The 56,093-nt window shown below is 57.9% G+C and carries 58 protein-coding genes (1 of these 58 running past the window's edge); 38 read left to right on the top strand and 20 right to left on the bottom strand.

The genetic code is table 11. From position 1 onward, the window contains the following. Positions 1-1,156, bottom strand: the 5' portion of a protein-coding gene (locus tag RTP97_RS03440) for a PLP-dependent aminotransferase family protein (protein ID WP_312410932.1). The gene continues 320 nt to the left of window position 1, outside the view; only the first 1,156 of its 1,476 coding nucleotides appear in the window; its start codon is at positions 1,154-1,156; its stop codon lies beyond the left edge, outside the window. 225 nt (positions 1,157-1,381) lie between these two features. Here RTP97_RS03440 and RTP97_RS03435 point away from each other — a divergent pair, with 225 nt between their 5' ends. From RTP97_RS03435 to RTP97_RS03420, 4 genes are read left to right on the top strand one after another with little or no spacing between them, the layout of a single operon-like run. Then, positions 1,382-2,233 (top strand): transporter substrate-binding domain-containing protein, encoded by an 852-nt coding sequence (locus tag RTP97_RS03435; RefSeq protein WP_312410930.1) that lies wholly within the window; start codon positions 1,382-1,384, stop codon positions 2,231-2,233. Between the two features lie 27 nt (positions 2,234-2,260). Next, entirely contained in the window at positions 2,261-2,902 is a 642-nt protein-coding gene (locus tag RTP97_RS03430) for an amino acid ABC transporter permease (RefSeq protein WP_312211367.1), read from the top strand. Positions 2,903-2,916: 14 nt separating this feature from the next. Next, positions 2,917-3,582 (top strand): ABC transporter permease subunit, encoded by a 666-nt coding sequence (locus RTP97_RS03425; protein ID WP_312410928.1) that lies wholly within the window; start codon positions 2,917-2,919, stop codon positions 3,580-3,582. Further along, entirely contained in the window at positions 3,575-4,336 is a 762-nt protein-coding gene (locus RTP97_RS03420) for an amino acid ABC transporter ATP-binding protein (protein ID WP_312410926.1), read from the top strand. Before RTP97_RS03425 ends, RTP97_RS03420 begins: the two co-directional genes overlap by 8 nt. 41 nt (positions 4,337-4,377) lie before the next feature. On the opposite strand, the gene RTP97_RS03415 is transcribed toward RTP97_RS03420, so the two are convergent. Continuing rightward, on the bottom strand, positions 4,378-4,662 hold the full coding sequence (locus RTP97_RS03415) for a hypothetical protein (RefSeq protein ID WP_312410924.1): 285 nt from the start codon (positions 4,660-4,662) through the stop codon (positions 4,378-4,380). 237 nt (positions 4,663-4,899) lie between these two features. Further along, a complete protein-coding gene (locus tag RTP97_RS03410; RefSeq protein WP_312410923.1) occupies positions 4,900-5,667 on the bottom strand; it encodes an SDR family NAD(P)-dependent oxidoreductase in 768 nt (255 codons plus the stop codon). 181 nt (positions 5,668-5,848) lie between these two features. On the opposite strand from RTP97_RS03410, the gene RTP97_RS03405 reads away from it, so the two are divergent. The 11 genes from RTP97_RS03405 (at position 5,849) to RTP97_RS03355 (ending at position 15,257) form a co-directional block, all read left to right on the top strand. Continuing rightward, entirely contained in the window at positions 5,849-7,186 is a 1,338-nt protein-coding gene (locus RTP97_RS03405; protein WP_312410920.1) for an aspartate aminotransferase family protein, read from the top strand. 140 nt (positions 7,187-7,326) lie between these two features. After that, a complete protein-coding gene (locus tag RTP97_RS03400; RefSeq protein WP_312410918.1) occupies positions 7,327-8,238 on the top strand; it encodes a flagellin in 912 nt (303 codons plus the stop codon). Positions 8,239-8,430: 192 nt separating this feature from the next. Continuing rightward, on the top strand, positions 8,431-9,747 hold the full coding sequence (fliD, locus tag RTP97_RS03395) for a flagellar filament capping protein FliD (RefSeq protein ID WP_312410916.1): 1,317 nt from the start codon (positions 8,431-8,433) through the stop codon (positions 9,745-9,747). Positions 9,748-9,775: 28 nt separating this feature from the next. After that, complete coding sequence (gene fliS, locus RTP97_RS03390; protein WP_312211378.1) at positions 9,776-10,168, top strand: flagellar export chaperone FliS; 393 nt, start codon at positions 9,776-9,778, stop codon at positions 10,166-10,168. 3 nt (positions 10,169-10,171) lie between these two features. Further along, positions 10,172-10,489 (top strand): flagellar protein FliT, encoded by a 318-nt coding sequence (locus RTP97_RS03385; protein WP_312410913.1) that lies wholly within the window; start codon positions 10,172-10,174, stop codon positions 10,487-10,489. Then, positions 10,486-11,511, top strand: coding sequence for a flagellar hook-length control protein FliK (locus RTP97_RS03380; protein ID WP_312410911.1), 1,026 nt, complete (start codon positions 10,486-10,488; stop codon positions 11,509-11,511). The genes RTP97_RS03385 and RTP97_RS03380 overlap by 4 nt, the downstream gene beginning before the upstream one ends. Before the next feature lie 7 nt (positions 11,512-11,518). Further along, positions 11,519-11,992, top strand: coding sequence for a flagellar basal body-associated FliL family protein (fliL, locus tag RTP97_RS03375; RefSeq protein ID WP_312410910.1), 474 nt, complete (start codon positions 11,519-11,521; stop codon positions 11,990-11,992). A 27-nt stretch (positions 11,993-12,019) separates the two neighbouring features. Next, complete coding sequence (locus tag RTP97_RS03370) at positions 12,020-12,733, top strand: FliA/WhiG family RNA polymerase sigma factor (RefSeq protein ID WP_312410908.1); 714 nt, start codon at positions 12,020-12,022, stop codon at positions 12,731-12,733. Between the two features lie 16 nt (positions 12,734-12,749). Further along, a complete protein-coding gene (motA, locus tag RTP97_RS03365) occupies positions 12,750-13,613 on the top strand; it encodes a flagellar motor stator protein MotA (RefSeq protein WP_312410907.1) in 864 nt (287 codons plus the stop codon). Next, positions 13,613-14,584: a putative lateral flagellar export/assembly protein LafU gene (gene lafU, locus RTP97_RS03360; protein WP_312410905.1), complete on the top strand. Its 972-nt coding sequence runs from the start codon at positions 13,613-13,615 to the stop codon at positions 14,582-14,584. Before motA ends, lafU begins: the two co-directional genes overlap by 1 nt. Next, positions 14,571-15,257, top strand: coding sequence for a C40 family peptidase (locus RTP97_RS03355; protein ID WP_312410904.1), 687 nt, complete (start codon positions 14,571-14,573; stop codon positions 15,255-15,257). The genes lafU and RTP97_RS03355 overlap by 14 nt, the downstream gene beginning before the upstream one ends. Here the strand turns inward: RTP97_RS03355 and flhA are convergent. The 7 genes from flhA to RTP97_RS03320 are packed head-to-tail and all read right to left on the bottom strand — an operon-like array spanning position 15,254 to position 21,494. Further along, positions 15,254-17,347, bottom strand: coding sequence for a flagellar biosynthesis protein FlhA (flhA, locus tag RTP97_RS03350; RefSeq protein WP_312410902.1), 2,094 nt, complete (start codon positions 17,345-17,347; stop codon positions 15,254-15,256). The two genes, RTP97_RS03355 and flhA, sit on opposite strands and share 4 nt — an antisense overlap. Then, positions 17,331-18,470 (bottom strand): flagellar biosynthesis protein FlhB, encoded by a 1,140-nt coding sequence (gene flhB, locus RTP97_RS03345; RefSeq protein WP_312410900.1) that lies wholly within the window; start codon positions 18,468-18,470, stop codon positions 17,331-17,333. The genes flhA and flhB overlap by 17 nt, the downstream gene beginning before the upstream one ends. Next, positions 18,463-19,242, bottom strand: a complete 780-nt coding sequence (fliR, locus tag RTP97_RS03340) for a flagellar biosynthetic protein FliR (protein WP_312410897.1) — start codon at positions 19,240-19,242, stop codon at positions 18,463-18,465. Before fliR ends, flhB begins: the two co-directional genes overlap by 8 nt. Position 19,243: 1 nt before the next feature. Beyond that, positions 19,244-19,516: a flagellar biosynthetic protein FliQ gene (locus RTP97_RS03335; RefSeq protein WP_312410894.1), complete on the bottom strand. Its 273-nt coding sequence runs from the start codon at positions 19,514-19,516 to the stop codon at positions 19,244-19,246. 16 nt (positions 19,517-19,532) lie between these two features. Further along, on the bottom strand, positions 19,533-20,288 hold the full coding sequence (fliP, locus tag RTP97_RS03330; RefSeq protein WP_312410891.1) for a flagellar type III secretion system pore protein FliP: 756 nt from the start codon (positions 20,286-20,288) through the stop codon (positions 19,533-19,535). Continuing rightward, a complete protein-coding gene (locus RTP97_RS03325; RefSeq protein WP_312410888.1) occupies positions 20,285-20,641 on the bottom strand; it encodes a FliM/FliN family flagellar motor switch protein in 357 nt (118 codons plus the stop codon). Before RTP97_RS03325 ends, fliP begins: the two co-directional genes overlap by 4 nt. After that, entirely contained in the window at positions 20,634-21,494 is an 861-nt protein-coding gene (locus RTP97_RS03320; protein WP_312410886.1) for a FliM/FliN family flagellar motor switch protein, read from the bottom strand. The genes RTP97_RS03325 and RTP97_RS03320 overlap by 8 nt, the downstream gene beginning before the upstream one ends. Positions 21,495-21,888: 394 nt before the next feature. On the opposite strand from RTP97_RS03320, the gene RTP97_RS03315 reads away from it, so the two are divergent. Genes RTP97_RS03315 through RTP97_RS03285 form a run of 7 tightly spaced genes read left to right on the top strand, consistent with a single transcriptional unit; the run spans position 21,889 to position 28,382 of the window. Beyond that, on the top strand, positions 21,889-22,857 hold the full coding sequence (locus RTP97_RS03315; RefSeq protein WP_312410885.1) for a sigma-54 dependent transcriptional regulator: 969 nt from the start codon (positions 21,889-21,891) through the stop codon (positions 22,855-22,857). A 36-nt stretch (positions 22,858-22,893) separates the two neighbouring features. Next, positions 22,894-23,247: a flagellar hook-basal body complex protein FliE gene (locus tag RTP97_RS03310; RefSeq protein ID WP_312410883.1), complete on the top strand. Its 354-nt coding sequence runs from the start codon at positions 22,894-22,896 to the stop codon at positions 23,245-23,247. 3 nt (positions 23,248-23,250) lie between these two features. Next, positions 23,251-24,903 carry a flagellar basal-body MS-ring/collar protein FliF gene (gene fliF / locus RTP97_RS03305; RefSeq protein WP_312410881.1) on the top strand — a complete coding sequence of 551 codons (1,653 nt, stop codon included), beginning with the start codon at positions 23,251-23,253 and terminating at the stop codon, positions 24,901-24,903. Continuing rightward, positions 24,881-25,900, top strand: a complete 1,020-nt coding sequence (locus tag RTP97_RS03300; protein ID WP_312410879.1) for a flagellar motor switch protein FliG — start codon at positions 24,881-24,883, stop codon at positions 25,898-25,900. Before fliF ends, RTP97_RS03300 begins: the two co-directional genes overlap by 23 nt. A gap of 13 nt (positions 25,901-25,913) precedes the next feature. Next, positions 25,914-26,621, top strand: coding sequence for a flagellar assembly protein FliH (fliH, locus tag RTP97_RS03295; protein WP_312410877.1), 708 nt, complete (start codon positions 25,914-25,916; stop codon positions 26,619-26,621). Beyond that, complete coding sequence (gene fliI, locus RTP97_RS03290) at positions 26,599-27,942, top strand: flagellar protein export ATPase FliI (protein ID WP_312410874.1); 1,344 nt, start codon at positions 26,599-26,601, stop codon at positions 27,940-27,942. The genes fliH and fliI overlap by 23 nt, the downstream gene beginning before the upstream one ends. Further along, entirely contained in the window at positions 27,939-28,382 is a 444-nt protein-coding gene (locus tag RTP97_RS03285) for a flagellar FliJ family protein (protein WP_312410872.1), read from the top strand. The genes fliI and RTP97_RS03285 overlap by 4 nt, the downstream gene beginning before the upstream one ends. A gap of 129 nt (positions 28,383-28,511) precedes the next feature. On the opposite strand, the gene RTP97_RS03280 is transcribed toward RTP97_RS03285, so the two are convergent. From RTP97_RS03280 to flgA, 4 genes are all read right to left on the bottom strand, one after another. Then, the gene (locus tag RTP97_RS03280; protein ID WP_312410869.1) at positions 28,512-31,022 is read right to left on the bottom strand and encodes a glycosyltransferase; all 2,511 of its coding nucleotides are present in this window, start codon (positions 31,020-31,022) and stop codon (positions 28,512-28,514) included. Between the two features lie 75 nt (positions 31,023-31,097). Beyond that, a complete protein-coding gene (locus RTP97_RS03275; protein ID WP_312410865.1) occupies positions 31,098-31,526 on the bottom strand; it encodes a flagellar protein FlgN in 429 nt (142 codons plus the stop codon). Beyond that, positions 31,526-31,831 carry a flagellar biosynthesis anti-sigma factor FlgM gene (locus RTP97_RS03270; RefSeq protein ID WP_312410862.1) on the bottom strand — a complete coding sequence of 102 codons (306 nt, stop codon included), beginning with the start codon at positions 31,829-31,831 and terminating at the stop codon, positions 31,526-31,528. The genes RTP97_RS03275 and RTP97_RS03270 overlap by 1 nt, the downstream gene beginning before the upstream one ends. A gap of 82 nt (positions 31,832-31,913) precedes the next feature. After that, complete coding sequence (flgA, locus tag RTP97_RS03265) at positions 31,914-32,666, bottom strand: flagellar basal body P-ring formation chaperone FlgA (protein WP_312410859.1); 753 nt, start codon at positions 32,664-32,666, stop codon at positions 31,914-31,916. Positions 32,667-32,755: 89 nt separating this feature from the next. Here flgA and RTP97_RS03260 point away from each other — a divergent pair, with 89 nt between their 5' ends. From RTP97_RS03260 to RTP97_RS03205, 12 genes are all read left to right on the top strand, one after another. After that, positions 32,756-33,103 (top strand): flagellar basal body protein, encoded by a 348-nt coding sequence (locus RTP97_RS03260; protein WP_312410857.1) that lies wholly within the window; start codon positions 32,756-32,758, stop codon positions 33,101-33,103. Positions 33,104-33,105: 2 nt separating this feature from the next. Next, positions 33,106-33,537, top strand: coding sequence for a flagellar basal body rod protein FlgC (gene flgC / locus RTP97_RS03255; RefSeq protein ID WP_312410855.1), 432 nt, complete (start codon positions 33,106-33,108; stop codon positions 33,535-33,537). Continuing rightward, on the top strand, positions 33,534-34,229 hold the full coding sequence (locus tag RTP97_RS03250; protein ID WP_312410853.1) for a flagellar hook capping FlgD N-terminal domain-containing protein: 696 nt from the start codon (positions 33,534-33,536) through the stop codon (positions 34,227-34,229). Before flgC ends, RTP97_RS03250 begins: the two co-directional genes overlap by 4 nt. 23 nt (positions 34,230-34,252) lie before the next feature. Further along, the gene (flgE, locus tag RTP97_RS03245) at positions 34,253-35,446 is read left to right on the top strand and encodes a flagellar hook protein FlgE (protein WP_312410849.1); all 1,194 of its coding nucleotides are present in this window, start codon (positions 34,253-34,255) and stop codon (positions 35,444-35,446) included. Between the two features lie 17 nt (positions 35,447-35,463). Continuing rightward, on the top strand, positions 35,464-36,201 hold the full coding sequence (locus RTP97_RS03240; protein WP_312410846.1) for a flagellar basal body rod protein FlgF: 738 nt from the start codon (positions 35,464-35,466) through the stop codon (positions 36,199-36,201). A gap of 25 nt (positions 36,202-36,226) precedes the next feature. Further along, positions 36,227-37,012 carry a flagellar basal-body rod protein FlgG gene (gene flgG / locus RTP97_RS03235; RefSeq protein WP_312410843.1) on the top strand — a complete coding sequence of 262 codons (786 nt, stop codon included), beginning with the start codon at positions 36,227-36,229 and terminating at the stop codon, positions 37,010-37,012. Between the two features lie 11 nt (positions 37,013-37,023). Beyond that, positions 37,024-37,689: a flagellar basal body L-ring protein FlgH gene (gene flgH, locus RTP97_RS03230; RefSeq protein WP_312410840.1), complete on the top strand. Its 666-nt coding sequence runs from the start codon at positions 37,024-37,026 to the stop codon at positions 37,687-37,689. 13 nt (positions 37,690-37,702) lie between these two features. Next, positions 37,703-38,812, top strand: a complete 1,110-nt coding sequence (locus RTP97_RS03225) for a flagellar basal body P-ring protein FlgI (protein ID WP_312410837.1) — start codon at positions 37,703-37,705, stop codon at positions 38,810-38,812. Beyond that, positions 38,812-39,120, top strand: coding sequence for a rod-binding protein (locus RTP97_RS03220; protein WP_312410834.1), 309 nt, complete (start codon positions 38,812-38,814; stop codon positions 39,118-39,120). Before RTP97_RS03225 ends, RTP97_RS03220 begins: the two co-directional genes overlap by 1 nt. 73 nt (positions 39,121-39,193) lie before the next feature. Further along, entirely contained in the window at positions 39,194-40,567 is a 1,374-nt protein-coding gene (gene flgK, locus RTP97_RS03215; protein WP_312410832.1) for a flagellar hook-associated protein FlgK, read from the top strand. A gap of 21 nt (positions 40,568-40,588) precedes the next feature. Beyond that, a complete protein-coding gene (flgL, locus tag RTP97_RS03210; RefSeq protein ID WP_312410830.1) occupies positions 40,589-41,518 on the top strand; it encodes a flagellar hook-associated protein FlgL in 930 nt (309 codons plus the stop codon). A gap of 20 nt (positions 41,519-41,538) precedes the next feature. Continuing rightward, positions 41,539-42,528, top strand: coding sequence for a flagellar hook-associated protein (locus RTP97_RS03205; RefSeq protein WP_312410828.1), 990 nt, complete (start codon positions 41,539-41,541; stop codon positions 42,526-42,528). Here the strand turns inward: RTP97_RS03205 and RTP97_RS03200 are convergent. The 3 genes from RTP97_RS03200 to RTP97_RS03190 form a co-directional block, all read right to left on the bottom strand. Beyond that, positions 42,525-42,845, bottom strand: a complete 321-nt coding sequence (locus tag RTP97_RS03200) for a hypothetical protein (protein ID WP_312410826.1) — start codon at positions 42,843-42,845, stop codon at positions 42,525-42,527. The genes RTP97_RS03205 and RTP97_RS03200 overlap by 4 nt on opposite strands. Positions 42,846-42,975: 130 nt before the next feature. After that, positions 42,976-43,860 carry a transcriptional regulator gene (locus RTP97_RS03195; RefSeq protein ID WP_312410824.1) on the bottom strand — a complete coding sequence of 295 codons (885 nt, stop codon included), beginning with the start codon at positions 43,858-43,860 and terminating at the stop codon, positions 42,976-42,978. Between the two features lie 349 nt (positions 43,861-44,209). Further along, complete coding sequence (locus RTP97_RS03190) at positions 44,210-46,432, bottom strand: TonB-dependent siderophore receptor (RefSeq protein ID WP_312410822.1); 2,223 nt, start codon at positions 46,430-46,432, stop codon at positions 44,210-44,212. Positions 46,433-46,633: 201 nt separating this feature from the next. Here RTP97_RS03190 and fes point away from each other — a divergent pair, with 201 nt between their 5' ends. From fes to wzz(fepE), 4 genes are all read left to right on the top strand, one after another. Further along, on the top strand, positions 46,634-47,854 hold the full coding sequence (gene fes, locus RTP97_RS03185; RefSeq protein ID WP_312410819.1) for an enterochelin esterase: 1,221 nt from the start codon (positions 46,634-46,636) through the stop codon (positions 47,852-47,854). A 27-nt stretch (positions 47,855-47,881) separates the two neighbouring features. After that, on the top strand, positions 47,882-48,085 hold the full coding sequence (locus RTP97_RS03180) for an MbtH family NRPS accessory protein (RefSeq protein WP_312410816.1): 204 nt from the start codon (positions 47,882-47,884) through the stop codon (positions 48,083-48,085). A 10-nt stretch (positions 48,086-48,095) separates the two neighbouring features. After that, positions 48,096-51,983: an enterobactin non-ribosomal peptide synthetase EntF gene (entF, locus tag RTP97_RS03175; RefSeq protein ID WP_312410813.1), complete on the top strand. Its 3,888-nt coding sequence runs from the start codon at positions 48,096-48,098 to the stop codon at positions 51,981-51,983. Between the two features lie 136 nt (positions 51,984-52,119). After that, positions 52,120-53,259 (top strand): LPS O-antigen length regulator Wzz(fepE), encoded by a 1,140-nt coding sequence (wzz(fepE), locus tag RTP97_RS03170; protein ID WP_312410810.1) that lies wholly within the window; start codon positions 52,120-52,122, stop codon positions 53,257-53,259. Positions 53,260-53,345: 86 nt separating this feature from the next. Here wzz(fepE) and fepC read toward each other — a convergent pair whose 3' ends face one another. From fepC to fepD, 3 genes are all read right to left on the bottom strand, one after another. Then, a complete protein-coding gene (fepC, locus tag RTP97_RS03165) occupies positions 53,346-54,140 on the bottom strand; it encodes an iron-enterobactin ABC transporter ATP-binding protein (RefSeq protein ID WP_312410804.1) in 795 nt (264 codons plus the stop codon). Beyond that, positions 54,137-55,129 carry an iron-enterobactin ABC transporter permease gene (fepG, locus tag RTP97_RS03160; protein ID WP_312410801.1) on the bottom strand — a complete coding sequence of 331 codons (993 nt, stop codon included), beginning with the start codon at positions 55,127-55,129 and terminating at the stop codon, positions 54,137-54,139. Before fepG ends, fepC begins: the two co-directional genes overlap by 4 nt. Beyond that, positions 55,126-56,093: Fe(3+)-siderophore ABC transporter permease (gene fepD / locus RTP97_RS03155; protein ID WP_312410798.1), on the bottom strand; the 968-nt coding region annotated here is incomplete at its 5' end. The genes fepG and fepD, both read right to left, overlap by 4 nt.

Below are 56,093 nucleotides of genomic sequence, written 5' to 3'. Positions count from 1 at the left end.
GGGTTTCGTAGTAGCCCTGAGCGAGAAAGTGCGCCATCTGATACTGGATGTTAGCCGGGGGATGGCGGTATATCAGACGCCTGAGAGCACGGGCCTCGTCAATGAGATCCGGATCGGCCACCATAAACCCCAACCGCAGGCCAGGGGAGAGCGCCTTCGACAGGCTGCTAACGTAGATCACCCGTCCGCTGCGATCGCTGGCCTTCAGCGCCGGCAGCGGGTTCTGCATAAAGTTACTCTCCGAGTCGTAGTCGTCCTCAATAATCACCGCATCGTGGCGGGCAGCGTGCGCCAGCAGCTGCGTGCGGCGCGCTCTGCTCATCGTCACCCCTGTAGGCACCTGATGGCCTGGCGTCACGTAGTAGTAGTCACAGGGCGCATCGCCGAGCACCAGCCCCTCTTCATCCACCGCGTGCGGCACAATCCTGGTGTCGCTGAGTAAAAAAGTATTGATCGCTTCGCGAAAGCCGGGGTTTTCTACCGCCACCTGCGTCTGCCGGGACATCAGCAGGCGGGTCAGCAGATAGAGAGCATTTTGCGAACCAAGGGTAATCAGGATCTCATCCGGGGCGGCAACGATGCCGCGTTTAGGCAGCACGCGGGTACGGATCTGCTCAATCAGCATCGGCACATCCTGATCGATATGATCGACCACCCAGGCCGGATCGCGTACGCCGCCGTGCAGCCAGTTCGCCGCCGCGCGCCATGTGGTAAGCGGAAAGCGGTGGGTATCCGGCTGGCCGTAGATAAAGGGGTAGCGATAGTGCATCCAGCCAGCGGGTTTGAGGATCGACTCCTGTTGGCTGGGCTGTATCTTTAATCTTTCGCCCCAGCGTGGTGCGTTTTTAACATATTCCGGTGCAGGCGGCTCCAGCGCCCGTGCCGCCGTGCCAGGCTGCGGGGCATGGTAGTCCGGATGCAGGTAGTAGCCGCTGCGTGGACGGCTGATCAGGTAGCCTTCGTTGACTAATCCCTCGAAAACCAGCGCCGTGGTATTGCGGGAGACGTTGAGCTGCGCAGCCAGCGCCCGGCAGGAGGGCAGCGGCGCATCGCCAGGAAAAATGCCACTCAGAATAGCGTCGATCAGCGACTCACGTACCTGTTCCTGCAAACCGCGCTGGCCGTCGAAATGAATATGCAGTAAGTGACGAATCATAGTGCGCTCCTTCAGCCTCTTTAACACCATGCAGCAAGTTTTGTACCAGCTTATTCGGCGCTGACACGGACGCACGCCGGAACTGGCTCTATTCAGAATGCGCAAAGCCTCCCTATTGTAAAAACGCACTCCAAACATTCGGGCGTCACGTTAATTCGGCACGCTTATTGCAGCGGTATGAGCATCGCGGCAGCAGCGGCCTGGCATATTATTTAAGGTGGAACGATGAAAAAAGTTATCGGCAAATATTGTGTGGCAGCGCTTCTGGTAATGGCATTTTCTCACCATGCGGTAGCCAGAGACTTACCTGAAATTGAGAAATCCGGAACGTTTAAAGTCGCTACCGAGGATGACTACGCGCCGTTTAACTTTATGACTGACGGCAAGAGCGACGGTTTTAACAAAGACATGCTCGACGAGCTGAAAAAATATGCCAAATTCAATATCGACCAAAGTATTTTGCCGTGGACTGGCCTGCTGGCCGCCGTCTCTACCGGGCAATATGATATGGCTCTGACCGGGGCGGTAATTACCGATGAGCGCCTTAACGTATTTAATTTCACGCCGCCGTGGGCTTCTGCCCAGCACTATTTTGTTAAGCGTGCGGGCGACGACACTCTTAATTCCATTAAAGATCTCAGCGGCAAAAAAGTGGGCGTGCAGGCCGGAAGCGCGCTGCTTGCCCGCCTGCCTGAGCTGAAGACGATGCTGGAGAAAGAGGGCGGCAAGCTCGGCCCGGTAGTGGAGTACCCCTCCTATCCGGAAGCCTACGCCGATCTGGCAAACAAGCGCCTTGACTACGTGATTAACGTGGTGATCTCGGTTAACGACCTGGTGAAGGCCAGGCCAAAGGTCTTCGCCAAGGGGCTGGCGGTGTCTGGTCCGGGTTATATGGCTTGGCCGATCCCGAAAAACTCGCCGGAGCTTTTGGCCTATATGACCAAATTTATCAACCACCTACGGGAAACCGGCAGGCTGAAAGAGTTGCAGATGAAGTGGTTTGGCGAAACCTATGACGATCTGCCTAACGAGCCGATCACCAGCGCTGAGCAGTTCCATAAGCTAGCCGGATTATAAGCGCGTAACTTAATCGAGGAGGGCAACATGGATTCAATGGCATGGCAGTTACTGATTGAAGGCGCATGGACGACCCTCTGGATCTCAGGCCTGGCGATCGTCTTTGGCGTGGTGACAGGTCTGGTTATCGCCTTTATCAGAATGATGAAGATCCCTATCGTCGATCAGATTCTGGTGACCTACATCAGCCTGGCCCGCGCCACGCCGCTGGTGACGCTGGTGCTGTTTCTGTTTCTGTCGCTGCCGACGCTCGGCATCAACATGGATAAAACCCTGGCGGCGATTGTCGCCCTGACCCTTAATACCTCGGCGTTCAACGCCGAAATCTGGCGCAACGCCTTTCGTAACTTCCCCCGCGCCCAGCGTGAAGCCGCGGAGTCGGTGGGGATGCGGCGCTGGACCTACTTTCGCTACATCATGCTGCCGCAGATGTGGATTGAGAGCCTGCCCGCGCTGGTTAACGAGATGTCCTTTTTGATCAAAGGCAGTCCGGCGATTGCGGTCATCGGCGTGGTCGATCTGACCCGCGTCACCAACCGTATCTCATCGGTCACCTACGAGCCGCTGTCGCCGATCCTCGCCGCCGGTCTGCTCTACGTGGTGATTATCGGCCTGCTGCTGAAGTTGCAGAGCATGGCGGAACGCAAAGCTAAGCGCCTGGCGCGTTGACTGCAGGAGGATCTATGGATCAGTGGAGTATCGTATGGTCGGCGCGGGAGAGTTTTTTTAACGGCCTGCTGGCGACGCTGGAGCTATTTATTATCGCCGCCGTGGTTGGCCTGGCGATAGGTATTGCGCTCTGCTACGTCATGGAGCATCAAAATCGCGTTGTCGATCGACTTATTATCGGCTTCGTCAGCCTGATGCGCGCCATCCCTTTTTTAATCCTCGCCTATCTGCTCTATTATGGCCTGCCGGAGCTGGGCATCAGCATGGAGGCATGGAGTGCGGGTCTGCTGGCACTGATTATTTATCACGGGGCCTACTTCTTTGAAATATTGCGCAGTCAGCGGCGCATATTCTCTGCCGGTTATATTGAGGCGGCGATCTCTCAGGGCTTTTCCCGCTATAAAATATTCCGCTGCATTATTCTGCCCAATATATTTTCATCGTCGCTGCCGCTGATGGGCAATCAGCTCATTATCTGCCTGAAAGATACGGCGTTCCTGAGCATTATTACCGTGCAGGAAATTACCGCTGCGGCTAACGGCGTGCAATCTACCTATTTTATTCCGTTTAATGCGTTTATCGTCGCGATTGGCCTCTACTGGGCCATCAGCATTTTGCTGGAGCTGCTGATTAAGCGACTGAGCGTTTACGGTGTCAGAAGAGGAATGACCCATGCATGAGACAACGGCGGTAAGCGTAAAGAATCTCTCCAAGCAGTTTGATAACGTAGAGGTGCTGCGGGATATCAACCTGACGGTGGAGAAGGGCACGGTGGTGAGTATTCTCGGCTCCTCCGGCTCCGGCAAATCGACCCTGCTGCGCTGCATGAACTGGCTGGAGCAGCCGGATCGGGGCGAGGTGCGCATCAGCGGCCAGCGCATCGGCGTAGACGAGCAGAGCGGCAAAGCGATGTCGCACCGGGCGCTGTCGCGCATTCGCGAGCGCGTGGGCATGGTCTTCCAGAGCTTTAACCTCTGGCCGCACCTAACCGTGCAGCAGAATGTCACCGAGGCGCTGCTGCATGTGAAGGGGATGAAACGCGACGAGGCCAACGAGATTGCCCGTCAGCAGTTAGAAAAGGTGGGCATGGGGCATAAGGCGGGCGTTTACCCAATCACCCTCTCCGGCGGGCAGAAGCAGCGCGTGGCCATCGCCCGATCGCTGGCGATGTCGCCAGAGGTGATCCTCTTCGACGAGCCGACCTCAGCGCTCGATCCAGAGCTGGTCAGCGAGGTGCTGGGGGTGATGAAATCCCTCGCCGCCGAGGGCTATACGATGGTGGTAGTGACCCACGAGATGGAGTTTGCCCGTCAGGTCTCTAACGAGGTGGTGTTCCTGGAGAAGGGACTGCTGATCGAGAAGGCTGCGCCGGAGAAGTTCTTTACCGACCCGGACTCCGAGCGGGTACGGAAATTTTTGCAGACCAGCCGTTAAGCAACTAAATGGAACAGAAAAGCCCCTGTGAGGGGCTTCATTCAAGCAGCTTTAGGGGCCAGATGATAATCGCCAGAGCCGATCCAGCATCTGCGATGACACTGGCCGCTAAGCGCTTCCAGAGCATCGACAACAGCCTCTTCCACCTCTTCTGATAAATCGTTATTGAGAGCATCATTAAGGATGTTGAAAGCCAGGGAGCCACCGGCACGACCATAACCATCAACCATGTCGTTAATAAAGGCGAAAAGAGCCTGGCGGCTCGTGCCCTGCACGATCATCTGGTTAATTGCTTTTTCGTAGTTAACTCTGATTTCTGTCATCATCTTGAACCTCCCAAAGAGGTCGGGTTTCTTGCAGGTACTTTTCGTAATCGCGGATATGCATGCCATATCTTGCGCAGATATTTGATAACCAATTCTTTGCATCCAGTTGCCAGCGGAATGGGTGAGTGCATTCTGCCGCAAGGATTTTCACGCAACAAGAGTGGGGCCAATATAGGATTAAGTAGCTCCAATCGTGACACCCCGGTAAGCGTAGCGCCACCGGGGTGTCACATCACCTCAATCCCGATCAATAGCAAACGGCTGCCAGGCCTGGCGCACCGGCATCACCTCTATCCGGTTGATATTCATATGGTCCGGCAGCGTCGCGATGTAAAACATCTGCTCGGCGATATCCTGTGCCGTGAGCGGCGTGGTGCCGCCGTAGAGCTTGTCTGATGCAGCCTGGTCGCCTTTGGTACGCACCAGGGTAAACTCGGTTTCGGCAATCCCCGGCGCAAGATCGGTCACCCGCACGCCGGTGCCAAGTAGATCGCAGCGCAGGTTGTAGCTGAACTGCTTCACGAAGGCTTTCGTTGCTCCGTAGACGTGGCTGCCTGGGTAGGGCCACTGCCCGGCAATGGAGCCGATGTTGATAATACTGGCCCCGGCACCGTGGGCAATGAGCGTTGGCAGCAGGGCGTGCGTCACGTTAACCAGCCCGGTAACGTTGGTGTCGATCATCGTTTGCCAATCCTGTAGCTCAACGGCCTGGGCTGGCTGCGGAGCGAGCGCCAGCCCGGCGTTATTAATCAGCGCGGTGATATCCCGGAATCCCTCCGGCAGGTGTGCAACGGCCGCCTTCACCGCCGCATTGTCGCGCACGTCCAGCTCAATGATATGCACCGGCACATGCGCGCCCAGCTCGGCTTTCAGCACCTCCAGCCGGGCTATACGTCGTCCGCTTAACACCACACCCCAACCCGCGCGGGCAAAAACATGCGCTGCGGCCGCGCCAAACCCTGACGTTGCGCCGGTAATAAACGCCACTTTCGTTGCTGTTGTCATCTCGTTCTCCTGTTCAGTTCAGGAGACCACTATAGAAACAGCGGCTGGCCCGCCACAGGGCCAGTTTCAGCTGCATTTTGTGACACCCTTGTCACAGGGTGATAGCAGGACTGGCTCTATCTGCCTGCTGCCCGCCCGCCGCATGATGAACCCAACAACAACGGTATGAAAGGAGCAGGGCATGAAACTGGCACTTCAGAGCGAGATGGCGATAACGAATGACGATGTACGTCAGCTGGACCGTTCGTATGTATTTCACTCCTGGTCAACCCAGGGCAACCTCAATCCGCTGGTCATCGCCGGGGCAGAGGGGTGCGAGCTGTGGGACTATGACGGTAACAGCTGGCTCGACTTCAGCAGCCAACTGGTCAACGTCAACATCGGCTATCAACATCCGCGCGTGCTGGCGGCAATGAAGGCCCAGCTGGAATCGCTGGTCACCATCGCCCCGGCGACCGCCAACCTGATGCGTGGCGAAGCAGCAAAGCGTATTGTTGAGCTGGCCCCTGAAGGGTTCAGCAAGGTGTTCTTTACCAACGCCGGAGCGGATGCCAACGAGAACGCCATCCGCATGGCCCGACTCTATACCGGGCGGGATAAAATTTTCTCCGCCTACCGCTCGTACCACGGCAATACCGGCAGCGCCATCGCGGCCACCGGCGACTGGCGGCGCGTGCCGAACGAGTACTCCCGCGGCCACGTTCACTTCTTCAACCCCTACCTCTACCGCAGCGAGTTCAACGCCGCTACGGAAGAGGAGGAGTGCGAGCGCGCCCTGGCCCACTTGCGGCGGATGATTGAAGTGGAAGGCCCCGCCTCGATTGCCGCCATTCTGCTGGAGTCGATCCCCGGCACGGCGGGCATTCTGGTGCCGCCGAAGGGCTATATGCAGGGGGTACGCGCGCTGGCAGACGAGTTCGGTATTATTCTCATCATTGATGAGGTCATGGCGGGCTTTGGCCGCACCGGGCGCTGGTTTGGCTTTGAACATGACGGCATCGTGCCGGATCTTATCACTTTCGCCAAGGGGGTGAATTCAGGCTACGTCCCGGCGGGTGGGGTGCTTATCTCTGAGCCTATCTCTCGCTACTTTGACGACCACTTCTTCGCGGGGGGGTTGACCTACTCCGGCCATCCGCTGGCGATGGCAGCGATTGTCGCCACCCTCGACGCCATGAAAGAGGAGAGGGTGGTCGAGAACGCGGCTGCGATGGGCGATGGCGTATTACAGCCTGGCCTGCTGGCGCTGGCGGAGAAGCATGCCCTGATTGGCCACGTGCGCGGCCGGGGGCTGTTCCAGGCCATCGAGCTGGTAACCGATCGTCAGCGCAAAACGCCGGTGGCCGCCGCTGACATGGGCGCCATCAAGCAGGCGCTGATCGACGGCGGGCTGCTGCCCTTTGTGGTAGAGAACCGTATTCACGTGGTACCGCCGTGCACCATCAATGCGGAGCAGATCCAGCAGGGTCTGACAATTTTCGATCGCGTGCTGGGGCAGTTTAGCGCTCTGGCGAAGTAATAGTGCGGGCGTCGGAAGCTGACGCCCTGAATCCTCTTTTCATCCCCGCAAAAAAATTTTCCCGCCTGTTTAATTTTTTCCGATGTGCGCCGCTTTAGTTCTGTACTCAACTGAGATCCACGCATTCAAGGAGCAGAACGATGTTATCTATTAATACCAACGCCGCCTCTATGGCGGCAGTCAACGCCATCAACAAAAGCAACGCCTCTCTGAGCCAGTCCATGGAGCGCCTGGCAACCGGCAACCGTATCAACTCGTCAGCAGACGATGCCGCAGGGAAGCAGATTGCTAACCGTATGCAGACCCAGTCTGACGGTATGGCCATGGCGCAGCGTAATATCGCCGATGCCACCGCCATGCTGCAAACTGCGGACGGCATGTTTGACGAGATGAACGATATTCTGGGGCGCATGGACGAACTCGCTACCCAGGCAGCTAACGGAACGTACAGCGATGATGACCGTACGGCAATGCAGTCCGAGTTCGACGAGCTGGGACAGGAGATGTCCGACATGCTGCAGAACACCACCAACGGCGGCACCAACCTGTTTAATAAATCTGAAAACGGCCTGTTCACCAGCGCGTCTGGCGTGACCTTCCAGGTCGGCTCTCAGTCTACCGATCAGATCACCATCAACATCTCCTCTCAGGTTACCCAGCTGGCGACAGATCTGAGCGCGCTGAGCACGGCCTTTAGCGATGACTATGGTACTGACGGTGCAGGTGGTGCATCCGCCAGCGGCACGGCTGGCAGCGAACTGATGACCCTGGATTCAGCAAATGCCACCATTGGCGCGGTCCAGGACGTTATGGATGAAGTGGGCAGCATTCAGTCTACCTTGGGTGCCACCATGAACCGTCTGAGCAGCACGGCCACCAACCTGCAAAGCATGCAGGACAACACCGAAGTGGCGATTGGTAACATCATGGATACCGACTACGCCACGGAGGCCTCAAACATGTCGAAACAGCAGGTGCTGATGCAGACCGGCATCACCATGCTGAAGCAGTCCAACAGCATGTCCGGGATGGTTTCCAGCCTGCTGCAATAAGCCAATACGTTTACTCAACCGCACCGCTTCCAGGCGGTGTGGTTGTTTTACCTGCGATGGCTCCAGGGGAAATAGTCTTTCCCCTACCTGCGGAAGCATTACTTCCCTTTCTCATTAATTAATCTATTAAATTCAAACAGATAAAGTTGGCACTGTTATTGCTAAGCCTGATTGCAACTAAATGGAGCGACGATGATAAACCCGCAAATAATGGCTAAACAATTCGCCCTGATGGATATCTCCACTCGGGCGAGCCAGCTGCAACGCCAGCAAACCGACCTGGACACCGAAAGCTCTGCGCTATCGACGCTGGACAGCGCCATGACGTCGTTCCAGTCGGCGGTAGATGCGTTGAACAGCGAGACCAGCGGCCCGGTGGTGAATACGGTTAAGGCAAACAACGACTCTGCCACCGCAACAGCGAATTCCGAAGCGCAGGCGGGCACCTATACGTTTTATGTTCAGCAGCTGGCGACCGCTCAGCAGAGCACCTTCAATATCGCCAATGGCGATATCCCTAATAGCGGTACGTTCACCATTACCATGGGCGACAGCGAGATGGATATCGATCTCGCTCAGGCAGACGGCAATGCTGACGGCAGCGTGTCGGTGAGCGAACTCTGCGATGCGATTAATGATTCGGAAGATAATCCTGGCGTGACCGCCACGCTGGTTAACACCGGTGATTCGACAACATTGATGCTTACCGCCGATGAGACCGGGCAAGACCACGCTTTTACGGTCTCCACCAGCGGCATCGATCCCAGCTCGACCTTTGCCGCCGATATGAGCGCCCAGAAAGATCTCTCTGCTGCGCAGGACTCTGTCATTTACCTCGGCAGTTCAGCGGAAGACGGGGTGGAGATCACCAGCGGATCTAACACCTATACCGACCTTATTCCCGGCGTCTCGATCACCTTTGCTGAAACCTCAGAAGCGGATGGCCCCATCACCTTTACCGTAGCGAACGACGCATCGGCCTCGCAGGAGAAGGTGCAGACCTTTGTCGATGCCTACAACACGCTGGTGGATACCCTCGATTCGTTAACCAGCTTTGGCAGTAACGGCCAGGCAGCGGGGCCCTTTGCTGGCGATGCGGGTATCTCCTCGCTTGAGCGCCAGATCCAGAGCATTACGCATGCCACCTATAACGGCGTCTCAATGCTCGATTACGGCATCGCGCTTGACGCAGAGGGCCACCTGCAGATTGAGTCCGAGCAGTTTAGCGCGGCGATGGCAGAGAACCCAGAGGGGCTGAATGCGTTGTTCGTTGGCGATGACAGCATGACCGCTCAGCTCGATAGCGTGATGGAGACGTATCTCGACGATAACAGCGGCATCATCATTCAGCGTCAGGACGCCATTAGTGAAGAGCAGGACAAGCTCACCCGCGAAGTTGATCAGGTAAAGGAGACCTACAACGCCTCCTACGAGCGCTATCTGGCGGAGTACACCTCTACGATGGTTGAAATCTACTCGATGCAGGTCAGCATGGCGGCATTTGCCTGAGCAATACGGAAAAAGAGGACGTTACGCTATGTATGCATCTGAAAACGGCTATGGCCACTATAAAGAGATCGATCTGGCCTCCCGCACGGCCTCGGCATCACCGCTGGATCTGGTGCTGGTGCTCTACACCGGCCTGCTGGAGGAGCTGGAGCGTGCCAAAAGCCATATCACGCATAAACGCTACGATCGCAAAGCCAAAAGCATTAACAAGTGCATCGACATCCTTAACGCGCTGACCAGCTCGCTGGAGTTTGAAAACGGCGGCGAGCTGGTGCTGAATCTGGCGCGGCTTTATGACCACTGTGTCTATCGCCTCTATGAAGCCAGCAGCGAACTCAATACGCAAAAAATAGACGAGGTTGTGCTGATTTTGAACAACCTGCATGAGGGCTGGCAGGGGCTGGCAAAAAAGCTGGGTTAACCAATGGAAACGCAAACCGTAAATAAGCAGATTGCTGAGCTGCTGGAGGCGATGAACGAAGCGCTGAATAAACAGCGCTGGCGCAGGATGCCCGCGCTGCATACCCGCCTGATGACGCTGTTCAATGCGTATTGCGCGAGCCAGCCGCCGGAGGCGGAGCTGGAGGCGCTCAAGGCACGGCTGCGCCAGGCCTACGGCGAGATCATCGCCCGGCGAAGCGAACGGGCAGCGCTGCTGCAGGCGCGGATGGAAAAACATCGTCAGCAGCGTGAAGGCGTGCTGGCCTACTCGCTGGTTAATATCGTGTCGGAGCAGCCATGAATACGCTGAGCTTAATCACCGGTGCGCTGGCCCAGCGGCTTACGGCGGCGTCCATTCAGCCGCAGGAGGAGGGCAGCCTGCAGGCGCACCTCTTCACGCTACCGGAAGCGGTGCAAAATGCGCTTCGGGAGCGGCTGCAAACGCGGGGCGATGACGCAGAAGAGCATGAGCCTGGCGACAAGCAGACTAAACATGCCCAGAAAGATGAGACGGTACCCCATGCACTGGAGACCCTAATGTCCGTGCTGCTGATGCCCGAACGACCTGCCGTGGCAGAGAAGCTGACGCAGGCGACGCAGTGGGCACAGCCTGAGGTATCAATGCAGTTAGCACAAGTCGCACTGCCAACGCAGGCCGCTGCGGTAACCCCGAAGCAGCTGGCCGAGCAGGTCCGTTTGTCCGCCGATAACTTACCCGCGGTAGCCTCGTTAGGCGGTCAGGCTGAGTCTCCCCGGCCAGAGCGGCCCGCTGCGCTGCACCATGCGCCAGGTGAAAAACGTCGCCATGACAGCGTAGAGCCCGCTTCGCTGGCGGCCCATACCCGCTTTATCGCCGACGATGTGCGCTTTCTGCCGGGTAAGATGCAGCCGGAGCGTATGATCCATGTGGATACCCGTGCCGCGCAGTGGGGCGAGGCGCTTGTCCACATGCTTAAAGAGAATATCCATTTTCAGCTCGGTCAGCAGCAGCAGATCTCAACTATCCGTCTCGATCCGCCGTCGCTGGGCAAGCTGGAGATCGCCATTCAGCTCGACGCAGGCAAATTGACGGTGCATATCGGCGCGTCACAGGCGGACGTCTGCCGCACGCTACAGCAGTGCGGTGAGGCACTGCGGGCCCAGCTCACCCAGCAGAACTTTGTGCAGGTAGAGGTGCAGGTCTCCCCTGATGGTCAGTCGCAGTCCCAGTCGCAACGGCAGCGCGATAACCAGCCATCTCCCATGCAGATAATCTCCGCCGTCGAGCTGGAGGCTGAAGAGGCCGGTTTGAAATCGAGCGACTCCGTATTAATTAAAGTGTGATAAGTGAATGAAAAAAATAGTTTTGGCCAGCCTTGTTGGCGCGGTGCTTTTTATTATGGTTGGTGGTGGTGCGGCATGGATCGTTTTTAATTATATGCAGACGCACAAGCCTGCTGTTGACACCCCCGTAGAAAAGAGAGCGACGGAAAAGAAAAAAAAGCATGAAGACGATATTTTCGTTTCATTAAAAGAGTCAGTCATTACGCTTAGCGATGCTGCTGGAGAGGATCACTATATGCTGTTGGCGCTAACAATGGTGGCAGAGAGTGAGGAGGCGTCCAAAAAAATCCTTGCCGATGAACCGCTTTACCAAAGCATTATTTTAACCACGCTGGCAGATATCAAGTATGAGCAGGTACGCGCGTTTAAAATCAGTGAAATAAAATCTCTGCTTGTTACTGCGTTAAATCGCGAACTGAAGAAGAGAGCTACCCCCGGACGCTATACCGATATATTAATTAGCAAATTGGTTTTCCAGTAATGAGTGGCATAAACCGGAAAAAAGACCATGCCAGCCGCCTATGAGATGCAGGCGTTTCAGACCCTGCCACCGCTAACGGCGTCCCAGGAGAGTCACTATCTGCAGGCCTATCTGCCGCTGGTTCGTAAGGTCGTCAGACAGCTTGCGCCGCAGTGCAGTAGCGTCATGGAGAGAGAGGACATGCAGCAGATCGCGCTTATCGGCCTGCTGGATGCCCTGCGCCGCTATGGTAAGCCTGATGAGGGGTTTGGCGGCTACGCCGCACAGCGTATCCGTGGTTCGGTGCTGGATGCACTAAGACGCCTTGACTGGCGCCCGCGGCAGCTTCGACAAAAGTTTTATCACATTAAAGATCTGATCCGTGAGCGGCGAAAAGTTCTGGGACGCGAGCCGGAGCCTGCCGAGCTGGAAGCTGACGGCGTAAGCGCTGAAGAGTATCAGGAGTATCTTGCGCTGGAGGGTGCCGATGTGCTGGAGAGCCTGGATGAGCTGCTAAGCGACGGGCATAGCGAACTGCCGCTGCAGGGAAAAGGGCTGGAGGATCACGTTATTACCCAGCATATGCTGAGCCGGGCGCTACAAACTCTGTCAGAGAAAGAGCAGCAAATTCTCTTTTTATATTATCAACAGGATATGAATTTAAAAGAGATTGCCCTGGTGCTCAACCTGAGCGAAGCCAGAATTTGTCAGCTTAATAAAAAGATAGCGGAGAAGCTACGCAATTATTTCTTCTCTCATTAACCGTTGCGGAACATTCATGCAAAAAATATTAGGGTTATTAATCATATTGGGCTGCGTTTTTGGCGGCTACTTTGTTGAAGGTGGTCAGCTGGTGGCGATCTGGCAGCCTGCAGAAATTATGATCATTATCGGGGCGGGCATCGGATCGATGATTATTGCCAACCCGCTACACGTGCTGCGTGAAATAGCTCACCAGATAAAGGGCGTTATTAGCAAGAAAAAACTCGGCGCGGAATTCCAGCGTCAGCTTTTAATGTGCCTGTATGAACTGCTCGAAATGGTACAAACCGGCGGGCTACGCATGCTTGACCAGCATATTGAGCAGCCGGAGGAGAGTACAATATTCCAGAAATTCCCGCTGATATTAAAACAAAAACGGCTGGTGATGTTTATTGCCGATAACTTTCGTCTGATGGCGATGGGGAAAATCGATGCCCATGAGCTGGAGGGGATCCTCGATCAGGAGCTGGAGACAATCGAGGAGGAGCTGCTGACGCCCTCGCGCTCGCTGCAGCGTACGGCTGAGGCGATGCCCGGGTTTGGTATCTGCGCGGCGGTGCTGGGGATCATCATCACCATGCAGTCCATCGACGGCTCGATTGCGCTAATTGGCCTCAAGGTAGCGGCTGCGCTGGTGGGGACCTTTCTGGGAGTCTTCTTCTGCTACTGCTTTATGGATCCGCTGGCGAATGCGATGGAGCAGCAGGCACGAGCCGAGCACTCCCTGCTCGAGTGCGTACGCACCGTACTGGTGGCGCAGGCCGGGGGCAAGCCGACGCTGCTGGCGGTGGATGCCGGCCGTAAGCTGCTGCATCTGGCGTCGAAGCCGACCTTTGCCAACCTTGATGCCTGGGTGAACGCCATGCTGGAGGAGGAGTAATGGCGACCGCAAACCGACGCGATCGCGGGAAAAAGACCACGATTATCCGTCGGCAGATCAAAAAGAGCCATGCTGGTCACCACGGCGGTGCCTGGAAAGTGGCCTTTGCCGATTTCACCCTTGCCATGATGGCGCTCTTTATGACCCTGTGGATTGTTAACAGCGTCAGCCAGTCCGATCGGGAAGAGATTGTGGCTGCGCTGCATGGGCAGTCCATCTTTTTTGGCGGCGGTATGGCTCCGCTCAGTCATCTTCCCCGGAAGGTCGCCACCCTGGCCACCGGTAGCCACGGTAGCGAACAGGCGCGAGAGAGCGATAGAGATCGGCCAGCCCGCAGCGATGAAAATCAGCGGGAAAAAATGCGCGAGGCCAGCAATGCGGCAATGCGTATGAGGCAAAAATCGGCGCGGGAGCTGGGGGAACTCGCCAACAGCATCAACGAGATTGCCCTGAAGGCCCATATGGAGAGCAATCTTGAGATGGAGATTGTTCCGCAGGGGCTGCGTATTTTGATTAAGGATAACCAGAAGCGCAGCATGTTTGAACGCGGCAGCGCCACGATAATGCCGTTCTTCCGCTCGCTGTTAACCGAGCTGACGCCAGTGTTCAACTCGCTCGATAACAGGCTGATTATTACCGGCCATACCGATGCGATGCGCTACAAGGGGGCGGGGTACAACAACTGGAACCTCTCCGGGGATCGTGCCCTTTCTGCCCGGCGGGTCATGGGGCAGGCGGGGATGCCAGAGGATAAAGTGATGCAGGTCAGCGCAATGGCCGATCGTATGCTGCTGGATGCCCATAATCCACAGGGAGCGGACAACCGGCGGATAGAGATTATGGTTTTAACCCACACAGCTTCCGATACGCTCTATCAATTCTTCGGCGCACAGGGCGAGAAGATCGTTAAGCCGCTGGCCAGCAAGCTGGAACAGGCCTCCCCTCCAGGGACAAGGCATGAGCCTGACTAAGCCGCTGCTGGCTGGGCTACTTATCACCGCTATCGTCGCGGCTTCGTTACCCCCTGGCGCAGCAGCCAAAACGACCCCCCGCCAGCGCATGCAGAACCGCCTGTTGTTGGCGAAGGTAAAGGCGAAAAGTCCTGCGCCAACGCCGGTGATCCGCGGCGGCAGTGAGGCAAAAGCCGCACTACGTGCGCAGAACCGTGCCATTTTGCAACGCCACCCCGAGTGGTTTTCCCCCTCGTTTCCGGCAGGCTCCCTGCATCTTCAGTCGGTGGTTGAAAAAGCGATACGCCGTTTACAGGCGCAGCTTGGCAAGCCCTACGTCTGGGGGGGCGAAACGCCGGAGGAGGGCTTTGATTGCAGCGGACTGATCTTCTACGCCTTTAATCCGCTGCTGGCGGCCAGGCTGCCGCGGACCGCCAACGAAATGTATCACTACCGGCAGGCACGGGATGTAGCGGACAACGATCTCAAACGCGGCGATCTACTCTTTTTTGGTATTCACTCCCGTGATAAAGCCGATCATGTTGGCGTCTATCTCGGCAACAACCGCTTTATCGAATCGCCACGTACCGGGGAGCAGATCCGCATTAGCGACCTGTCAGACGCGTTCTGGCAGGCGCGCTTCTTAGGTGGAAAGCGCATCCTGCTGAACAGTACCGTTCGCACGCCTGGTTAACTCAGCGTGCCGAGAATTTTTAGCTCCAGTTCATCCGGTACTTCGTTATAGGAGAGCACCTGCAGGCCGCTGGTAAACAGACGCGCATAACGGGCCAGCAGCGGACGCAGCTGTGGAGCAACCAGCAGCACGGGCTCTCTGCCTGCCGCCTTCATCTGCTCATGAACCTGAGGCATATTTTGCTGGAACTGGCTTAGCATATTGGGATCGAGCGGTACGCTGTCGAGCATGACTTTCCCACTCTGCTGCGCCTGATTGACGACCCCGATCAGCAGATTCTCCAGATCGTTATTTAAGGTATAGACCGCCAGCTCCTCATTGCGCACCAGTTCGTGAGTGATGCTGCGGCGCAGGGCGAGGCGCACGTCCGAGACCAGCAAAATCGGATCCTTAGTTACCGCGCTGCTGGCAACCAGCACGGTGGCGATGGTCACAATATCGCGCAGCGAGACGCGCTCGGTAAGCAGCGCCCGGTAGACTTTTAGCACCTGGCTATAGTTCAGGGCGCTGGCCAGATCCTCCGCCAGCTTGGGTGCCAGCGAGGCAAGGCGGTTGTGCAGCTGCGTCACGTCGTCATAGTTAAACAGGTCGGGGATAAAGCGGGTAACAACCTTATTGAGATGGGTGGCGATAATGCTCGCCGAGTCGATAACCTGATAGCCCAGATTGAGCGCTTTGGTTTTTTGCCCTGCCGTAATCCAGGTGACGGGCATCCCATAGGCCGGATCGGTTCCCGGCGCGCCGTCAATTTCGCCATAGGTTTCCGCCGAGGGCAGCGCCATCAGCCTGTCTGCGGGAATATCGCCGCTGTCGGCTTTAATGCCGTTGATATAGATAGCGTACTGGGTCGGCTTGAGACGGAAGTTCTCGCGAATACGGATCTCCGGCACCAGCAGGCCGTTGCTCTCGGAGAGCGCCTGGCGTAGGCCACGTATGCGCTGGGTCAGCGGGCTGCCGTTGGCTTTGTCCAGCAACGAGACCAGACGGTAGCCAAGGCTCAGGCTGACCGGCTCAATCAGCGGGATTGTCTCCCAGCTAACCTGCTGCTCGTGGGTTTCCGTCAGCGCCTTGCTCAGCGTAGCAAGGCTCTTCTCATCCGTTTGCGCCGCCTGCGGCCGTTTGCTCTGCCGCCAGCCGGTAAATATCAGCAGGGCGGAGAAGAGCAGAAAGGGGAGATGCGGCATCCCCGGCACGATGGCCAGTACGAACATTACGCCACCGGCGGTGTAGATTGTGGCCGGCGAGGCCAGCAGCTGCGCTTTAACGGCGCTGGAGATATCTCCGCTGTCGCTGACGCGGGTAACGATAATCGCCGCCGCCGTCGACAGGAGCAGGGAGGGGATCTGCGCGACCAGGCCATCGCCGATGGTCATCAGCACATACTGCTGGAAAGCGGACTCGGCGCTCAGATCGTATTTAAAAATGCCGATGCAGACGCCGCCAATCAAGTTGATGGCCAGGATCAGCATCCCGGCGATGGCGTCACCACGCACAAACTTTGACGCACCGTCCATTGCGCCATAGAAATCCGCCTCGCTGGTTACCTCCTTACGCCGGGTCTGCGCCTGGGTCTGGTTAATCAGCCCGGCGTTGAGATCGGCGTCGATTGCCATCTGTTTACCCGGCATAGCGTCCAGGGTAAAGCGCGCCGATACCTCAGAGATACGTTCTGCCCCTTTGGTCACCACGATAAAGTTGATGATCATCAGGATGATAAACACCACGAACCCGACCACAAAGTTACCGCCGATGACCACCTGGCCAAAGGACTCAATGACTTTGCCCGCCGCGCCGATCCCCTCGTGGCCATACAGCAGCACCACGCGGGTAGAGGCGACGTTGAGGGTCAGACGCATCAGGGTAGTAATGAGCAGCACCGTCGGGAACAGGCTAAAGTCGAGCGGCCTTTTCGTTGAGACGCTGACCAGCAGCACCAGCACCGCCAGCACAATGTTAAAGGTGAAGAGCGTATCCAGCAGCATGGGCGGCAGCGGTAGGATCACCATCGCCAGAATAGCCAGTAAAAGTAACGGAACGCCGGGCCGACTGCTGCGCAGCGCCGTGAGCACGTGTTTAATCTGTTTCTGCATCCTGCTTCAGGACCTCTTTCGGAATGGAAATATGACGGTTGAGCGCGGGGCGCTCCTGCATGCCTGCCCGCCAGGATTTAAGCTGCAGGACGTAGGTCAGGACGTGAGCGATCGCACGAAAAAGCTGCCAGGGGATCTGCTGGTTAATCTGGGTGGTGTAGTAGACCGCGCGGGCCAGCTTCGGAAACTCCACCACCTCGATGTGATGCTCCTGAGCTACCTCGCGAATGTAGCGCGCCACCTCGTCGGTGCCTTTCGCCACCACAAACGGGGCCGCCGCCCGCCCCTGGTCATACTGCAACGCCACCGCGAAGTGAGTCGGGTTAGCTATCACCACGTCGGCTTGCGGGACCACGCGGCGGATCTGCCCCAGCGCCATCTGCCGTTGTAGTCGGCGTACCCTGGCTTTGATCTCCGGACTGCCCTCCTGGTTTTTGTACTCATCCTTCACCTCCTGCTTCGTCATCTTCAGTCCTTTGGTAAACATATGTTTAGCCAGCGGGACATCGAGCAGGGCAAACAGGATAAACAGCATCACGACGTTCAGCATGACGTCCTTATAGAGCGATAGCCCCTCGCTAACCGCAGGCGCAAAGTAGCGGCTTTGCAGATCGAGAAAAGCGGTGAAGTGATGGCGAAGGCTGACCGCCAGCAGCAGCAGAACCAGCAGGCTTTTAAGCATCATCTTGCCAACGTCGATAACCTGCTCGCTGGAGAAGAGGCGGCCGATGCCTTTCAGCGGGCTGATTTTGCTGAGATCGGGAAAGATCTTTTTCAGCGAAAAGATCCAGCCGCCCGGTATCAACGAGGCGAAAAGCGCCGCCAGCGGCAGCGGCGTAAGGGTGAGAATAAACTTAAGCAGGATAAGCAAATTGTGCTGTAAAAACTGGCCCAGAATCTCTGGCTCACCGATATGCTGTCCATACTGGTGCACGGTCAGGAAAGCCTCATAGACGAAGTCGCGATACCAGTGAAAGCTGTTGCTGACGACGATAAAGGCTGCCAGCAGGCTGGCGGCCAGACCCATATCCTTTGAGCGAGGGATCTGCCCCTCTTCCCGTGCCTTACGCCGCTTCAGCGCCGAGGGCTTTTCGGTCTTCTCGTCACTTGCCGCGTCAGCCATGCGTCCCCCGCAGGGCATCAAACTCTGTCAGCACGCGATTAACCAGCTGCAGATAGTGGTCGGGCAGCGTAGAGAGCAGGGCGGCAAAGCAGAGAAGCCCGGCCAGCATCGCGATGGGAAAGCCCAGCGAATAGAGATTCAGCGCTGGGGAGATACGGTTAAGCAGGCCAAAGCCGCCCTGGACGATCAGCATAATAAAGGTCGCCGGCAGCGCCAGCAGCATCGCGGAGGCGAATACCCAGCCCAGGGCGAGGGAGACGCTGCGCAGCGTTTGCGGCAGCAGCGCACTGCCTGGCGGCCAGTAGATAAAACCTTTGTAGAAAATGCTCACCAGCAGAAGATGTCCATCTACGGCAAAGAAAAGGATCGCCGCGTAGATGTAGATAAACTCTGCCAGCACGGTGGTGGATGCCCCGCTGTTGGGATCGTTCATCACCGCCATACTCATACCCATATTGAAAGAGAGGATCTGCCCGGCGAGCTGGAGCGTGAGGTAGATAAACTGCATCATTAGGCCAAACAGCACCCCCCACAGGATCTGCTCGACGGTGAGAATAATCGTGTGCAGGTTCAGCAGCCCTTGCGGCACGGGCGGGTGCACCAGCGGGGTCAGGATAACGGCCAGCGCCAGCGCGATGATAATACGGATGCGCACGCTGAAGGCTTTACTGTCGAATATCGGCCCATACTGGAGAAAGGCCATGATTCGCACAAAGGGATACCATAGCCCCAGCGCCAGGTGGCTGAACTGGATGACGTCAAGCTGGCTCATCTTAGCCCACCATCAGCGCGGCCTGGGCGAAGAGATGGGTACAGAGATCGCTCAGCTGCACGATCATCCACTTTCCGCAGACGCCGAGTACGATCAGCGTAACGATAAGCCGCGGCAGAAAGCTGAGCGTCTGTTCGTTAATCTGGGTCACGGCCTGGAAGATACTGACGCACAGGCCCACCAGCAGGCTGGGAACGACCAGCACGCAGACCAGCATAATCACTACCTTAATGCCGCTGGCGACGAGATCGGCAGCGGTATCGACAGTCAACATGGCAGTACCTCGTTCATTATCCCAGCCCCAGCCCGCGAATGCTGTCCGTCAGCGTGCCGATGGTCAGTGACCAGCCGTCAATGAGCACGAAAACCATCAGCTTAAACGGCAGAGAGACGATCAGCGGCGAGAGCATCATCATCCCCATCGCCATCAGCACGCTGGCGACAATCAGATCGATAACCAGGAACGGAATGTAGATCATAAAGCCAATCTGAAAGGCGGTTTTAAGCTCGCTAAGCATGTAGGCGGGCACGATGATAGAGAGATCCTGCTGCTGCGCCTCACCCCTGGCGTTAGCAATGGTCATAATCTGTGCCATCGCCTTTTTATTGGTTTGCGCCAGCATAAAGCGTTTGAGCGGCGCACTGGCGGTCTCCAACGCCTGGGGCAGCGTGATCTTATCCTGTTCAAAAGGCACGACCGCACGATCGTAGATAGTCAGCCAGATGGGACGCATCACCAGCATGGTTAACACCAGTGCGATGCCGATTAAAATACGGTTCGGCGGCGTCTGCTGCAGGCCCAGCGCCTGACGCAGCAGCGAGAGCACAATGATAAACCGCGTAAAACAGGTCATCATTAACAGCAGGGTCGGCAGCAGGCCCACCAGGGTCATCAGGATCAGGATCTGGATCTTGACGCTGTACTCCTGCGTATCGCCGTGGTTGACGACGTGCAGCAGTGAAATATCGCCCCCCTGAGCCAGGACGGCAGGAGAGAGGACCAGCAGAGCGCTTGCGGCCAGCAGCAGGCAGACAGGACGTATCATGATGTCAGTTCGTTAATATCACGGGTATTAAACTCAATCACCCGCAGGCCATATTTTTCATTGACCACCACCACTTCGGCCTTGCCCAGCAGAATATTGTTAACCTTAATATCCAGCGGCTCACCGGCCAGCTTGTTAAGTTCAATGACCGTGTCGTCATCAATATTCAGCAGATCGGCAAGCATCACCTCAACGGAGGAGACCTCCAGCGTCAGCGTGACGGGAATACGCTTGAGCAGCGCCATAGAGTCAGTTAACGCCGGCGCGTTATGGGCAGGCGCCGCATCGGACGGTACGGCACCCTCAGGGGCGAGTTCAAAGCCCTGGTCAAGGGGATCGGCATGGTTATTCATAGGACTTCTCAGGAGCAGTAGGCGTAATATCAGACAGATAGAGTCTGTCGTTCTCTTCAACAATCAGCGCATGAAACAGCGGCGATTGCCCGATAAATACCGGGAAGGTATCGGGTAGGGTAAGCGGGAAAATATCTCCGGCTCTGATAGCGGTCAACGAAGCAACGTCCATGCTCAGTGCGGCAATTTTGACATTGAGGCTCAGAGGTAGGGTTTCAATCAGTTTGCTTACCACGGCCCGGTTGCTGTTTTTTCGGTCAACGGGGCTGGTATCTGTATGAGGTCGCTCTTTTTGGCGCAGCATGTTAAGGAAACAGTCGGTATGAGCGTTATCCAGCAGAATGTGAAAGCCGCTGTGTTCATCGTCGCCAAGGGTAAAGGTGAGCTGATAGGCCCACTGGCTAATAATGGTGCTGTTATCCGCTTTTACGGTTAGCGGGAGTCCCCATGTCTCCTGATGAAACAGAATATGGCAGAGATCGAGCGCCAGTCGGGTGCGGAGACGCGCCTCGGTTTTTGTCGGCAGGCGGGCGCGATGGCTGCTTTCATCTTCCTGACTATCAAGACCGTAGAAATTATTGAGGATCGTTAACAGAAGCGGTCGGTCTATATCGAAAGCCAGATGACCCATGCTTGATACCAGCAGATCGGCATTTTTATTATTGATATCGACCGCACAGGCTATTTTTTTCAGCGTTAAATTCGCGCGGTGCTTTTTTAGAAAGTAGTTGCCTATACGCGACTCCAGAATGTCAAATTTGCTCATAAACAGGCTGGGCAAGCGATGATAAGGACGGCCAAGACGGTGGCTATCAAGATTAGCTATTGCAGCGGTTTGGCTGTATTTGAGCATGGAAACTATTCTCTGTCGTGAATACCGAATGACCGCCAGGCCACGTTGCTGTTTTAAAGCAGAAGTCAGGCAAGAAAAAGTCATTGTTATTTAAGTTATGCACTAAAGTTGTCGCTATCCAGTAATGGGGCAGCATGATCGTTAGTTCTGCAATATGCGCGCTGTCATTTAAGCGAAGATGTATTTATCATACAATGGAAGCGCCTGATATAACTATTATTAAACAGTTATTTTTGTCTTAACTACTCTTTTATTATTTTTTGATATTCTTGATTTCTTCCTCTAAGATATTGATTTTAATTATTTAATTATTTTTTATTTTGTTTATTATAAAATAAGCTTAAGCACAGTGTTAAGTTCGCATGGAGATGACATTCGTAAATGCGAGAAACCCATGCCGAACTTTATTGCCCAGGCGCCTGCCAGCATTAAGACATTCTCTTTAGCCAGGCGCGTTGCCCGCTTTAATATTCCCGTACTGCTTCTTGGTGAAACAGGCGCGGGTAAAGAGTGCGTCGCAAAATATATCCATGCGATGGCATTTGGTGAGGATCGCACCGCACCCTTTATCGGCATCAACTGTGCCGCTATTCCAGAGTCGATGCTTGAGTCAACGCTATTTGGCTATGAGAAAGGGGCATTTACCGGTGCGGTTAACGCCGTGGCAGGGAAGTTTGAGATGGCAAATAATGGCACGCTGCTGCTGGATGAAATCGGCGATATGACGCTGGCGTTGCAGGCCAAGCTCCTCCGCGTATTGCAGGAGCGTCAGGTCGAACGCCTCGGCAGCCACCGTGCTATTAAGCTTAATTTTCGCCTTATTGCCAGCACCAATAAAAATCTTGAATCCGAGGTGGCCGCAGGGCGCTTTCGCGAAGATCTCTTTTATCGCATTTCCGTTGTACCCATTACCGTTCCGCCTTTACGCGAGCGGCCTGAGGATATTTTGCCGCTGGCGGAGTTTTTTTTAAAAAAATATGCCCACGCGATTGGCAAAAATATCCGCCTGTCGACAAACGCAGAAGCGGCTCTGGTGAAATACCCCTGGCCCGGCAACGTGCGGCAGCTCGAAAACGTGATGCAGCGCGGCATGATTTTAAACCAGGACGGCGTTATCCATGCCAGCGTGCTGGGGCTCCCCTTTACGCCTGGCGCAGACACCGTTGCCAGCCCGCCAACCAGCGCCAGCCGGGAAGATTTACAGCGGCACGGGCGCGTCGCGCAATATCACTACATTGCCGACCTGATGCGCAAATACCAGGGCAATCGATCGCAGATTGCGGACTGTTTAGGCATTACGCCGCGCGCGCTGCGCTACCGGCTCGCCTCAATGCGCAAGCATGGCATAGAGATAACCCTCTGAATTGCTAAGTCTATTTTTTAAGATAATGAGTACGAGATGAAAACTACCCTTACCCCGTCCCTGTCCCTGATGCAGCAGGAGATGAGTCAGATGAGACGCCTTGCCGCTGCGTCACCTCTTTCCGCTCAAACCCTCGCCAGTGGAGCGCCAAACGGTGAATCGCTCTCCGACATCAGCTTCCATCAGGTGATGCGTAATGCGCTTGAGAGCGTTGACAACATACAGCAGGCCGCCAGCGCCCGGCAGAATGCGGTCAGCAGCGGCCAGAGCGACGATCTGGTAGGCGCCATGCTGGCCAGCCAGCAGGCTTCCCTCTCGTTTTCGGCGCTCCTTCAGGTCAGAAATAAAGTGGCGAGCGGCGTTAACGATCTCATGAATATGTCCATATAAGCGATGAAAAAGAAACTGTTTGCCTCTGTGGGTGAGGCTTTCACGGCGCTGCCGTCTCTGCTGCCTGGAAATCGTAAATGGATCGCCCTGGCGGGTGGCGCACTCCTGCTCACCGCTGCCATTGTTGGCGGCCTGTGGCATACCAGCGGCGGCTATACCGCGCTGTTCGGTTCCCAGGAGCATCTGCCGCTTTCACAGGTCATCACGGTGCTGGACGGTGAGAAGATTGCCTACCGCATCGATCCAGACAGCGGGCAGATTCTGGTCCCAAAAGCCCAGCTCTCCAGGATCCGTATGACGCTGGCGGGAAAAGGTGTGCAGGCGATAAGCCCGGCGGGCTATGAGCTGATGGATAAAGACGAGCTGCTCGGCAGCAGTCAGTTCGTGCAAAATATTCGCTATAAGCGCAGCCTGGAAGGCGAAATGGCGCAGAGCATCATGTCGCTGGACGCCGTCGAAACGGCGCGTGTTCATCTGGCGCTGAATGAAGAGAGCTCGTTTGTTATTAGCGAGACACCCAAAAACAGCGCCTCGGTCATGGTGCGCCTGCACTACGGCAGTCGCTTAAGCCGGGAGCAGGTCAACGCCATTATTCACCTGGTCAGCGGCAGCGTACCGGGGCTAATGCCTGCGCAGGTCAGCATTGTTGACCAGGCGGGAAATCTGCTTTCAGAAGGGATCGCGGACAGCGCCAACCCAGCGGCCGGAAGCCGCAAAGAGAGTGAATTACTCAGCGGCATTCAGGATAAAACCCGTGCCAGCCTGGCCAACGTGCTGACCACGCTGGTGGGTAAAAATAATTTTCGCATTAGCGTTATGCCCGAACTGGATCTTAGCCTTGTCGAAGAGACCCGAGAGCGGTTTGGCGATACGCCAAAGGTGAACCGGGAGCAAAGCGCAGAGGATAAAAGCAGCGATCGTCTCGCCATCGGCATTCCCGGCTCGCTCAGTAACCGGCCTCCGGAGGCTACCCCAGCGCAAACGCCGGACGCCAGCGCGGAGAAGACGCCCGACACCCTGTCGACACATACGGAGAGCCAGCGAGACTACAGCTATGACCGTACCGTTGCGCATATCCAGCACCCTGGCTTTGAGCTTAAGCGTTTAAACGTTGCCGTCGTACTTAATCAGGATGCCGCCGCCGTTAAAACGTGGAAAGCAGAGCAGACGGCACAGGTTACCGCCATGCTGAACAACGCCGCCGGTATTGATGAGCGGCGGGGCGACAAGCTGTCGCTCTCGCTGATGCATTTCGTGCCGGAAGAGAGAGCCGTGCTGCCGCCAGTGAAATGGTGGCAGAACCACGACATTCTGGCGTGGTGCCGCCTCGGCGGCAGTGGCGTGCTGCTGCTATTGATTCTGCTGCTCGTTGTGCGTCCGCTGGTGAAGCACCTTATCGCCACGCGTAAAGCGCAGCCAGCACCGGTAGCGGCCCCGGGCAGCAGTGAATCCGCGCTTTCGGCGACGCAGGACGACGAAGAGCGCAGAGGCGTAGAGCTACCCTCCTTCTCCGGCGACGATGCGCTGCCGGCCCAGAGCTCTGGTCTCGAAACCAAGCTGGAGTTCCTTAAAAAACTGGCGATTAGCGATACCGATCGCGTCGCCGAAGTGATCAGACAGTGGATTACCAGCAATGAGCGAATTGACAGTAAGTAAAAGCCCGGGCAGCGCCACCTATCTTGAGCAGGCCGCTATCCTGCTGCTGTGCCTTGGCGAAGAGGCGGCGGCAACGGTGATGCAAAAGCTGAGCCGCGAAGAGGTGGTGCGTCTGAGCGAATATATGGCGCGCCTCTCCGGCGTGAAAACCAGTCAGGCGAGAAAGGTGATCAACAACTTTTTCGACGAGTTCCGTGAGCAGAGTGGGATCAATGGCGCATCGCGCGTGATGCTGCAGGGGATCCTTAATAAGGCGCTCGGCGGTGAAATTGCCAGCAGCGTGATCAACGGCATCTATGGAGATGAGATCCGCTCGCGCATGGCACGTCTGCAGTGGGTGGATCCTCGCCAGCTGGCGGTGCTGATCGCCGAGGAGCATCTGCAGTTACAGGCCGTGTTCCTTGCCTTCCTGACTCCGGAGATCGCCGCTACGGTGCTGACCTATATGAGCGATGCCGTGCAGAACGAAATCCTCTACCGCATTGCCAGACTCAGCGACGTGAATCGTGACGTGGTTGACGAGCTGGATCGTCTGATTGAACGTGGCCTGTCGGTGCTCTCCGAGCATGGGTCGAAAGTCAAAGGCATCAAGCAGGCGGCGGATATCGTTAATCGCTTTCAGGGCAACCAGCAGCAGATCCTCGATCGGCTGCGTGAGCTGGATGCGACCGTGCTGGAGCAGCTTCAGGATGAGATGTACGACTTCTTTATTCTGAGCCGGCAGAGCGAAGAGGTGCGCCGCCGTCTGCTCGACGAGATACCCATGGAGGAGTGGGCCGTGGCCCTAAAAGGCACCGAGCCACCGCTGCGGCGCGCTATTTTTGCAGTGATGCCAAAACGCCAGGCACAGCAGCTGGAAACCATCACGGCGCGCCTGGGGCCCGTTCCCATCAGTCGTATTGAGCAAGTCCGCCGTGAAATCATGGCCGCCGCCCGGGAGCTGGAGGAGGCGGGAGAGATCCAGCTTCAGCTCTTCGCCGAGCAGACGGCGGAGTAAGGGAGAATAACCAATGCAGACACTACGTGGTCGTTACCGGGTCCACCGCTTTCCGCCGCGGCACGCCGCATTATCGGGCGCAAGCACGGGAAGCGCCGACTTTCAGCGCCAGCTTATGGACGGCTATCAGCAGGGGCTGGAGAAGGGGTTCGCAGAGGGCGTTAGCGAAGGCCAGGAGACCGGTTTTCGTGAGGGACAGGCTAAAGGGCAGGCGGAGGGCTACCGACAAGGCTATGCCGAGGGCAGCCTCGTAGGGCAGCAGGCTGGTCTGGCGCAGTTCACCCAGGCCGCGCAGCCGCTGGAGGCGATTGCTGACAGGCTAAACGACTACCTTGCCCATATTCAGCGCAAGCAGCGTGAGGATCTATTGCAGCTGGTGGAAAAAGTGACCCGCCAGGTGATCCGTTGCGAGCTGGCCTTGCAGCCAACCCAGCTGCTTGCGCTGGTGGAAGAGGCGATCGCCGCCATGCCCAGCGTGCCGGAGCCGCTGAAGGTCTGCCTGAGCGTAGAGGAGTTTAACCGCCTTCAGAGCGTGGCGCCGGAGAAGGTGACCGCATGGGGGCTGGTGGCCTCAGCGGATCTCTCTACGGGCGAGTGCCGTATTGTGACCGAGGCATCCGAGCTGGATATTGGCTGTGGGCATCGGCTGGAGCAGTGTATGACGGTTCTTAAAGAGACGTTGACCCCGGATGAGAGCGATGAACAACCCGCACCCCTTTGATGACGCGCTGCGCTCCATTGAGTCGATCCCCCTGGTCCGGGTGGCGGGCAGGCTGGTACGCATGAACGGCGTTTTGCTGGAGAGCGTGGGGTGTCAGCTGGCGACGGGGCAGTTCTGCCGCATCGAAAGCGCAGAGTGCGGATTTATTGATGCCCAGGCGGTTGGCTTCGATCGCGAGGTCACCTATTTGATGCCGTTCAGGCAGCCTGGCGGGCTGATGGCTGGCGCACGCGTCTTTCCTCAAGAGAAGGCCCGGCATCTGCTGGTCGGTGAGAGCTGGCTTGGCCGGGTAGTTAACGGACTGGGCGAGCCAATTGATGGCAAAGGCAGGCTGGGCGGCACCCAGACGCTGCCTCCCGTTGCGCCGACGGTCAACCCGTTGACCCGCCGCCCCGTAGCCGAGCCGCTGGACGTTGGCGTAAAGGCGATCAACGGCGTGCTGACTATCGGCAAAGGCCAGCGGGTGGGCCTGATGGCAGGCAGCGGCGTCGGCAAGAGCGTGCTGCTCGGCATGATCACCCGCCAGACCAAAGCGCAAATTGTGGTCGTTGGGCTGATTGGTGAGCGAGGCCGCGAAGTAAAAGAGTTTATCGATCGGTCGTTGGGCCATGAAGGGCTGGCTAAGTCTGTTGTCGTTGTCGCGCCAGCAGATGAGTCGCCTCTGATGCGTCTGAAGGCGACCGAGCTATGCCATACGCTTGCCGCCTGGTTTCGCGACCAGGGCTTTGACGTACTGCTGCTGGTAGATTCGTTAACCCGTTACGCGATGGCCCAGCGTGAAATCGCCCTGTCGTTAGGCGAGCCACCGGCCACCAAAGGTTATCCACCTTCGGCATTTGGCATGATCCCCCGGCTGGTAGAGAGCGCGGGCAACAGCGACAGCAGCGGATCAATGACCGCCATCTATACCGTGCTGGCGGAGGGGGACGATCAGCAGGATCCCATCGTTGACTGCGCGCGGGCAGTGCTGGACGGCCATATCGTCCTGACCCGCAGGCTTGCCGAGGCCGGACACTACCCGGCCATTGATATAGGCCAGTCAATCAGCCGCTGCATGACGCAAATCACCCCCGGCTGGCATCAGCAGGCCGTTAGCCTGCTCAAGCGATACTATGCCGCCTATATGGAGATTAAACCCCTTATTCCACTCGGCGGTTACGTCGAAGGCGCCGATCCGCAGGTCGATAAAGCCGTAAAATGTTTCCCGGCTATTGAACGTTTTCTGCGCCAGCAGGTAGATGAGCCAGCTGACCTGGCGCAGGTACAGGCGCAAATTGCCGCGCTATTCCCCTCTCTCCACGTCATGAAGGATAAATCATGAAGCAGGCGATTAAGACGCTTGTCCAGCTTCAACGCCTGCGTGACAGCACCGTGAAGAGCACCACGGTAGCGCTGGCCCGGCAGCGGCAGGTCGCTACCCGGCACGAGAACAACATCAACGCGCTGGGGCAGCTAATGCAGAAGACCCGCACCGAGGAGTTACCCCATTTTTGCACCCAGACGCTGAGCAACATGGCGGGCTATAAAGGCAGCCTGCTGCGCGTCGTGAAGTGGCAGGAGCAGGAGAAAGCGCTGGCGGACATTAAAACCCAGCAGATACAAAAGAAACTTATGCAGGCAGCCTGTCAGGAGAAGATTGTCGCACTGACTCTTGATACCCAGCGGGAGAGGGTTGCCAGCGAGCAGGCCAGCCGCGAGCAAAAAATGGTGGATGACATCGCCACGCAAAGCTGGCTGCGTATGCATCGCCTGAAGGAGTAAGGTCATGACGACGGTAATCACTTTTGGCACGTTTGATCTATCGAGCTAGTAGCCCTGGCAATCGCCTGGTAGTGGGCATCTCCTCAGAATCGAAACCATTGCCGGGCAGAGCTTGCTGCCCGACCCGGTTTAGAACAGTTTGCTCTGTAAACCAGACAGCAGCGTGTTCGCCTCGGCGTCTGCCGGCTTGTCCAGCGCGCTCATAATCAGCTCTGCCGCGCGTTTACCGGCAAAGCCATCCTGAAACGCATCGCAGTAGTGATGGCGAACCGCGTTCATCTCCTCCTCTATGCGCTGCCAGTCATAATCCGCCGCCAGACAGTGGCGTAGCTGGGCCATATCGCACACCACGGGAAGCGTGCTGCGTATCTGCTGCTCCGGGCTGGAAGGCGTGCTGAAGGTGCTGTTGTTCTCCAGCAGCGCCGCCATGCCCTCCCACTCAAGGAGGATCGTCCTTTTGCCAGCATGAATAGCATCGAAAATAAACCCGCTGTTATCAGTCAGGACATAATCAGCCTGATGCAGCAGCGGCAGCGACATATCGTGGCGGGTAACGCGCTTTTTAAAGTAACGCTGGACGTCAGCCAGCATGGCGGCCTCTTCTGGACGATGCTGGGTACCGTGATGCAGCTTGATAACCACGTTGTAGTCACGGCTCAGCCGCGACAGCGAGGCGGCCCAGGCGGGAATCGAGCTAAGATCGCCAAAGGTTGGCGCATAGAGCAGGGTCGGTTTTTTAGCATCCAGCTTGAGCGACGCCAGCGCTGAGAGATCTACCTGCTGGCGATGCCATTTATCAAAGCGAGGGTTACCTACCACCGTCGCATTGCCGTTGATATTGAGCGCCTGCTGGCTGTAGTGGCTGTAACAGAGAATGTGGTGATAAAAAGCATTCCACCAGGCATGGTTCCACGACGCTTTTGCCAGCCCGTACATGGCGCGGATCTGCACCCGGGCAAGGCCGTTAAGCGCCGGAGTATAGTAAGGGCTAACTAAACAGCCGTAACGCTGCTTACGGTTTTTCACCTCGCTGAGGCGCGACCCGCTCAACCTGGGATCGTTAATGTCGACCAGCAGCTGGCTCATCTCCTTCAGCAGCGCTTTCGGGACGGCGTCGCTAATCAGCAGATCGCAGCGGTAGCCCGCTTCCAGCAGCCAGTGCAGTATCGGCTGGTAGAGCTGGTAATGAAAGGCCGTCTCCAGATAGAACCCTATCGTATTGGCAAACAGGTTCGCTACCGGCTGCTGTGCCTGCCGCTGCTGCTCTTGCCTGTGGCTAAGGGTCATCTTGCTGAAATAGAAACGGATGTGGTCGGTCTCCTGACGCTCGATATCGCTGAAGCCTGCCCGCTGGTAGCTGATACTGGGGTAGAAGGCGAGCCATTTACCCTGCGTCTGCATTGTGCGCCAGCGCGACTCCAGCAGGCTGGCCGGATCGCTCTGCATCTGCTGGATCAGCGCCGGGTAGCTGGGCGCGTTGACCAGGTAAGCGCACGCTTTCTCACAGTCGACGGCGTGGATCAGCCCCGGCAGGCTCTTCAGCGGCTGGCCGTTGTTGACCCGCGCGCCGAGCAGCACCACCTCCCAGGGGAGATGATCTAGCGAGGCGAGCAGCCGGTTGAAGGCGGTAATGTGCTTCGCCTGGGTGAGCAGCAGGGCGTCATCCTCCAGCACCAGACAGTTGCGCCAGCCTTGCTGCTGCGCCAGGGTCAGAGCCTGAAGGTGGGAGAGCGTGCGGCCCAGCGCGCCGTTCTCATGCTCGCAGCCGCTCATTCGTATAACGTTCTCTTCCGGCACGCCAAGCTGGCGTAGCGTCTCCTGCATCTGTTGCCATCTGTCGGGGCGCCTCTCCAGATTGATAACCAGCACTTTTTCCACATGCTGCCACTGAATAGGCTGCTGGCCGGTGCTGTTATGCAGGCGCTGATACCAGGCGAGCAGCGTGGGATCGCGAACGATATCGGCCAGCGCCGTGGGGGTCGGTTCACAGCTGCCAAGCACGAAATCTTTATCAAAGGTGTTATCGCTGTGGGAGACGCACAGGATAGTGCGCTCGCCGGGCAGCTGCAGCGGCTTCACGCTGAAGTTATGGGTAAACGCCTGCTCCTCGCCGAGCTGGCACTCATCGTCGTAGCGGTGTTTTTTCAGATAGTTACGGTGATAGCAGAAGGTGCCGTTAAGGATATGCCGCTTGCCGAAACGGCGTGTTTTAAACACCCGGTTAATGTGGCTATACCAGACGGGGATCTGGTCAGAGCCGGAGATCAGCGCTCCGTGCCGCTGCATCATCTCAATAGTGTATGAGAGCTTATCGGCAGGGTAGAAGTCGTCGTCATCCATACAGATGATGTACTCGCCCTTGGCCAGCGCATTAAGCATGTTGCGCTTTTTACCGAGCTTTAGCCGCTCAGGGTGGTGAATATAGCGAATGTTATAGCGCTCCGGCTGGTTATGGGTCAGAGCATGAATTATCGGCAGGCTGCTGGTGGGGGAATCATCCAGAACGATCAGCTCTCGCCGCTCAGCCGGATAGTCCTGGTAGCGAAACATATAGATCAGCCAGGGCAAAAAGGCGGCGCGCTGCCAGGTTGGCGTCACTACGCTAACAAAGGGTTTTTCAGGGTTGTAACACTTAATCATGGCTCATGATGATCTCTTGTCTGGTCGCCAGCGGAAAGGCGGCGGAAGCGTGTTTTCCGCCAGGGAGAGGGCAGGTTAGGGGTGATAGATAAAAGGGGGTTCGCGACCCAAAAACGTCTCTATAAACTCTTGCTGCCGGGTCAGTAGCTCGCCGTTTTTCTCGTTGTAGCGCTTGCATGCCGCTATGTTTTCCTCCAGCTGCCGCCACGCCTGGCGGGCCGCCGTTTTTTGTATGGTGGGCAGCCAGCTAAAGACCTGCGCGATGCCGACGCTATCCGCCGTGACGCCTAACGAGAGCAGCGTCTCCCGGCGGACGCGGGCGTTCAGGCTCAGAGCCGGATAGAGTTGATCGATTTGCATGTTGACGGCGAGCAGCGCGTCGCTGGCACGGCGTATCATGCATAAACGCTGCTCCTTCAGCAGGGTATGCAGCTGACGATAGCTGTCGTTATCGGTACGGATCCCGCGCAGCAGCAGCTTAACCTGTTCAAGTTTGACGCTCACTACGCCCCCCTTGTTTTGAAAAATTCCAGCATTGAGGAGGCCAGAGCGTCGGCGTCAATTGAAAACTGCGGCGACGCCAGCAGCGTCTGCATCTGGTTGACCATTTCAACATCGATGGCTGGGGCAGGATCATCCGTCAGGCTACGCTGGGCTGCCTGTAGGCCCTGCTGGGTAATATCGTCGGCACAGGGAGAGGGCGTGGTTGCCACCTCCGCTTTTGCCACCTCCGGCTGCATTGGCAAGCGCGACGACGCATCGCGGGTGGAGAGCTGTCCGGGTGTCATTCCAGGAGTAGTGATAGCCATAGGTTTCTCATCAGAGGACATTTTTAACGATTACGTATGAAAAGCGGCAGCGAAAAGTAAAAAATTAAGCCGCGGTGAAAAATTATTGCGCCCCGACGCTCACCTGCCCTGGGCCTGCGACGATGGCGTCAATCACCCGTTCGCTGCTGCTATTTTGTACCTTGATAGTTTCATGCTGACGGCCATCTTTCAGCGCCACGCCTGCGGTCTGCGCGCGGATCTCACCCGTCTGGGAGATGATGGTTACCGCCTGGCCACGCTTTACTAGCAGCGGCTGCTCAAGCTGCGTGCGCAGTATCGGTTTCCACGGGCGCAGGGTACGTTTCGCTGTTAACCCCGTTGTGGCCTCGCGGCTCAGCAACGGCTCACCGCGTAGGTTGCTGATGTTATACCTCTTCATCACCAGCCCATCGGGGGGCATCACCTCCCCGCGCGCAATCTCACGGGCTGCCATTACCACCGACAGGTAGACGTCGGCCTTGACGGTGACGGCACTCTGCCACGACGTTCCGCTGTCGCATGCCACCCGGTAATTTTGCCGGGCAAGGTTCTTCAGCTGGAGCGGCGCGCCGCTGATGCGCAGCGGCTGGCTGCAGGCGGGGAGAGCGGCAACGTTACCGGGCATAAACACGTTAAGGGTGTAGCGATAGTCATGCCACCCCGAACGCTGCGCTAAAGCAGCAATAGCTTTGCCGGCCTCCTCGATAACCTGGGCGTTAATCTGCTGGCGAGCAGCGGACAGGGCCGGGTGAGCCGTAACAAGCAAGGGGGTGGCAAGCAGGAGGCTGGCCATAAAGCGGAAGTTGGCTTTCCGCTTAGCGAAGAGAGAAAACATAATATTAAACCTTTCAATAACTTAAAAGTTGGCACGATTGTTGCCTATCAGGCACGCACGTCAGTTATGTGAAAGGAGTGCTACGCACAATGGGGATCAGTTTTCAGAAAGCACTGGGTGTACACCCACAGGCGGTGAAGCTACGTCTTGCGAGGACCGAGCTGCTTACCGCCAATCTGGCAAACGTTGATACGCCAAATTTCAAAGCCAAAGATATTGATTTCGCCCGCGAGATGCAACGGGCAACGCAAGGAAGCGGGCTACATAACACACAGGTGCTGTATCGCCTGCCGATGCAGTCAACTCAGGATGGCAACACGGTAGAGCTACATAGCGAACAGACGCGATTTTCACAAAACAGCCTCGACTACCAGAGCAGCCTGACCTTTTTAAATATGTCCATCAACGGCCTGAGAACGGCCATCGAAGGGAAATAACCATGTCATTTTCTGATATCTATCAGATCTCCGGTTCGGCGATGACTGCCCAGACGGTACGGCTCAACACCGTCGCCAGCAATCTGGCCAACGCGGACTCACCCGCCCCGAGCGAGGCGGCAACCTACAAGGCACGCAGCCCGGTTTTTGCCTCGGTCTACCACAACAGCCTGGTGCAGGCGGGGCATCACGACCTCACCGGGGCCAGCGTGCGCGTGCAGGACGTGGTGGACAGCGGTAGCGCCGTGCGCCGCTATGAGCCGCACCATCCGCTGGCCGACCGGGATGGCTATGTCTGGTATCCGGACGTCAACGTGGTCGAGCAGATGGCCGACATGATGTCAGCCTCGCAAAACTTTGCGACCGACGTTGAGGTGCTGAACAACGTGAAGAGCATGCAGCAGAGCCTGCTGAAGCTGGGAGAGAGCGTATGAGTTCCACCGTATCGCTGAATGCATCTTATACCGGATCGGCAACGGACAGCACAGTATCCACAACGACCAGCACGTCGACCTCCATGGCCGACACGTTTCTGACCCTGCTGGTGGCGGAGATCCAGAACCAGGATCCCACTGACCCGACCGATCCCACCGAGTACGTTACCCAGCTCTCCTCTATGGCGCAGGTGGCGATGGCGGAGGAGGTGGCGACGGAAATGAACACCAACGCCATCCTGATGAGCAACCTCCAGGTAATGGCGCTGGGCAAGATGGTGGGCGATCCGATCATGGTTCAGACCACTACCCTTGAGGTTGACGATGGCGCTATTCAGGGCCGCATTGACCTCGATAACGCCTGTGCCCGCGTTGACATCCATATCACTGACGAGGCTGGAAACGATTACGACATTCCGCTGACGGGAAGTTCGTTTGGACCGGGGGCGGTGAGCTTTAGCATCGATCCCGCGGACTACGGCATTCCTCCTGGGGACTACTCCGTGTCGGTGGTCACCGATACCGGCGAAGAGGAGGTGCCGGTCGAGGTAGCAGGCGTTGTGACCGACGTGCGTATTCCGCTAGATGGCGGCACACCGCTGCTCAACGTCAGCGGCGTAGGGGAGGTGCCCTTCACCATGATCAGCCAGTTTGGCGTGCCGGATGATGCGCCTGCTCAGGATGTCGTTTGACTATTTTAAAGGAACAGTAAGTTATGAGTTACAGCATTGCAGCCAGTGGCCTGAACGCGGTCAATGAACAGTTGGATGGCATCAGTAATAACATCGCTAACGCCGGGACGGTGGGCTACAAGTCCATGACGACCGAGTTCTCCGCCATGTATGCGGGTACCCAGGCGATGGGGGTGAGCGTGGACGGAACGGCCCAAAGCATCTCGCGCGGTGGCTCCATGGTTTCAACCGGGAACGCGCTGGATATGGCGATTAACGACGATGGCTTCTTCGTGCTTCACGATAGCGCGGGTAACGTCACCTATACGCGGGCCGGGTCATTCAACACGGATAAGGACGGCTACATCGTCAATGCCTCCGGTGACTATCTGCAGGGTTATCCGGTGGATGAAAATGGGGCGCTGCAAACCGGTACGGTGACGGATCTGCAGATTAAGACCGGATCGCTGCCGGCCCAGGCGACAAGCTCCCTGACCTTTAGCGCTAACTTCAACGCCGCTGATGCGACTATTGATACCGTCGCGGTGCCGTTCGATCCCACTAACGCGGCATCGTATAACAGCACCTACACCACCACGGTGTATGACTCGCTGGGTAATGAACATGCGGTCAGCCAATACTTCACTAAAACGGCGGATAACAGCTGGGAGGTGCACTACACCTTCGATGGCGCAGCGCAGCCTGACACTACGGCACTGACCTTCGACGAGCAGGGCCAGCTGGTGAACCCTGGCGCGGCGGTGCCGATGACCTTTAGCGTACCCGGTGCGGCCCCCATCGAGATGACCTTCGACTACGCCGCCTGTACCCAGTACGGCTCTGACTTTTCCGTCAGCACCAACGTTGCCGACGGCTACGCCTCCGCCCAGCAAAACGGCGTTCAGGTGGACGGCGACGGCAAGGTGTATGCGACCTACAGCAACGGCGAGCGGATGCTGCAGGGGCAGGTGGTGCTGGCTACCTTCCCGGACGAGAACGGCCTGCTGGCCGTCAGCGGCACCGCGTGGGTGGAGACCGGCGAATCCGGCACGCCGCTGATGGGCGCGCCCGGCAGCGGTACCTTCGGCGCGCTCTCCACGGGGATGCTGGAAAGCTCCAACGTCGACATTACCAGCGAGCTGGTGGATCTGATGACCGCGCAGCGTAACTACCAGGCCAACACCAAGGTGATCTTGGCCAGTAGCGAGCTGGACCAGGCGCTGTTCCAGGCGATGTAACGGAGAGAGGCACAACAGTGGATCGTTTACTTTTTACTGCTCTCAGCGGGGCCAGCCATACCCTGATGGCGCAGCAGATCGCAGCCAATAACCTGGCGAACGTCAACACCAGCGGTTTTCGTGGCGACATGGCGTTGTCGCAGGGGGAGCCGATTCAGGGGGAGGGATTTGCCACTCGCTTTATGGCCCAGCAGCGCGCCAGCGGCGTTGATGCCAGCACGGCCGCCGCAGAGAAGACCGGCCGGCCGCTGGACGTGGCGATCCAGGGAGAGGGCTATATCGCCGTACAGGCTAGCGACGGCCGTGAAGTCTACACCCGCAACGGCAATATGGTGCAGAACGACGCGGGTCAGCTGACCATTAACGGCTATCCGGTGCTGGGGGATAACGGTCCCATCGTGCTGCCGCCCAACGCCATTGCCTCTTTTGGTCGTGACGGCACGCTGTCGATTACGCCGGACGATGGCGACGTTACCGCCACCATGGATATCGATCGCCTGAAGCTGGTGACCATTCCACCAGAGAATCTGGCTAAAAATGCCCAGGGGATGATCGTCACGGCAGACGGCAGCAACGCGCAGCCGGACGAGAACGTTAACGTCAGCGGCGGCTATCTGGAGGGCAGCAACGTTACGGCGGTCTCTGAGATGCTGGCCTCTATTTCGCTTAATCGTCAGTTTGAAGCCCAAATCAAAATGATGAAGGCGGCCCAGGATCTCAGCGAGGCGGGTAACCGTCTGCTCCGTGGCGCCTGATCGTCGTTATTAAGGATAATCTTTCATGAACGCAGCACTATGGATCAGTAAGACCGGCCTCTCGGCAGAAGATGCCGAGATGAGCGCTATCGCCAACAACATCGCCAACGTCAATACCAACGGCTTCAAGCGTGACCGGGTGATGTTTCAGGATCTCTTCTACCAGAACCAGCGCGCTCCTGGCGCGATGCTGGATCAGAACAACATTGCGCCCACCGGTATTCAGTACGGCAGCGGCGTGCGCATCGTGGGAACGCAGAAAACCTTTACCGAAGGCAATATCGAGACCACCGACAACCCGCTCAACGTTGCCATCATGGGGCAGGGTTTTTTCCAGGTACAGAAGACCAACGGCGACATCGCCTATAGCCGCGACGGCAATCTGCAGGTTAACGCCGACGGCGTGTTGACCAACGCCCAGGGGCTGCCGCTGCAGCCGGAGATTGACGTTCCCGCCAACGCCACCAATATCACCATCGGTGAAGACGGCACGGTGATGGCCACGATGCCGGGCGACAGCGATCCCACCGAGCTTGGGCAGATCACCCTGGTTAACTTTACTAACCCGGCGGGTCTGCTGGCGGAGGGGGATAACCTCTATCTCGAAACGGCGGCCAGCGGCCAGCCCACGGAGGGGACGCCGGGTGAGGATGCGTTAGGCACGCTGAAAGGCGGCGCGCTCGAAGGCTCCAACGTCGACATCGTCAACGAGATGGTGGCGATGATCACCGTCCAGCGCGCCTATGAGATGAACGCCAAGATGGTCTCTGCCGCCGACGAGATGCTGCAGTACATCAACCAGAATTTGTAATGAGAACACCCGTGAAACGATATCTGTGGTTAATGGCGCTGGTGCCCTGGCTGGCGGGGTGTGAATCCCCGGCGCTGCTGGTCAAAAAGGACGATCAGGCCTATGCGCCGCCAAAAATGGAGGCCCAGCCGACTCCGGAGGGGCGGGCCGGGGGCGTGTTTGAGACCGGCTACAGCTGGTCATTAACTGCCGATCGGCGTGCTTACCGGGTGGGGGACATTCTGACGGTGATCCTCGAAGAGTCGACCCAGTCCAGCAAGCAGGCCAAAACCAACTTCGGCAAGGAGAGCAGTCTCGACGTTGGCGTGCCTACGCTGTTTGGCAAAACCAAAGACAAGCTGGCCAGCTCTGCCGAAGCCTCGCGGGACTTCGACGGTAACGCCAGCTCCCAGCAGCAGAACAGCCTGCATGGGTCAATCACCGTCTCCGTTCATCAGGTGCTGCCCAACGGCGTGATGGAGATCCGCGGCGAGAAGTGGCTGACCCTGAATCAGGGCGATGAGTACCTGCGTCTTAGCGGGCTGGTACGTGCCGACGATATCGGCAACGACAACACGGTCTCCTCCCAGCGCATCGGTAACGCCCGTATTTCCTATGCCGGGCGCGGCGCGCTCAGCGATGCCAACGCGGCAGGCTGGCTGACCCGGCTCTTTAACCATCCGCTGTTTCCGCTTTAACTCTGGAGTTGTTATGCGCTTTTTTTCAGGATGCGCCCTTATCGTCACGCTTTTGCTGCTGATCTGCTCGCAGCCAGGGCGGGCACAACCGCTGTCATCGCTGGTGGATATTCAGGGTGTCCGCGGTAACCAGCTGATCGGCTATAGCCTGGTGGTCGGTCTCGACGGCACCGGCGATAAAAATCAGGTCAAATTTACTAACCAGACCATCACCAATATGCTGCGCCAGTTTGGCGTACAGCTGCCGAGTAAGATCGATCCCAAGGTGAAAAACGTCGCCGCCGTGGCGGTCAGCGCCACCTTGCCGCCGATGTACGCCCGCGGACAGACCATTGACGTCACGGTCTCCTCTATTGGCGATGCGAAGAGCCTGCGCGGGGGCACGCTGCTGCTGACCCAGCTGCACGGCGCGGATGGGGAGATCTACGCCCTGGCACAGGGCAGCGTGGTGGTTGGCGGCATGAGCGCCAGTGGGGCCAGCGGCTCCAGCGTGACGGTCAATACGCCTACCGCCGGGCTGATCCCCAACGGTGCCTCGGTTGAACGCGCGATCCCCAGCGATTTTGACATGGGCAACACGGTGATGCTCAACCTGAAGCGCCCCGGCTTCAAGGATGCCAACAGCATCGCCAACGCCATCAACGGCACCTTCGGCGGCGGACTGGCGACGGCAAAGAGCGCTACCAGCGTAGAGGTAACAGCCCCGACCAGCCCCGGCGCGCGGGTGGCCTTTATGTCGCAGCTGCAGGATGTGCAGATCACACCAGAGCGCGTGCGCGCCCGAGTCGTCTTCAACGCCCGTACCGGTACGGTGGTGATGGGCGAGGGTGTAAAGGTGCACGCTGCGGCGGTATCCCACGGCAGCCTGACGGTCTCGATTACCGAGAGCAGCAGCGTCAGCCAGCCTAATGCGCTGGCTGGTGGCCGCACGGCGGTGACGCCGCAAAGCAACATCAATGTGAACACGCCTCACGCGCAGATGGTCATGCTGCCGGACTCTACCAGCCTGAAGACGCTGGTGGACGTACTGAACAGCCTTGGCGCCTCGCCGGACGACGTGATGTCGATCCTCCAGGCGCTACACGAGGCCGGCGCGCTGGATGCTGACCTGGAGGTGATCTAATGGATGCCCTTAATGCCTTAACCCATCTTCAGCCGAGCGCCGATGAGATCGCGGATGCGGCTGGCGTGCGTGAGAATCACCTTCGCCAGGCCGCCCAGCAATTTGAGGCCATCTTTATGCGGCAGATGCTCAAGGAGATGCGTAAGGTGAATGCGCTATTTGACTCTAAAGATAACCCCCTTAGCAGCGATGCCGGGCGCATGATGCAGGGTTTATATGACGATGCGCTCTGTGACCGCCTGGTGAAACAGCAGAGCATGGGCATTGCGGAGCTGATCGTTAAACAGCTTTCGGCGCATCATGATTAGCGGCAACGGTTTAAGAAAGCGGCCTGCCGTGCCGCTTTATGGATCTATGCAACCCGGCAAAGAGAATTGAAATATGGATATGATCAACATTGGCTACAGCGGCGCATCGGCAGCTCAGGTGCAGCTTAACGTTACCGCACAGAATACGGCCAATGCCATGACGCCTGGCTATACGCGGCAGGTCGCACAGACCAGCACGATGGGAGCAAGCCCAGGGGCGCTGAACAGCGCGGGCAACGGCGTGCAGGTTGATAGCATCTGCCGGGTATCGAATCAGTACCTGGTTAATCAGGTATGGTTTGCCGCCAGCGACTATGGCTACTACACCACCCAGCAGCAGTATTTGACGCAGCTGGAGACCGTACTGAGCGATGATAACAGCAGCCTCAGCGCCGGGTTTGATAACTTTTTTGCGGCGCTGAACGCGGCCTCTACCACGCCGGACGATCCTGCCCTGCGTGAGCAGGTATTGAGCGAAGCGAACGCGCTGGCGCTGCGCTTTAATAACACCAGTAGCTATATAGCCTCCCAGGGCAGCGAGATGGTCAGCCAGGAGCAGGCGACCATTTCGCAGATCAATACCCTGACCGCCGGCATTGCGGGCTATAACCAGCAGATCGCTGAGGCCGAAGCGAACGGTGACAACGCCTCGGCGCTGTACGACGCCCGTGACCAGATGGTAGAGCAGCTCAGCGGCATGCTGGATATCCAGGTCAATATCGACGACAGGGGTAACTACAACATTACGCTACAAAATGGCCAGCCGCTGGTAAGCGGGCAGGAGAGCGCCACCATTCAGCTGGAGAGCGGTGACGACGGAAGTCAGAGCCTGACGCTGACCTTTGCTGGAACAACCTACGGCATGACGATGGAGACCGGCGGATCGCTGGGAGCACTCTTTGACTATCAGCACGACGTGCTGGATCCGCTCACTGAAACCATTAACAGCATTGCGCAGCAGTTTACCGTCGCGGTTAACGACCAGCTGGCGGCAGGATACGATCTCAACGGCAATCCGGGCGCACCGCTCTTTATCTACGACGCGGATAGCCCGGACGGTCCGTTAAGGGTTAACCCTGATATCACCGCTGATGAGCTGGCTTTCTCCAGCGATCCCGATGCTTCTGGCAACGGCGATAATTTACAGGCGTTGATTAACATTTCCAGCCAGCCGCTGACGATTGCTAACCTCGGTACGGTTACCGTTGGCAGCGCCTGTACCAGCATCATCAGCAACATTGGCATCTACAGCCGTCAGAACCAGACGGAGGCCGAGGCAGCAAGCAATGTCTACAGCGAAGCGCAGAACCAGCGGAGCAGCGTGAGCGGCGTCAGCATGGACGAAGAGGCGGTTAATCTCATCACCTATACCCAGGTCTACCAGGCCAATCTAAAAGTCATCTCAACCGGCGCGGAGATTTTCGACTCCGTGCTGGCGATGTTTTAATCCAGCGGGGACTCATCTTCTATGCGCGTAAGCACCCAACAATCTTATATCTCGATGACTAATGGCTTTACCGAGCTTTCCGGCAAGCTGGAGCACGTGATTACCCAGATGGCTACCGGCCAGCGGGTGATCCTGCCCTCGGACGATCCTATCGCCGCCACCCGTATCAATCAGCTTAACAGCCAGCAGTCTGCTATCGAGCAGTATCAGAGCAATATCAATGCGGTCTCGGCCACCCTGAGCCAGCAGGAGAGCATTCTTGACGGCATCAATAACAGCATGCTGGCCATTCGCGACGACCTGCTTCAGGCAGCGAACGGCACGACCACCCCGGAGACGCTGGCAAGCCTCGGTCAGGAGATAGCCTCACTGACGCAGTCGATGATGGCCTCTTTAAACTATCAGGATGGGCAGGGCCACTATATCTTTGGCGGCACCAAAAACGATACGCCCCCCGTTAGCTACGACGACACCGACGGCGACGGCGAGCCGGACGAGTACGTTTATCAGGGTAATGGCGAACACCGTAAGGCGACCGTCGCCAGCGGCGTTGAGATGGAGACTAACGTGACGGTAAGCGACATGTTTGGCGCAGATCTGAACGTGTTTAACACCCTGGGCGATCTGGCGACAGAGCTACAGGATCCTAATGTCGATCCGGCAGACCCGCAGGTGCAGAGCGATATCACCCGCGCCATTGACACGCTCGACGCAGCGTCGGAATCGCTTAACAGCGCCATTGCCAGCCTTGGCGAACGGCAGAATACCCTGACGATGTTAAGCGATGCGCAGACCAGCGTGGCCGACACCAACAGCGTGCTAATCGGCCAGCTTGGCGATCTGGACTACGGCCCGGCCACGGTGACCTTTACCGGCCTGCAGCTGGCGATGGAGGCGACGATGAAAACCTACGCTAAAGTCAGCGATCTCTCGCTGTTTAACGCCATTTAATAGACATCAGTGGAATGACCATGCAGGTTGGTTTACAGACAACGACACGCCCTTCAGGCAGCGAGCTCTCTCCGTCACAGATAAGGGATCGGGCGCAGGTTCAGCCGAGTCTAAAGCGTACAGAGCGGGAAGAGTATCCCGCCTCGCCGCTAATCGCCCTCCGGCCACAGCGCTATAGCGTTCAGCTCAACGATCAGCTAACTGTTCTCCAGCAGGCCGACAGCTATCTCTCCCGGCTGGAGAACGCGCTGCTGAACCAGCGCTATGCATCATCCGGCGGCGGGCAGCGTGGAGCGGACAGTGCAGCGCTGGCGGATCTGCTGACTAATCGGGTTCAACTCTCTGCCGGTCGGGTGGACCGGCAGCTGCTGCCGGTACTGCAGGGGGAGGCGCAGGTGACGTTTCATGCACCGGAGCTGGCAGAACTACTCAACGGCGATAGAGAGCCGGTATCGCTGATGTTCAGCGTTGAGGCGGGGCGGGGGCGACGTCTGGCTGTCGTGTCGCTGGCTAATCCGAACGATGCGCTTAATCCGCTTATGCAGATAAAGAACGCCCTGCAGCGAACGGGCGTTATGCCGCGCATTAGCGAGGGGAAGTGGACATTTGCTGTCGGTGAAGCTGGCTGGCCGCAGATGCAGCGCTCTTTCACAATCGCTGATGCCAAAGGGGAACATGCCCGACGGCCTGGCCTTCAGGCCACCTCTGCACCTGCCGAAGCATTAGGCGCCGCGCTGGCAACGGGACAGCGTGACGGTCTTCAGGGCATGGTGCAGAGCGTGCTTAACCAGGTAGGGGAACAGCGTCAGCTACTGGCATCGGCCCAGGAGAAAGCGCGCCAGCGTATGGATGTCATGGCGCGTTTTCCTGAAGCGCAAAGCGCGGAGAGTGCCTCGGCGGCGCTGGGGCAGACCCTGGCCTGGGCCTGCCACCACTACGACACCCTGGCTCAGGCCGTGAATGGCCAGGCCAATCTTCCGGCGCTGACGGTGCAAAACCTGCTCGGCTAGCGCTGGCAGCCCGCTGTGCCCAGCGTCATCATGGTGGGATCGACCACCAGCACGGTGAGGCTGTCTTTATCCAGCAGAAGAGATTGCGCATTCGCCAGGGGCTTCATCGCCACACGCAGCCGATTATCCTGCGTAAAGTTCAGAAAGGATAAAAGAGCCGGATCGGAATGCTGGGTATCTCTCTTTTTCAGCCACAGATACCCCTCTGGTCCAGCGGAGGCTCGGATATCGAAGCAGGTGGCAACTTCCGTTGATAAGGAGAACTTATCGTCATTACGATGCAGCGTAACCTGTGCGCCGCCAGGCGTCGGGATCATGCCGACTGTGTAGCCACGCTGGTCTGCGGTCGTTAAATCATAAAATATGACCTCCGTTCGCACGATGGCGGCAATGGCTGACAGTGGGCAGTAAATCATTGACAGTGTGAATATTAAACGCAAAAAAGCGCTATTGACATACGGGTATTTCATTAATAGTTTTCTCAGCTGCTTGATAAACAACAGAGTTCAAATTTTGTATGCCACTCTGCCAATTTTGAATGCCCATCATTAATTGATATTGGTGATGGCAATTATCCTGAACAATAAAACTTACCGATAGCTTAGGAATCGATTCGCTGTAATAAAAAACCGCATTCATCCGCTGTGCCTGTAACATTTGATTAATAGACCGCAGCGCATCAGGCATATGCTTTACCAGCTGTGCCGCATGGCCCGGGTCATTACCCGCGTGCAGGTGGTAAATTCTGATGCGTGGATAGTCCTTACTGGTCTCATCTTTTAAAATCAACCCGCTGTGAACGACAGAGGGGGTTACGTTTTGATGGCGACCCGTAAGAGATGAATAATTTTTAATTAATAAATATATTATGGGGATAACGATGATAGATATAATAAAAAGTTTATTAAACTTACTCCCAGACCGCCTGCTTCTCTCGGGCGGTGCATGGGATAACTCCGACGAGGGTGCGTCGCTATCCTTGTTCTCCATCTCTTCTGTTATAGCGGGTTTGTCAAGGTAGATAATAAAATCTCTATTAAAAACATAGCCTTTCTTCGGCACCGTTTTTATGATCTCCTGTAGGCGACCGTCGTCACCCAGCGCTGCGCGTAAGGCATAGATAGCCGTCGGCAGGCTATTATTGCCTACTACCCGGTTTTTCCATACCGCATTGATCAGATAGTTACGTGACAACACCTCGCCAGCGTGGGTGACCAGCGTTTCAAGCAGAATGTAATGAAATTCGCCCAGGCGCTGAATCTCACCCGTTTCGGTGTGAACCAACGCGTTTAGTGATGGATCGAGCCGCCACTTATTTAAGAGAATATACATAGTCTATTTTTTTTTGAGTAGAGATAGAAAAGATTAGCATTAATAAATATTTGCTGTGATTGATACTTTTTTTATCAACTTCATAACATATCGTAACATTTCGTACTGTGTTTAATAATGCTAAGAATACCAGTATCTTATTAGTAATTATTTTTTTAAAGTCTAAAACGTGATCTGTATAAATTGTCCAAAAAAGGACAATGTAGCCAAACTTGAATAACAGAGCAATCTAAGAGTTTTCTTAAATTGTAAATTATCGTGTCTTTTATACGAGGGTGGGATAATAAAGAGAGACGCGGTATCGCGCCTCCTCATTGCGAAGAGGCGCATAACGTCATACCGCTTTTGATTAGAAGTGCGTATTCACGCTCATGAACCAGGTACGGCCCGGCTCGTTATAGGTCGCTGCGCCTGCGCCGTACATATAGGATTTCGTCGTATCATTACCGGTGGTCTGGGCGTTACCCGCGCGCCACTGGCGTTTGTCAAAGACGTTATCCACGCCTGCCGTCAGGCTGACGTTTTTGGTGGCATCCCAGGTGCCGCTCAGGCCAACGATGCTGTACGGGCTCACCTCATCGGTTTCGCTGCCCGTCGCGCGGTTGCCTTTGTAGTTATAGATCTTCGGCTGCTGCTTGCCGTACCAGGTGAAGGTGGACTGCACTGAGAGGTCCTGGCGGATCTGCCAGCTCAGCGTCGAGTTCAGCGTATACTCCGGAATAATAGAGAGACGATCGCCGGTGGTTTTGTTCTTGCTTTGCAGCATGTAGGTCAGGTTGTTGGTCCAGTTAACCGTCTCGGTCACCGGCACGTTGAGCGTCCCTTCCAGCCCCTCGACAACCGCTTTTGGCACGTTCTCCCACTGGTAAATATCCGTGGTCGCTTTAGACGCCTGGCCAATCGGCGCGTAGCCCGCTTCGATCTTGTCGCGATAGTCGTTGCGGAACCAGGTCACCCCCGCCAGCCAGCCGTCGCGTTTGAACTCCAGCCCTACCTCTTTATTGATGCTGGTCTCTGCTTTCAGATCGTCATTCCCCATCAGATAGCAGGCGCCGGCGCTGGCGTAGCAGCCCTGGCCGCGGCTGTAGAGGATGTAGTTCGGGTTGGTCTGATAGAGGCTTGGCGCTTTATAGGCGCGGGCGATACCCATTTTCAGGGTAATGTCGTCCGTCAGCCCCTGAGAGAGGTTCAGAGACGGGCTCCAGTTATTGCCAACAATGGTGTGGTGATCGAAGCGCAGCGCTGGCGTCAGCATGGTGCTGTCGGTCAGCTCCATGTTGTTCTCCGCAAACAGCGAGAAGATCTCTGCCTGGGAGTAGGGGCTACGGTTGGTGGGATCCACCCCGGCAATGGTGCCGCCTTCGGTCAGCGACTGGGTGTTAGAGGCCAGATCCTTCATGCGCTGCTGGTTCCACTCGGTGCCCAGCGTCAGGGTCTGGTTTACCAACAGATCCAGCGGCAGGTTAACCTCGCTATGCAGCAGCACGTCGGCAAGATCGATATTCGAGAAGTTCTCGTCGGAGAAGATCCCTTCCGTACCGCCTGCCAGGCCTTCGTTATTGCGCGTGTTGCGGGTGTGCTCGTACTGCGCATAGGTGTTGGTGGTGACGCCGTTATCCCAGCCGCCGTTCCAGGTCAGGGAGTAGTTCTGGCGATAGAGACGGTTGGTCTCTTTGCCGTAATTCTTTTTCACCAGCGCGTTAGTGTTGGTATTCTGGGTATCGCCCGCGTAGAGGTTCCCCTGGCGGCTATAGCCCGCCTCCAGCTCCAGCGAGTTCATGGGAGCAAAATCCCAGCGCAGCTGACCGTTGACATCTTTGTTGGTCACCCCTTCACGCCCGGCTGGCATGGTGCCCGCGTAGCTGCCGGTACGTTCAGATTCATGGCCTTTGTTGATATCCCAGGCGTCGGCCTGGGTCTTCTCCAGGTTACCGTAGAGACGGAAGCTGAAATCGCCCCCCAGCGGGCCGGTCAGGTTGAAGTTGGTGCGCTTGGTTGAGCCTTCCGACTTATGCTCCGGCGCGTTGAGGTAGGTGTCCCACGCCCCGTGCCACTCGCTGTTGGATTTCTTGGTGATGATATTAACCACGCCGCCCGCAGCACCGTTGCCGTAGCGTGCCGCCGCCGGGCCGCGGATCACCTCGATGCGCTCGATCATCTCCGGCGGTACCCAGCTGGTGTCACCCCGGGTGTCACGCTCGCCGCGCCAGCCCAGGCGCACCGAGTTACGGCTGGTGACTGGCTTGCCGTCGATCAGGATCAGCGTATTTTCCGGGCCCATGCCGCGGATATCGATCTGACGGCTGTTGCCGCGCTGGCCGCTGGTAGAGTTCCCGGTAAGGTTAACGCCCGGCATGGTGCGAATAATTTCAGAGACGTCGCGAGCAGGTGGATTTTTGCGGATCTCATCGGCGGTGATGGTAGAGACGCCGGGAGCCTGCAAATTCTGCTCGGCGGCGGTAACAACGATAGTGTCGTCCCCGGCGGGGGACTCCTCTGCATGAAGCGGTAGCGCTACCCCGTAAATGCCCAAATTGACCAGTAAGGCCAGGGACGTAATCTTGTTATTCATTGCATTACCTGTTTTCGTCGCCAGAAGGCCTCTACACGTCCCGGTTCCCTGAACGCACGCGGCAAATGGCATGATTATGTGAAAGACGCGCTTCCCACAGCGCGCCAATACGCTATTGCAAATGCAAATAGTTATCAATAATATTATCGATAATTTTTCTTACATTTGAAAAAATGCCGCAATCAGTACGGGGTTAATTAGGTGACGACGCGAGCAACGGGCAGCGATGCCTGGTGGGAGGCCAAAAAGGGGCCTGAGTGGTATCGTGAGAGTGATGAGATCTGCCGGGTCACCTTCTGGTGGCGCGATCCGGCGGGGACTGAAACCACTTCTGCCATACGACATGTGTGGATCTACATCACCGGCGTCACCGATCATCATCAACGGTCCAGACCACAGTCCCTGAGCCGCATCCCCGGAACCGACGTCTGGTTCTGGCAAACCTCGCTTAACGCAAGCTGGCGCGGCAGCTACTGCCTGATCCCTTCCGAAAATGAGCAGGATTTTGCCGAGTCGGCATTCACTGGCGACGTGCCGGATCGCGTGGCCCTGCGCGAAGGCTGGCGCAGGCTGCTGGCCCACGCCGTGGCCGATCCGCTCAATCCGCTGTCGTGGCGGGGTGGGCGCGGCCATGCGGTTTCGGCCCTGGAGATGCCCGACGCGCCGGAGCAGCCGGGCTGGCACGCCCCACAGGATACGCCCTTTACGCCACCGGCCTGCATCCACTGGCGCAGCGACCGGCTGGGCAATAAACGCCGGGTCTGGATCTACACCACCGGGGAAGAAAACGCTACCGAGCGTCCGCTGGCGGTGCTGCTTGACGGCAAGTTCTGGGCGCAGAGCATGCCCATTTGGCCCGCTCTTGCCGCGCTTACCCGGGAGGGCAAACTGCCGCCTGCGGTCTATCTGCTGGTCGACTCAATCGATAACACCCAGCGCGAACGCGAGCTGCCCTGTAACCCAGACTTCTGGCAGGCGTTACAGGAAGAGCTGCTGCCGCAGGTTAAGGCCATGGCCCCGTTCAGCGATGAGGCGTCACGCACGGTGGTGGCCGGGCAGAGCTTTGGCGGTCTGGCCTCGCTCTATGCCGGGCTGAACTGGCCGGAGCGCTTTGGCTGCGTGCTGAGCCAGTCCGGCTCCTACTGGTGGCCGCATCGCGGTGCGCAGCAGGATGGGGTAGTTATCGAGCAGCTAAAAACCGGCAGCCTTCAGCCGCAAAACCTGCGCATCGTGCTGGAGGCGGGGGCGCGTGAACCGCTCATCTTTGGCGTTAACCAGACGCTTTACTCTCTATTGCAGCCGACGACAGCGGCGCTTTTCTGGCGTCCGACCGACGGCGGACACGACGCGCTCTGCTGGCGCGGCGGGCTGACTGCAGGGCTGATGACGCTCTGGCAGCCGCTCATTGATGCCGGGCGATAGCGCCTTTTTCCACGACAGGAGTGTGGTATGGAGTTCAGTAATCCCTTCGACGATCCAGAGGGGCAGTTTTACATTCTGCAAAACGCGCAGCAGTGCTACAGCCTGTGGCCACAGCAGTGTGCGCTGCCGCAGGGCTGGCACATCGTTGCCGAGCCCCAGCCGCAGGCAGCGTGCCACCTCTGGCTTGCGGAACAGTGGCAGAACTTAACCCCTGCGCACTATACACGTTAAGGAGCAACGCATGTCGAAACGTCTACCGCTGGTGGCGGCCCAGACCGGGATCTGGATGGCGGAAACGCTCTCCACGCTGCCTAACGCCTGGAGCGTAGCGCACTATATTGTCATTGACGACAGCGAGCTGGATGAAGCCCTGCTCGGTGAGGCTATCCTCACTGGCATGAGCCATGCCGATACCCTGCGCAGCCGCTTTGTCGAGGATAACGGCGAGGTATTCCAGTGGATTGATGAATCCATGCCGCTGGCGCAGCCCACTCTTCACGATCTGCGCGCCAGCGCCGATTCCCACGCGGCGGCGCTGGCCATTATGCAGGGCGATCTGGATCAGAACCTGCGCGTCGACGGCGGTAAGCCGCTATGCCACCATGCGCTGCTGCGCCTCGGGGATCGCCGCTGGTACTGGTATCAGCGTTATCATCACCTGCTGGTAGATGGCTTCAGCTTCCCCGCCATTACCCGACATATCGCCGCCATCTATAGCGCATGGCGGCGCGGCGAACCGGCACCGGCATCGCCTTTTACCCCCTTCGCCGACGTGGTAGAGGAGTACCAGCGCTACCGCGACAGCGAGGCGTATGGCCGGGACGCGGCTTACTGGCGTGAGATAAGCCAGAGCCTGCCGCCGCCGGTGTCGCTCTCCGCCAGCCCGCTGCCGGGACGCGCCTCTACCGCTGATATTTTGCGCCTGAAGCTGACTCTCGACGGCCAGGCGTTTTCCCGACTTGCGGCACAGAACGGCAGTTGCCAGCCAGCGGATCTTGCCCTCGCGCTGGTCTCTCTCTGGCTGGCCCGCCTGTGCGGACGTATGGACTATGCCGCCGGATTTATCTTTATGCGCCGGATGGGATCCGCCGCTCTCTGCGCCACCGGCCCGGTGCTCAACGTCCTGCCGCTGGCGGTGAACGTCGACCCGGCGGAGACCCTCGCCGCGCTGGCGCAGAAGCTTGCCGCCCGGCTAAAAAAGATGCGCCGCCATCAGCGCTATGACGCTGAGCAGATTGTGCGCGACAGCGGGCAGGGAGCAGGCGATCGCGCCTTGTTTGGCCCGGTATTCAACGTGAAGATGTTTGACTACCAGCTGGATATTGATGGAGCGGCGGGCACGACCCATACCCTGGCGACCGGGCCGGTTAACGACCTGGAGATCGCGCTCATTCCAGACGAGAAGGGCGGTCTTGCCGTGGAGATCCTCGCCAATCGCCAGCGCTATGATGAAGCCTCGCTAACCGCTCATGCCGCCAGGCTGGATGCGCTGCTGCGCCAGTTTGCCGATAACCCAGCCTTGCGCTGCGGTGAGGCGGCCCTGATCCTGCCTGTGGAGCAGGAGAGGATTGACCGCATCAACGATACCGCAGTAAGCCTGCCGGCCACTACCCTCAGCGCCCTTGTCGCGGCCCAGAGTGAAAAAACGCCTGACGCTCCGGCGCTGGCCGATGCCCGCTGGCAGTTCAGCTACCGCGAAATGCGCGAGCAGGTCATCGCCCTGGCGCAGGTGTTACGCCAGCGCGGCGTTCAGCCTGGGGACAGCGTCGCCGTGGCGCTGCCGCGTTCGGTCTTCCTCACCCTGGCCCTGCATGCGATTGTCGAGGCTGGAGCCGCCTGGCTGCCGCTGGATACCGGTTACCCGGATGACCGCCTGCATATGATGCTGGAGGATGCCCAGCCGCGGCTGCTGATCACCGCTGAGGATCAGCTGGCGCGGTTTAGCGCTATCCCGCAGCTCGCCCATCTCTGCTACAGCGCGCCGCTGCCGGTGACCAACGTACCCGCGTTGACGCTCTCAACGCCAGAGCATACCGCCTATATCATCTTTACCTCCGGCTCGACGGGCCGCCCGAAAGGGGTGATGGTGGGGCAGACGGCCATCGTCAACCGCCTGCTGTGGATGCAGGCGAGCTATCCACTTGGGGCGCAGGATGTGGTGGCACAAAAGACGCCGTGCAGCTTTGATGTCTCGGTGTGGGAGTTCTTCTGGCCCTTTATCGCCGGGGCGAAGCTGGTGATGGCGGAGCCGGAGGCGCACCGCGATCCTCAGGCGTTACAGCTCTTTTTTGCCCGCTACGGGGTGACCACTACGCACTTTGTTCCCTCAATGCTGGCGGCGTTTGTGGCTTCCCTGTCCCCGGAGACGGCGTGGGAGAGCTGCCGCACGCTGCGCAACGTCTTTTGCAGCGGTGAAGCGCTGCCAACGGATCTCTGCCGCGAGTGGGAAAGCCTAACCGGTGCGCCGCTGCATAATCTCTATGGCCCGACGGAAGCGGCGGTCGACGTCAGCGGATATCCGGCTTATGGCGAGGCGCTGGCCGGGGTCACCGGCCCCAGCGTGCCGATCGGCTATCCGGTCTGGAACACCGGCCTGCGTATTCTGGACAGCATGATGCAGCCTCTGCCGCCGGGCGTGGCGGGCGATCTCTACCTGACCGGCATCCAGCTGGCGCAGGGCTATCTGGGGCGTCCCGACCTGACCGCCAGCCGCTTTATTGCCGATCCCTTTGCCGCTGGCGAACGGATGTACCGCACCGGCGACGTGGCCCGCTGGCTGGAAAACGGTGCGGTGGAGTACCTTGGCCGTAGCGACGATCAGCTCAAAATTCGCGGCCAGCGTATCGAGCTGGGCGAGATCGACTGCGTCATGCAGACGCTGCCGGACGTGGCGCAGGCGGTTACCCATGCCTGTGTGCTTAACCAGGCGGCGGCAGTTGGCGGCGACGCACGCCAACTGGTGGGCTACCTGGTGTCGGCCTCGGGGCAGCCGCTGGAGACGTCCGCCCTGATTGAACAGCTAAAAGCACAGCTGCCGCCACATATGGTGCCCGCCGCACTGGTCCAGCTCAGCGAGCTACCGCTCAGCGCTAATGGCAAGCTGGACAGGAAAGCGCTGCCGCTACCAACGCCTGCGGCTGCATCGGGCGGACGTGCCCCGGAGACGAACACGGAGATAGCGGTGGCGCAGCTGTTTACCGAGCTGCTGGCCTGTGAAGTAAATGACGTCAGCGCCGACTTCTTTGCCCTCGGCGGCCACTCGCTGCTGGCCATGCGGCTGGCGGCGCGGCTTAGCCAGACATTTAATCGTCAGGTGACGCCGGGGCAGGTGATGGTCGCCTCAAGCGTAGAGAAACTTGCCGCCCTGCTGGAGAGCGATGCGCAGGACGGGCGACTGCAAAATCTTGGCTACGAAACAATCCTGCCCCTGCGCGAGGGCGATGGCCCGACGCTGTTCTGCTTCCATCCGGCCTCTGGTTTTGCCTGGCAGTTTAGCGTGCTGGCGCGCTATCTCAATCCGCGCTGGTCAATCATCGGTATTCAGTCGCCGCGCCCGGGCGGGCCGATGGCTACCGCTGCTTCGCTGGATGACGTGTGTGAGGCACACCTGCAAACGCTGCTCGCCCAGCAGCCGCACGGACCTTACTACCTGTTTGGCTACTCCCTCGGCGGCACGCTGGCGCAGGGGATTGCCGCCCGGCTGCGCCAGCGCGGCGAAGCGGTGGCCTTCCTTGGGCTGCTGGATACCTGGCCCCCGGAAACGCAGAACTGGGCAGAGAAAGAGGCTAACGGTCTCGATCCCGAGGTGCTGGCGGAGATTAACCGCGAGCGGGAGGCGTTTCTCGCCGCCCAGCAGGGTCAGGCGTCCGGCGAACTGTTTAATGCTATCGAAGGCAACTATGGCGACGCGGTTCGGCTGCTGACCACCGCCCACAGTATGCCGTTTGATGGCAAAGCGACGCTGTTTGTCGCCGAGCGCACGCTGCCAGCCGGGATGGATCCGCAGCGGGTCTGGTTGCCCTGGGTGAAGGAGCTGGAGGTATATCGCCAGGACTGCGCCCACGTAGATATCATTTCACCAGCGGTATTTACGGCTATTGGACCCCTGGTTGCAGGGCTGCTTAATTAATAGCCAGTCACGCCTACTATATATAGTGGGCGTGACCAACAAATCCAAATCTTGGTTCAGATTAATCTCATTTAGTATTATCATAGAGGGAAGATGTAAATAATGCTTTCGTAGCAAATCAGGGTAGAGTTTATAGATGTCATCGTTAGAAATTAAACAGGATAATGAAGTGCAACTCCGCCACTATCCTGTCGAACCTCATCGCACTCAAGAAATTGATTTACTTACGCTTATTGATGTTCTGTGGACAGCTAAAAAACAAATTATCGCTATAGCCGCAGCATTTGCTGTGATTGGTCTGCTAATTTCGTTTGTACTGCCGCAGAAATGGACCAGCGAAGCGGTCATTACCCCAGCAGAACAGACGCAGTGGCACGCTCTGCAGCGGGTTTTGATGGAGCTTCAGGTACTGGACGTAGAGGCACCGGTCAACCAGGCTGATGTTTTTAACCAGTTCATAAAGACTTTTAGTTCGCAGTCGTTGCAGGAAGAGTATTTCCGCAACTCATCCTACATGAAGTCCCATTACCCCGATCTCACTCCCGATTCGCTAGAATTTCAGCGCGCGGTCGTCCGTCTGACAGAAAAAGTGAAGATCGTTGATAATGCGTCGCCAAAAAGCCCCGTTGAAGCCCCCTTTACCTCCTGGACGCTTGGCTTTACTGCATCAACGGCTGACGATGCGAAAGAGGTTCTGGAAGGCTATATCGACTATGTCGCGGCGAGAGTGGTCAACGAGACCACGGATAATATCCGTAATACGCTGGCGTTAAAAACGCGCTTCGAGCAGGAGAAGCTCAATCTCGATCGCGTTCGTCTGACTAACCAGCGTGATACAAAAATCCAGCGTCTTAATTACTCGCTGGAAGTCGCCAACGCTGCGGGCATTAAAAAACCGGTATATAGCAACGGCCAGGTTGTGAATGACGATCCGGACTTCTCTATTACGCTGGGCGCAGACGGTATCCAGGAAAAACTGCGCATTGAAAAATCGCTGAAGGATATTGCCGATCTTAACGCCGACCTGCGTAACCGTGAATATCATGTCGAGCAGCTGCAGAAGCTGAACGTAAAAGACATTGAATTCTCACCGTTCAAATATCAGCTCTCACCGTCGCTGCCGATGAAGAAAGATGGTCAGGGCAAAGCGGTAATTACCATTCTGATGGGATTAGTCGGTATTATCGTTGCCTGTGGTATTGTTCTGCTGCGCAACGCCATGCTGGCGCGCACTTTACCACCGGTTGCTCCGGAGATGGTGCTGGAGTCAGCATAAATGCCCGGCGGCGCTGCGCTTGCACGGGCCTACGGGTTAGGTAGGCCGGGTCAGCGTCAGCGCCACCCAGCGTTAAAATCGGCTGGTCACGTTCTGCCCAGCGGCACCACCAGCGGCGTATGCGCCACCGGATCGTCGATAATCATACAGCGCAACCCGTAAACCGCCTCAATCAGCTCTGCCGTTACAATCTCCTTCGGTGCACCCTCAGCCACAATCTTTCCGTCCCGCAGGGCAATCAGATGGGTGGCATAGCGGCAGGCCTGGTTCAGATCGTGCAGCACCGCCGCCAGGGTATAGCCCTGCTCGCGGTTCAGCTCGCTTAGCAATTCCAGCACGTCAATCTGATAGCTGATATCCAGCCAGGTGGTCGGCTCATCCAGCAGCATAATCGCCGTCTCCTGCGCCAGCACCATCGCTATCCACGCCCGCTGGCGTTGGCCGCCGGAGAGGGTATCCACGCTTTGCAAGGCGAGATCCGCCACGCCGGTGGCCTCCATTGCCCGCTGTACGGCGCGATCGTCCTCCTGTCGCCAGCGGGTAAACAGCGGCTGGTGCGGATAGCGGCCTCGAGAGACCAGCTCCTGCACCGTAATATCTCCCGGTGTAGTGGCGTTCTGCGCCAGCAGGCCGATGCGCCGCGCCACTTCTTTGCTGTTGAAGCGCTGGATCTGCTCGCCGTCCAGGTAAACGTGCCCTTGGGTAGGCGTCATCAGGCGGCTCAGGGTGCGCAGCAGGGTTGATTTTCCGCAGCCGTTGGGGCCAATAATGGCGGTAAAGTGGCCGTCGGGAATGGCGACGGAGAGATTGTCCGCCACCACCTTTTTACCGTAGCCGAGCGTTAACCGGTCCCCGCGCAGACGGGTTGTAGAATCGATCATCTTTTGCGGGACTCCTTGATTAACAGGACGATAAGGTAGATACCGCCCAGGCTTACGGTAACCACGCCGACCGGAAGCTGATAGGGAATAAACAGCTGCTGGGCGCAGAGATCGGCGGCCAGCAGCAGCAGCGCGCCGCAGAGCGCCGCCTGGGTCAGGCCCCAGCGCGCCGTGCCGCTAATGCGTCGGGCGATGTGCGGCGCAACCAGCGCCACAAAGGAGATCGGTCCGGCGAGGGCGGTCGCCGCCGCGGTCAGCACCACGGCTACCAGCATCAGCATCAGCCGGGAGCGCTCGACGCTGACGCCCAGCGCGCAGGCGCTGTCGTCCCCCATCTCCAGCAGGCGCATCCGTTTCACCAGCAGCGCGGCGCAGACAAACATCAGCAGCAGGATCGGTGCGGAGGGCCAGGTTTTAGCCCAGGTCAGGCCGTTGAGCGAGCCGGCGTTCCACAGCCCGGCGGTGAGGGCGGTCTCCAGCGAGGCCTTAATCAGCAGCCAGGTATTGAAGGCGATCAGCATCGCTCGAACGCCGATGCCGATAATAATCAGGCGAAAGGTCTCAATGCCGTTGCGCCAGGCCAGGGCCCATACGATCAGCGAGGTGAGGATCCCCCCGGCCATCGCTGCAAAGGCGATAGCCGTGAGATCCTGACCGTACAGCACCATTGCTACCAGCACGCCGCTCCAGGCCCCGGTGTTAAAGCCCATTACGTCAGGGCTGCCCAGCGGGTTACGCATCAGCGACTGAAAGATGGCCCCGCTGACCCCCAGCGCGCCGCCGACGAGGATCGCCATCAGCACCCGGGGCAGTCGCCACTCGTTAACCACCAGCGCAACGCCGCGTGGCGCATCGCCGGTGAAGGCAGCCAGCACCTGGTCGGGAGAGAGCGGCACCGTGCCGCTGCACAGGCTCCACAGGGCCACTATTACGCTGGCGCAGGCCAGCAGGAAAACGCTAAAGAGTAAACGGCGAGAGGGGGCGATCACATTGCACCTCCCCGACGGTGGCGACGTACCAGAAAGATCAATACCGGCGCACCGATAAAGGCGCTGACCACCGACACCCGCAGCTCGCCCGGCACGATCAGCCTGCCAATGATATCGGCAAACAGCAGCAGGGCAGGGGTGGCGAGAAGGGTCACCGGCAGAGACCAGCGGTGATCGGCCCCCACCAGCCAGCGCGCCATATGCGGCATCATCAGGCCAATAAAGGCGATGGGACCCGAGACGGCGGTGGCGCTGGCACACAGAACGGTGATAGCCAGCAGGCCCAGCAGTTGAGTGCGGGCTACCCTGCTGCCGAGGGCGGTGGCGGTGTCACTCCCGAGGCTCAGGCTGTTCAGCGCCCGGCTAAGCAGGAGTGCAATCGCCCCGGCCACCAGCACTGGGATCAGCACGATACGTAGCGTCTGTAAGGTACGCACGTCGAGGGAGCCCGCCTGCCAGAAGCGCAGCTGGTCGTAGACGTCCGGGTTAAGCAGGGAGATCCCGCTGGAGAGACCCTCCAGCACCGCCGCCAGCGCAACGCCCGCCAGCGTGAGGCGCACCGGACTCAGCTGTCCGCCGCCCGCGCTGCCGGTAAAGGCGACTACCAGCGAGGCCGCCAGCGCACCGCAGAAGGCCAGCCCTAGCTGCTCGCCGGGGGAGGAGATGCCCAGCAGCGCCGCGCCGAGCACAATAGCAAAGCTTGCTCCGGCGTTAACGCCAAGCAGGCCGGGATCGGCAAGAGGGTTACGGGTCAGGGTCTGCATCAGCGCCCCGGCGAGACCCAGCGCGCCGCCGACCAGCAGCCCGGCCAGGGTGCGCGGCAGGCGGGCATCAAGCACGATCGTGCAGTCGGCGCTTTGGCAGGTGCCGGAGAGGGCATCCATTACAACGGAGAGGGGCAGCGGTTTGGCCCCGATCAGCAAGCTGAGCACGCCTGCAACCAGCAGCAGTAGCAATAATCCGC

The sequence above is a fragment of the Pseudescherichia sp. genome, assembly GCF_031998825.1.
Lineage (GTDB): Bacteria > Pseudomonadota > Gammaproteobacteria > Enterobacterales > Enterobacteriaceae > Pseudescherichia.
This window is presented reverse-complemented; position numbering and strand designations above follow the sequence as displayed.

What these genes read in the sequence shown, in the direction of transcription:
- RTP97_RS03435 (WP_312410930.1), top strand. Translation starts at nt 1,382, where the DNA reads ATGAAAAAAGTTATCGGCAAATATTGTGTGGCAGCGCTTCTGGTAATG.
- RTP97_RS03430 (WP_312211367.1), top strand. Translation starts at nt 2,261, where the DNA reads ATGGATTCAATGGCATGGCAGTTACTGATTGAAGGCGCATGGACGACC.
- RTP97_RS03425 (WP_312410928.1), top strand. Translation starts at nt 2,917, where the DNA reads ATGGATCAGTGGAGTATCGTATGGTCGGCGCGGGAGAGTTTTTTTAAC.
- RTP97_RS03420 (WP_312410926.1), top strand. Translation starts at nt 3,575, where the DNA reads ATGCATGAGACAACGGCGGTAAGCGTAAAGAATCTCTCCAAGCAGTTT.
- RTP97_RS03415 (WP_312410924.1), bottom strand. Translation starts at nt 4,662, where the DNA reads ATGATGACAGAAATCAGAGTTAACTACGAAAAAGCAATTAACCAGATG.
- RTP97_RS03410 (WP_312410923.1), bottom strand. Translation starts at nt 5,667, where the DNA reads ATGACAACAGCAACGAAAGTGGCGTTTATTACCGGCGCAACGTCAGGG.
- RTP97_RS03405 (WP_312410920.1), top strand. Translation starts at nt 5,849, where the DNA reads ATGAAACTGGCACTTCAGAGCGAGATGGCGATAACGAATGACGATGTA.
- RTP97_RS03400 (WP_312410918.1), top strand. Translation starts at nt 7,327, where the DNA reads ATGTTATCTATTAATACCAACGCCGCCTCTATGGCGGCAGTCAACGCC.
- fliD (WP_312410916.1), top strand. Translation starts at nt 8,431, where the DNA reads ATGATAAACCCGCAAATAATGGCTAAACAATTCGCCCTGATGGATATC.
- fliS (WP_312211378.1), top strand. Translation starts at nt 9,776, where the DNA reads ATGTATGCATCTGAAAACGGCTATGGCCACTATAAAGAGATCGATCTG.
- RTP97_RS03385 (WP_312410913.1), top strand. Translation starts at nt 10,172, where the DNA reads ATGGAAACGCAAACCGTAAATAAGCAGATTGCTGAGCTGCTGGAGGCG.
- RTP97_RS03380 (WP_312410911.1), top strand. Translation starts at nt 10,486, where the DNA reads ATGAATACGCTGAGCTTAATCACCGGTGCGCTGGCCCAGCGGCTTACG.
- fliL (WP_312410910.1), top strand. Translation starts at nt 11,519, where the DNA reads ATGAAAAAAATAGTTTTGGCCAGCCTTGTTGGCGCGGTGCTTTTTATT.
- RTP97_RS03370 (WP_312410908.1), top strand. Translation starts at nt 12,020, where the DNA reads ATGCCAGCCGCCTATGAGATGCAGGCGTTTCAGACCCTGCCACCGCTA.
- motA (WP_312410907.1), top strand. Translation starts at nt 12,750, where the DNA reads ATGCAAAAAATATTAGGGTTATTAATCATATTGGGCTGCGTTTTTGGC.
- lafU (WP_312410905.1), top strand. Translation starts at nt 13,613, where the DNA reads ATGGCGACCGCAAACCGACGCGATCGCGGGAAAAAGACCACGATTATC.
- RTP97_RS03355 (WP_312410904.1), top strand. Translation starts at nt 14,571, where the DNA reads ATGAGCCTGACTAAGCCGCTGCTGGCTGGGCTACTTATCACCGCTATC.
- flhA (WP_312410902.1), bottom strand. Translation starts at nt 17,347, where the DNA reads ATGCAGAAACAGATTAAACACGTGCTCACGGCGCTGCGCAGCAGTCGG.
- flhB (WP_312410900.1), bottom strand. Translation starts at nt 18,470, where the DNA reads ATGGCTGACGCGGCAAGTGACGAGAAGACCGAAAAGCCCTCGGCGCTG.
- fliR (WP_312410897.1), bottom strand. Translation starts at nt 19,242, where the DNA reads ATGAGCCAGCTTGACGTCATCCAGTTCAGCCACCTGGCGCTGGGGCTA.
- RTP97_RS03335 (WP_312410894.1), bottom strand. Translation starts at nt 19,516, where the DNA reads ATGTTGACTGTCGATACCGCTGCCGATCTCGTCGCCAGCGGCATTAAG.
- fliP (WP_312410891.1), bottom strand. Translation starts at nt 20,288, where the DNA reads ATGATACGTCCTGTCTGCCTGCTGCTGGCCGCAAGCGCTCTGCTGGTC.
- RTP97_RS03325 (WP_312410888.1), bottom strand. Translation starts at nt 20,641, where the DNA reads ATGAATAACCATGCCGATCCCCTTGACCAGGGCTTTGAACTCGCCCCT.
- RTP97_RS03320 (WP_312410886.1), bottom strand. Translation starts at nt 21,494, where the DNA reads ATGCTCAAATACAGCCAAACCGCTGCAATAGCTAATCTTGATAGCCAC.
- RTP97_RS03315 (WP_312410885.1), top strand. Translation starts at nt 21,889, where the DNA reads ATGCCGAACTTTATTGCCCAGGCGCCTGCCAGCATTAAGACATTCTCT.
- RTP97_RS03310 (WP_312410883.1), top strand. Translation starts at nt 22,894, where the DNA reads ATGAAAACTACCCTTACCCCGTCCCTGTCCCTGATGCAGCAGGAGATG.
- fliF (WP_312410881.1), top strand. Translation starts at nt 23,251, where the DNA reads ATGAAAAAGAAACTGTTTGCCTCTGTGGGTGAGGCTTTCACGGCGCTG.
- RTP97_RS03300 (WP_312410879.1), top strand. Translation starts at nt 24,881, where the DNA reads ATGAGCGAATTGACAGTAAGTAAAAGCCCGGGCAGCGCCACCTATCTT.
- fliH (WP_312410877.1), top strand. Translation starts at nt 25,914, where the DNA reads ATGCAGACACTACGTGGTCGTTACCGGGTCCACCGCTTTCCGCCGCGG.
- fliI (WP_312410874.1), top strand. Translation starts at nt 26,599, where the DNA reads ATGAACAACCCGCACCCCTTTGATGACGCGCTGCGCTCCATTGAGTCG.
- RTP97_RS03285 (WP_312410872.1), top strand. Translation starts at nt 27,939, where the DNA reads ATGAAGCAGGCGATTAAGACGCTTGTCCAGCTTCAACGCCTGCGTGAC.
- RTP97_RS03280 (WP_312410869.1), bottom strand. Translation starts at nt 31,022, where the DNA reads ATGATTAAGTGTTACAACCCTGAAAAACCCTTTGTTAGCGTAGTGACG.
- RTP97_RS03270 (WP_312410862.1), bottom strand. Translation starts at nt 31,831, where the DNA reads ATGGCTATCACTACTCCTGGAATGACACCCGGACAGCTCTCCACCCGC.
- flgA (WP_312410859.1), bottom strand. Translation starts at nt 32,666, where the DNA reads ATGTTTTCTCTCTTCGCTAAGCGGAAAGCCAACTTCCGCTTTATGGCC.
- RTP97_RS03260 (WP_312410857.1), top strand. Translation starts at nt 32,756, where the DNA reads ATGGGGATCAGTTTTCAGAAAGCACTGGGTGTACACCCACAGGCGGTG.
- flgC (WP_312410855.1), top strand. Translation starts at nt 33,106, where the DNA reads ATGTCATTTTCTGATATCTATCAGATCTCCGGTTCGGCGATGACTGCC.
- RTP97_RS03250 (WP_312410853.1), top strand. Translation starts at nt 33,534, where the DNA reads ATGAGTTCCACCGTATCGCTGAATGCATCTTATACCGGATCGGCAACG.
- flgE (WP_312410849.1), top strand. Translation starts at nt 34,253, where the DNA reads ATGAGTTACAGCATTGCAGCCAGTGGCCTGAACGCGGTCAATGAACAG.
- flgG (WP_312410843.1), top strand. Translation starts at nt 36,227, where the DNA reads ATGAACGCAGCACTATGGATCAGTAAGACCGGCCTCTCGGCAGAAGAT.
- RTP97_RS03225 (WP_312410837.1), top strand. Translation starts at nt 37,703, where the DNA reads ATGCGCTTTTTTTCAGGATGCGCCCTTATCGTCACGCTTTTGCTGCTG.
- RTP97_RS03220 (WP_312410834.1), top strand. Translation starts at nt 38,812, where the DNA reads ATGGATGCCCTTAATGCCTTAACCCATCTTCAGCCGAGCGCCGATGAG.
- flgK (WP_312410832.1), top strand. Translation starts at nt 39,194, where the DNA reads ATGGATATGATCAACATTGGCTACAGCGGCGCATCGGCAGCTCAGGTG.
- flgL (WP_312410830.1), top strand. Translation starts at nt 40,589, where the DNA reads ATGCGCGTAAGCACCCAACAATCTTATATCTCGATGACTAATGGCTTT.
- RTP97_RS03205 (WP_312410828.1), top strand. Translation starts at nt 41,539, where the DNA reads ATGCAGGTTGGTTTACAGACAACGACACGCCCTTCAGGCAGCGAGCTC.
- RTP97_RS03200 (WP_312410826.1), bottom strand. Translation starts at nt 42,845, where the DNA reads ATGATCCCGACGCCTGGCGGCGCACAGGTTACGCTGCATCGTAATGAC.
- RTP97_RS03195 (WP_312410824.1), bottom strand. Translation starts at nt 43,860, where the DNA reads ATGTATATTCTCTTAAATAAGTGGCGGCTCGATCCATCACTAAACGCG.
- RTP97_RS03190 (WP_312410822.1), bottom strand. Translation starts at nt 46,432, where the DNA reads ATGAATAACAAGATTACGTCCCTGGCCTTACTGGTCAATTTGGGCATT.
- RTP97_RS03180 (WP_312410816.1), top strand. Translation starts at nt 47,882, where the DNA reads ATGGAGTTCAGTAATCCCTTCGACGATCCAGAGGGGCAGTTTTACATT.
- entF (WP_312410813.1), top strand. Translation starts at nt 48,096, where the DNA reads ATGTCGAAACGTCTACCGCTGGTGGCGGCCCAGACCGGGATCTGGATG.
- fepC (WP_312410804.1), bottom strand. Translation starts at nt 54,140, where the DNA reads ATGATCGATTCTACAACCCGTCTGCGCGGGGACCGGTTAACGCTCGGC.